The sequence below is a fragment of the Achromobacter arsenitoxydans SY8 genome, assembly GCF_000236785.1.
Lineage (GTDB): Bacteria > Pseudomonadota > Gammaproteobacteria > Burkholderiales > Burkholderiaceae_B > Achromobacter > Achromobacter arsenitoxydans.
The window spans coordinates 1-57,671 of sequence record NZ_AGUF01000034.1 but is presented as its reverse complement, the minus strand read 5'-3'; the positions used below and the strand labels follow the sequence as shown (position 1 = coordinate 57,671).

At 61.4% G+C, this 57,671-nt stretch carries 48 protein-coding genes (1 of these 48 running past the window's edge); 20 read left to right on the top strand and 28 right to left on the bottom strand.

The annotated features are described in order from the left end of the window. The 12 genes from rfbD to KYC_RS08020 form a co-directional block, all read left to right on the top strand. A protein-coding gene (gene rfbD, locus KYC_RS08075) for a dTDP-4-dehydrorhamnose reductase (RefSeq protein ID WP_043517880.1) crosses the window boundary here: on the top strand, positions 1-738 show its 3' portion. 159 nt of this gene lie to the left of the window's left edge; only the last 738 of its 897 coding nucleotides appear in the window; its start codon lies off the left edge, out of view; the stop codon is at positions 736-738. After that, positions 735-1,616: a glucose-1-phosphate thymidylyltransferase RfbA gene (gene rfbA / locus KYC_RS08070; protein ID WP_008160793.1), complete on the top strand. Its 882-nt coding sequence runs from the start codon at positions 735-737 to the stop codon at positions 1,614-1,616. Before rfbD ends, rfbA begins: the two co-directional genes overlap by 4 nt. After that, on the top strand, positions 1,616-2,161 hold the full coding sequence (gene rfbC, locus KYC_RS08065) for a dTDP-4-dehydrorhamnose 3,5-epimerase (protein WP_008160791.1): 546 nt from the start codon (positions 1,616-1,618) through the stop codon (positions 2,159-2,161). Before rfbA ends, rfbC begins: the two co-directional genes overlap by 1 nt. A 10-nt stretch (positions 2,162-2,171) precedes the next feature. Beyond that, positions 2,172-3,191 (top strand): glycosyltransferase family 2 protein, encoded by a 1,020-nt coding sequence (locus KYC_RS08060; protein WP_008160790.1) that lies wholly within the window; start codon positions 2,172-2,174, stop codon positions 3,189-3,191. Then, positions 3,188-4,450, top strand: a complete 1,263-nt coding sequence (locus KYC_RS08055; protein WP_008160789.1) for a glycosyltransferase family 4 protein — start codon at positions 3,188-3,190, stop codon at positions 4,448-4,450. The genes KYC_RS08060 and KYC_RS08055 overlap by 4 nt, the downstream gene beginning before the upstream one ends. After that, positions 4,447-5,394 (top strand): NAD-dependent epimerase/dehydratase family protein, encoded by a 948-nt coding sequence (locus KYC_RS08050; RefSeq protein ID WP_008160788.1) that lies wholly within the window; start codon positions 4,447-4,449, stop codon positions 5,392-5,394. Before KYC_RS08055 ends, KYC_RS08050 begins: the two co-directional genes overlap by 4 nt. A gap of 1 nt (position 5,395) precedes the next feature. Then, on the top strand, positions 5,396-6,463 hold the full coding sequence (locus KYC_RS08045; protein WP_008160787.1) for a rhamnan synthesis F family protein: 1,068 nt from the start codon (positions 5,396-5,398) through the stop codon (positions 6,461-6,463). Positions 6,464-6,533: 70 nt separating this feature from the next. Further along, a complete protein-coding gene (locus KYC_RS08040) occupies positions 6,534-7,334 on the top strand; it encodes an ABC transporter permease (protein WP_043517879.1) in 801 nt (266 codons plus the stop codon). Between the two features lie 28 nt (positions 7,335-7,362). Beyond that, positions 7,363-8,115: an ABC transporter ATP-binding protein gene (locus KYC_RS08035; protein ID WP_008160785.1), complete on the top strand. Its 753-nt coding sequence runs from the start codon at positions 7,363-7,365 to the stop codon at positions 8,113-8,115. 93 nt (positions 8,116-8,208) lie between these two features. Then, a complete protein-coding gene (locus tag KYC_RS08030; protein WP_008160784.1) occupies positions 8,209-9,807 on the top strand; it encodes a hypothetical protein in 1,599 nt (532 codons plus the stop codon). 186 nt (positions 9,808-9,993) lie between these two features. Further along, complete coding sequence (locus KYC_RS28375; protein ID WP_008160783.1) at positions 9,994-14,532, top strand: rhamnan synthesis F family protein; 4,539 nt, start codon at positions 9,994-9,996, stop codon at positions 14,530-14,532. Positions 14,533-14,778: 246 nt separating this feature from the next. Next, complete coding sequence (locus KYC_RS08020; RefSeq protein WP_139026502.1) at positions 14,779-16,620, top strand: ArnT family glycosyltransferase; 1,842 nt, start codon at positions 14,779-14,781, stop codon at positions 16,618-16,620. A gap of 38 nt (positions 16,621-16,658) precedes the next feature. On the opposite strand, the gene KYC_RS08015 is transcribed toward KYC_RS08020, so the two are convergent. The 11 genes from KYC_RS08015 to lipA form a co-directional block, all read right to left on the bottom strand. Then, positions 16,659-19,388, bottom strand: a complete 2,730-nt coding sequence (locus KYC_RS08015) for an acyltransferase family protein (protein WP_081478004.1) — start codon at positions 19,386-19,388, stop codon at positions 16,659-16,661. Between the two features lie 139 nt (positions 19,389-19,527). Continuing rightward, complete coding sequence (locus KYC_RS08010; protein ID WP_139026501.1) at positions 19,528-21,888, bottom strand: hypothetical protein; 2,361 nt, start codon at positions 21,886-21,888, stop codon at positions 19,528-19,530. Positions 21,889-22,128: 240 nt separating this feature from the next. Beyond that, positions 22,129-23,424, bottom strand: a complete 1,296-nt coding sequence (locus KYC_RS08005) for an NAD(P)/FAD-dependent oxidoreductase (protein ID WP_202946581.1) — start codon at positions 23,422-23,424, stop codon at positions 22,129-22,131. Between the two features lie 2 nt (positions 23,425-23,426). Beyond that, entirely contained in the window at positions 23,427-24,371 is a 945-nt protein-coding gene (locus tag KYC_RS08000; protein WP_008160776.1) for an NAD-dependent epimerase/dehydratase family protein, read from the bottom strand. Positions 24,372-24,380: 9 nt separating this feature from the next. Next, entirely contained in the window at positions 24,381-26,450 is a 2,070-nt protein-coding gene (locus KYC_RS28370; RefSeq protein ID WP_008160775.1) for a hypothetical protein, read from the bottom strand. Between the two features lie 228 nt (positions 26,451-26,678). Continuing rightward, on the bottom strand, positions 26,679-27,344 hold the full coding sequence (locus KYC_RS07990) for a class I SAM-dependent methyltransferase (RefSeq protein WP_043517875.1): 666 nt from the start codon (positions 27,342-27,344) through the stop codon (positions 26,679-26,681). A 165-nt stretch (positions 27,345-27,509) separates the two neighbouring features. Then, positions 27,510-27,998 carry a GtrA family protein gene (locus KYC_RS07985; RefSeq protein WP_008160773.1) on the bottom strand — a complete coding sequence of 163 codons (489 nt, stop codon included), beginning with the start codon at positions 27,996-27,998 and terminating at the stop codon, positions 27,510-27,512. Between the two features lie 84 nt (positions 27,999-28,082). Beyond that, positions 28,083-28,838, bottom strand: a complete 756-nt coding sequence (locus KYC_RS07980) for an SDR family NAD(P)-dependent oxidoreductase (protein ID WP_043517873.1) — start codon at positions 28,836-28,838, stop codon at positions 28,083-28,085. Positions 28,839-28,840: 2 nt separating this feature from the next. Continuing rightward, positions 28,841-30,133: an FAD-binding oxidoreductase gene (locus KYC_RS07975; RefSeq protein ID WP_008160771.1), complete on the bottom strand. Its 1,293-nt coding sequence runs from the start codon at positions 30,131-30,133 to the stop codon at positions 28,841-28,843. Beyond that, complete coding sequence (locus KYC_RS07970) at positions 30,127-31,560, bottom strand: UbiA family prenyltransferase (RefSeq protein WP_008160770.1); 1,434 nt, start codon at positions 31,558-31,560, stop codon at positions 30,127-30,129. The genes KYC_RS07975 and KYC_RS07970 overlap by 7 nt, the downstream gene beginning before the upstream one ends. A 417-nt stretch (positions 31,561-31,977) precedes the next feature. Further along, positions 31,978-32,982 (bottom strand): lipoyl synthase, encoded by a 1,005-nt coding sequence (gene lipA / locus KYC_RS07965; protein WP_008160769.1) that lies wholly within the window; start codon positions 32,980-32,982, stop codon positions 31,978-31,980. Positions 32,983-33,130: 148 nt separating this feature from the next. Here lipA and KYC_RS07960 point away from each other — a divergent pair, with 148 nt between their 5' ends. After that, positions 33,131-33,943, top strand: coding sequence for a LacI family DNA-binding transcriptional regulator (locus KYC_RS07960; protein WP_008160768.1), 813 nt, complete (start codon positions 33,131-33,133; stop codon positions 33,941-33,943). A gap of 6 nt (positions 33,944-33,949) precedes the next feature. Here KYC_RS07960 and KYC_RS07955 read toward each other — a convergent pair whose 3' ends face one another. The 10 genes from KYC_RS07955 to KYC_RS07910 form a co-directional block, all read right to left on the bottom strand. Next, positions 33,950-34,678, bottom strand: coding sequence for a tetratricopeptide repeat protein (locus KYC_RS07955; protein ID WP_008160767.1), 729 nt, complete (start codon positions 34,676-34,678; stop codon positions 33,950-33,952). Then, complete coding sequence (gene lipB, locus KYC_RS07950) at positions 34,675-35,313, bottom strand: lipoyl(octanoyl) transferase LipB (RefSeq protein ID WP_008160766.1); 639 nt, start codon at positions 35,311-35,313, stop codon at positions 34,675-34,677. The genes KYC_RS07955 and lipB overlap by 4 nt, the downstream gene beginning before the upstream one ends. Positions 35,314-35,325: 12 nt before the next feature. Then, positions 35,326-35,598: a YbeD family protein gene (locus KYC_RS07945; protein ID WP_008160765.1), complete on the bottom strand. Its 273-nt coding sequence runs from the start codon at positions 35,596-35,598 to the stop codon at positions 35,326-35,328. Between the two features lie 111 nt (positions 35,599-35,709). After that, positions 35,710-36,576: a D-amino acid aminotransferase gene (locus tag KYC_RS07940; protein WP_008160764.1), complete on the bottom strand. Its 867-nt coding sequence runs from the start codon at positions 36,574-36,576 to the stop codon at positions 35,710-35,712. Between the two features lie 132 nt (positions 36,577-36,708). Further along, positions 36,709-37,971, bottom strand: coding sequence for a D-alanyl-D-alanine carboxypeptidase family protein (locus tag KYC_RS07935; RefSeq protein ID WP_008160763.1), 1,263 nt, complete (start codon positions 37,969-37,971; stop codon positions 36,709-36,711). A gap of 154 nt (positions 37,972-38,125) precedes the next feature. Then, positions 38,126-38,779: an alpha/beta hydrolase gene (locus KYC_RS07930; RefSeq protein ID WP_008160762.1), complete on the bottom strand. Its 654-nt coding sequence runs from the start codon at positions 38,777-38,779 to the stop codon at positions 38,126-38,128. A gap of 108 nt (positions 38,780-38,887) precedes the next feature. Next, complete coding sequence (locus tag KYC_RS07925; protein WP_008160761.1) at positions 38,888-39,493, bottom strand: ABC-type transport auxiliary lipoprotein family protein; 606 nt, start codon at positions 39,491-39,493, stop codon at positions 38,888-38,890. Beyond that, positions 39,490-40,446 (bottom strand): MlaD family protein, encoded by a 957-nt coding sequence (locus KYC_RS07920; protein ID WP_043517868.1) that lies wholly within the window; start codon positions 40,444-40,446, stop codon positions 39,490-39,492. Before KYC_RS07920 ends, KYC_RS07925 begins: the two co-directional genes overlap by 4 nt. Beyond that, positions 40,433-41,272, bottom strand: a complete 840-nt coding sequence (locus KYC_RS07915) for an ABC transporter ATP-binding protein (RefSeq protein ID WP_008160759.1) — start codon at positions 41,270-41,272, stop codon at positions 40,433-40,435. Before KYC_RS07915 ends, KYC_RS07920 begins: the two co-directional genes overlap by 14 nt. Further along, the gene (locus KYC_RS07910) at positions 41,272-42,402 is read right to left on the bottom strand and encodes an MlaE family ABC transporter permease (protein WP_043517888.1); all 1,131 of its coding nucleotides are present in this window, start codon (positions 42,400-42,402) and stop codon (positions 41,272-41,274) included. The genes KYC_RS07915 and KYC_RS07910 overlap by 1 nt, the downstream gene beginning before the upstream one ends. 93 nt (positions 42,403-42,495) lie before the next feature. Here KYC_RS07910 and KYC_RS07905 point away from each other — a divergent pair, with 93 nt between their 5' ends. From KYC_RS07905 to KYC_RS29605, 3 genes are read left to right on the top strand one after another with little or no spacing between them, the layout of a single operon-like run. Further along, positions 42,496-43,347, top strand: a complete 852-nt coding sequence (locus KYC_RS07905; RefSeq protein ID WP_008160757.1) for a biotin--[acetyl-CoA-carboxylase] ligase — start codon at positions 42,496-42,498, stop codon at positions 43,345-43,347. After that, positions 43,344-44,150 carry a type III pantothenate kinase gene (locus tag KYC_RS07900; RefSeq protein ID WP_008160756.1) on the top strand — a complete coding sequence of 269 codons (807 nt, stop codon included), beginning with the start codon at positions 43,344-43,346 and terminating at the stop codon, positions 44,148-44,150. Before KYC_RS07905 ends, KYC_RS07900 begins: the two co-directional genes overlap by 4 nt. Positions 44,151-44,162: 12 nt before the next feature. Further along, on the top strand, positions 44,163-44,330 hold the full coding sequence (locus tag KYC_RS29605; protein WP_008160754.1) for a hypothetical protein: 168 nt from the start codon (positions 44,163-44,165) through the stop codon (positions 44,328-44,330). On the opposite strand, the gene KYC_RS07895 is transcribed toward KYC_RS29605, so the two are convergent. The 3 genes from KYC_RS07895 to KYC_RS07885 all read right to left on the bottom strand — a co-directional run bounded on the left by KYC_RS07895 (position 44,327) and on the right by KYC_RS07885 (position 47,921). After that, on the bottom strand, positions 44,327-45,619 hold the full coding sequence (locus KYC_RS07895) for a 3-deoxy-D-manno-octulosonic acid transferase (protein ID WP_008160750.1): 1,293 nt from the start codon (positions 45,617-45,619) through the stop codon (positions 44,327-44,329). The genes KYC_RS29605 and KYC_RS07895 overlap by 4 nt on opposite strands. A gap of 1 nt (position 45,620) precedes the next feature. Further along, the gene (gene waaC, locus KYC_RS07890) at positions 45,621-46,658 is read right to left on the bottom strand and encodes a lipopolysaccharide heptosyltransferase I (RefSeq protein WP_043517886.1); all 1,038 of its coding nucleotides are present in this window, start codon (positions 46,656-46,658) and stop codon (positions 45,621-45,623) included. 159 nt (positions 46,659-46,817) lie between these two features. Then, positions 46,818-47,921, bottom strand: coding sequence for an MraY family glycosyltransferase (locus KYC_RS07885; RefSeq protein ID WP_008160746.1), 1,104 nt, complete (start codon positions 47,919-47,921; stop codon positions 46,818-46,820). Positions 47,922-48,158: 237 nt separating this feature from the next. Between KYC_RS07885 and pgi the strand changes: the two genes are divergently transcribed. The 4 genes from pgi to KYC_RS07865 all read left to right on the top strand — a co-directional run bounded on the left by pgi (position 48,159) and on the right by KYC_RS07865 (position 52,745). Continuing rightward, on the top strand, positions 48,159-49,739 hold the full coding sequence (gene pgi, locus KYC_RS07880) for a glucose-6-phosphate isomerase (RefSeq protein ID WP_008160744.1): 1,581 nt from the start codon (positions 48,159-48,161) through the stop codon (positions 49,737-49,739). A gap of 93 nt (positions 49,740-49,832) precedes the next feature. Then, positions 49,833-50,402, top strand: coding sequence for an SRPBCC family protein (locus KYC_RS07875; protein WP_008160741.1), 570 nt, complete (start codon positions 49,833-49,835; stop codon positions 50,400-50,402). Positions 50,403-50,501: 99 nt separating this feature from the next. Continuing rightward, positions 50,502-51,854, top strand: coding sequence for an MFS transporter (locus KYC_RS07870; RefSeq protein ID WP_008160738.1), 1,353 nt, complete (start codon positions 50,502-50,504; stop codon positions 51,852-51,854). Between the two features lie 21 nt (positions 51,855-51,875). Beyond that, the gene (locus KYC_RS07865; RefSeq protein ID WP_008160736.1) at positions 51,876-52,745 is read left to right on the top strand and encodes a DMT family transporter; all 870 of its coding nucleotides are present in this window, start codon (positions 51,876-51,878) and stop codon (positions 52,743-52,745) included. Between the two features lie 15 nt (positions 52,746-52,760). On the opposite strand, the gene clsB is transcribed toward KYC_RS07865, so the two are convergent. The 4 genes from clsB to KYC_RS07845 all read right to left on the bottom strand — a co-directional run bounded on the left by clsB (position 52,761) and on the right by KYC_RS07845 (position 57,655). Next, a complete protein-coding gene (gene clsB, locus KYC_RS07860; protein WP_008160734.1) occupies positions 52,761-53,972 on the bottom strand; it encodes a cardiolipin synthase ClsB in 1,212 nt (403 codons plus the stop codon). Beyond that, positions 53,969-54,835: an endonuclease/exonuclease/phosphatase family protein gene (locus KYC_RS07855; protein WP_008160732.1), complete on the bottom strand. Its 867-nt coding sequence runs from the start codon at positions 54,833-54,835 to the stop codon at positions 53,969-53,971. The genes clsB and KYC_RS07855 overlap by 4 nt, the downstream gene beginning before the upstream one ends. 326 nt (positions 54,836-55,161) lie before the next feature. Then, complete coding sequence (aspS, locus tag KYC_RS07850; protein WP_008160730.1) at positions 55,162-56,949, bottom strand: aspartate--tRNA ligase; 1,788 nt, start codon at positions 56,947-56,949, stop codon at positions 55,162-55,164. A 40-nt stretch (positions 56,950-56,989) separates the two neighbouring features. After that, positions 56,990-57,655, bottom strand: coding sequence for a DUF502 domain-containing protein (locus KYC_RS07845; RefSeq protein WP_043517885.1), 666 nt, complete (start codon positions 57,653-57,655; stop codon positions 56,990-56,992). Between the last annotated feature and the right edge of the window lie 16 nt (positions 57,656-57,671).

Here is a 57,671-nt window from a genome sequence, read left to right as displayed (position 1 = left end):
ATCGTGAACGCCGCCGCCTACACGGCGGTCGACAAAGCGGAAACCAATCGGGAGGCGGCGCAGGCCGTCAACGCGGACGCGGTTGCAGTAATCGCCGAATATGCCAAGGCGCGGGATGCGCTGCTGGTGCATTACTCGACCGACTACGTTTTCGACGGCTCCAAGACCTCGCCTTACGAACCCGCCGACGCAACCAATCCCCTGAGCGTTTACGGCTCTTCGAAGCGCCAGGGCGAAGAGGCCATCGTGGCCAGCGGTTGCCGCTTCCTGATCTTCCGCACGAGCTGGGTGTTCTCCGCGCACGGCGGCAATTTCGTCAAGACCATCCTGCGCCTGGCCAAGGAACGCGAGACGCTGAATATTGTCGCCGACCAGCATGGCGCCCCCACGTCGGCAGAACTGATCGCCGACGTGACGGCGCTGGCCATTGCCGGCCATCGCCAGGGTCTGTGCAAGAGCGGCATCTATCACCTGACTGCCGCAGGCCACACCACCTGGCATGGCCTCGCCTGTCACATCGTGAACCGCGCCAGCGCGAACGGCGTGGCGCTCAAAGCGGCCGTGGAGCGTATCCAGCCGATACCCACGGACGCGTATCCCCTGCCCGCGCCCCGTCCCAAGAATTCGCGCCTGGACACTTCCTCGCTCAGCACCGCGCTGCAGCTGCAGTTTCCCGATTGGACTGTCCACGTGAACCGCACCGTGGACCAACTGACCACACTGGAGCATTCCGCATGAAACGCAAAGGCATTATTCTCGCCGGAGGCTCCGGCACCCGGCTGCATCCGGCAACGTTGGCGATCAGCAAGCAACTGCTGCCGGTCTACGACAAGCCGATGATCTACTACCCGCTCAGCACCCTGATGCTGGCTGGCATTCAGGACATCCTGATTATTTCGACGCCGCAGGACACCCCGCGATTTCAACAATTGCTGGGCACTGGCGAACAGTGGGGACTTAACCTGCAATATGCTGTTCAGCCGTCCCCGGATGGCTTGGCGCAAGCTTTCATTATCGGAGAGTCGTTCCTGGGCAACTCGCCGTCGGCGCTGGTGCTGGGCGACAACATCTATTACGGCCACGACTTCGCCAGCCTGCTGGGCAACGCCAACAAACGCACCGCGGGCGCCAGCGTTTTTGCGTATCACGTGCACGATCCGGAACGTTATGGGGTGGCGGAATTCGACGCCGACGGTAAAGTGCTGTCGCTGGAAGAAAAGCCGAAGGCGCCCAAATCGAATTACGCTGTGACCGGTTTGTACTTCTATGACCAACAGGTCGTCGATATCGCCAAGCAAATCAAGCCGTCGCCGCGCGGAGAGCTCGAGATAACCGACGTGAATCGGGCTTACCTCGAACAAGGCAGCCTCTCTGTCGAGATCATGGGCCGCGGCTACGCGTGGCTGGATACCGGCACGCATGAGTCCCTGCTTGAAGCCAGCCAGTTCATCTCCACGCTGGAAAACCGCCAGGGCCTGAAGGTCGCCTGCCCCGAAGAAATCGCCTATCGCCAGCAGTGGATTTCCGGCGATCAACTCCAGGCGCTTGCCGCACCGCTGTCCAAGAACAACTACGGCAAATATCTGCAACGCCTGCTGACCGAGAAGGTGTATTGATGAAGGCCACTCCGTTAGCCATTCCCGACGTAGTTCTTTTCGAACCCAAAGTTTTCGGCGACGATCGGGGTTTCTTCTTCGAGAGCTTCAATCATCGGGTATTCACCCAAGCGATCGGGCGCGAAGTTGAGTTCGTCCAGGACAACCACTCCAAATCCGTGCGCGGCGTGCTGCGCGGCATCCATTACCAGATCCAACAGGCTCAGGGCAAGTTGGTCCGCGTCACCCAGGGCAAGGTGTTCGACGTTGCGGTGGATCTGCGGAAATCCTCTCCTACCTTCGGCAAATGGGTAGGGGCTGAGCTCAGCGCCGAGAACAAGCATCAACTGTGGGTGCCCCCAGGATTCGGACACGGCTTCGTGGTGCTCAGCGACACCGCGGAATTTCTGTACAAGACCACCGACTATTACGCTCCCGAACATGAGCGCTGCATTATCTGGAATGACCCCGCGCTAGCGATCGACTGGCAACTGGAGGTCGATCCCAAATTGTCAGCCAAAGACGCCCAGGGCAAGTCGTTGGCGGAATCGAGCGTCTACCCTTGACAGAGGCCGAATGGACTCCTTGAATTCGACAAATGCCGTAAAGGCTTCGGTAGTTATCCCGACCAAGAACCCGGGCCAGATTTTCCGCCGCGTCCTGCCGATGGTGTGTGCGCAGAAGACGGATTTTCCATTTGACGTGCTGGTTGTCGACTCGGGATCGAAGGATGGGACCGTCGAATTCGTCCGATCCTTCGCGGACCCCCGCGTCCGCCTCCATGAAATCGCACCGACAGAATTCGGCCACGGCAAAACCCGCAACCTGGGCGTATCGCTCACCCGGGGCGAATATGCCGTCCTGATTACGCACGACGCCCTGCCGGCCGATGAAAACTGGCTGAAATCAATGGTTGAGGCGGCCGAGGCCGATTCTCAGATTGCGGGCGTGTTCGGCCGCCATCTGGCTTATCCCGATGCCAGTCCCTACACCAAGCGCGACCTGGAACGGCATTTCATCAATTTCACCGTCGAGCCTGTGGTTTGGATTCAGGATCGCGCGCAATACGACAACGATCCCGGCCTGCGGCAACGCTTGCATTTCTTCTCAGACAACAACGCGTTGATCCGCCGCAGCGTCTGGGAGAAGCTGCCTTATCCGGATGTGGATTTCGCTGAAGATCAAATCTGGGCGGAAGAAGCCCTGAAGGCGGGCTGGAAGAAGGCATACGCCCATGACGGGGTTGTGTATCACTCGCACGACTTCGAGAATATCGAGAAGCTGCAACGCAGCTTCGACGAGTCCTATGCGTTGTACAGACTATTCGGATATGTGCTGACGCCAAACTTCAAGCACATGATTCTGTCGTGGCTGGCACAGACACGCAATGATTGGCGTTACGCACGCGAAAGCGGTATGTGGCGGTCGCACTTCGGCCTGACGCTGAATACCCCCGTGCATAATCTGATGCGATCAATGGGACATTACCTGGGCTCGCGCGCGGAGCGTTTACCGCTGCGTTTGCGCCATTGGTTGTCTCGAGACCGCCGCATGCTGCGAGGTCTGCCCACCTCCAAGAAGAAACTAGAACAATGAATATTCATACCTTTGCGCGCCGCGCCCGTACCGCCATACGGTATGGCCGAGAGCACGGCCCGATCGCCCTGCTGCAGCTGATCAGGCAGATGCTCAGGAAACAGGCGATATTCGCCAAGTCGGACATCGTCAACGGTTATGGCTTCATCCGTGAGCAGCGGATCGGCCAGCCGATCGACGCGCAGGGTGTTGCACCCCAGACCATCAACTGGTTCATCCCGCCAGTGGGCCGCGGCTCCGGCGGCCACCTGAATATTTTCCGATTCGTGCGTTTCCTCGAACAACAGGGATTCGACTGCCGCATCGTGGTTTCCGGAGACTTCCCTGGCCTCACCGGCGAGACGGTGGAAAGCGAAATCCGGTCCTGGTTCTTTCCGCTCAAGGCACGGGCCTACGTGGGCAGTAAAAACGCCCCGCCTGCCCACATCACGATCGCCACCGCCTGGCAAACCGCTTATGACGTGCGTAATTTCCAGTCCACGGTGCACAAGTGCTATTTCGTGCAGGACTTTGAACCCTGGTTCTACGCCAGCGGCTCCGCCAGCAGCTTTGCGGAAGAAACCTACCGTTTCGGCTTCGTCGGCATAACGGCCGGCACATGGCTGGCGGAAATGCTGGCGGCTCAGTATGGGATGACGACACATGCGCTGAGCTTCTCCTATGATCGTGAGCTCTACCGCCCCCTGGCGCGCAAAGATCCCGAAAAACGCCGCGTGTTCTTCTACGCGAGGCCCAACACCCCGCGCCGCTCCTTTGAATTGGGAATGCTGGTGCTGGACGAAGTCGCGCGACGCCTTCCTGGCACCACCATCGCCTTTGCCGGCGCGGACCTGTCCGGATTTGAAATTCCGTTCGAACACACAGACCATGGCATCATGGATCTGCACGAGTTGCCCGAACTCTACAGCCAATGCGATGTTGCGCTGGTCCTGTCTTTTTCGAATCTTTCCTTGCTTCCGCTGGAACTCATGGCATGCGGCGTTCCGGTAGTAAGCAACCGGGCGCCCTATACGGAATGGCTGCTGACAGACGAGAATTCGAGGCTCGAGCCGCCCACCCTGCCCGCCTTGGCCGACGCCATCTGCCATTTGCTCTCCAACCCTGAAGACGCGGAGAAACTGCGTCAGGCCGGCTTGAAGACGGCACACGGAACGGACTGGGAAGTCGAGGGACGCCGCCTCGGCGCAGCCTTGCGCTCGCTCGATCCCACCGCCCGCGCCCCAAGCGCCGCAGCCTCCGACGTGTCTGGAACAATATGAGCAACATGCAAAACATGCGCTGCGTCGTTTTAGGCGCCGGAGGGTTTCTCGGCACCAACCTGTGCCGACGCTTGGTGTCAGAGGTGGCGTCGTTGCGTGCATTCGGGCGCCGGCAATCGTTTCCAGAAGCGCTGCGCGGCATTGAATGGATGCCCGGAGATTTCGCCGATCCCACCAGCATCGCGGCTGCGATTTCCGGATGCGATACGGTTTTTCATCTGGTTAACGCCACCACACCGGCAAGCGCGAATATCGACAAGCTCGCGGACCTCCAGGCCAATGTGGCCAGTACGCTGCGCATGCTTGAAGCGTGCCGCGAAGAGGGGGTCAAACGGGTCATCTTCGTGTCCTCCGGAGGCACCATCTACGGTGTTCCGCAAGAGGTGCCCACGCCGGAAACGGCCCCCACCTCCCCTATCACTGCCTACGGCATCTCCAAGCTTTCAATCGAAAAATACCTGGGGTTGTTCGAATATCTCCACGGCCTGGAATACCGGGCGCTGCGTGTCGCCAATCCCTTTGGCCCTTACCAGTTGGCGCTCAAGAACCAGGGCGTGGTGGCAGCCTTCATGAGGCAGAGCGTCGCCGATCACCCCATCCAGCTATGGGGCGATGGCACCAGCGTGCGCGACTACATTTATGTGGACGACGTGGTGGACGCATTGTGCATGGCTTCAACGCATCAGGGCCCCTCCCGGATCTTCAACATCGGCAGCGGCGAAGGTCGCAGCCTGTTGCAGATCATTCGCGCCATCGAAGTGGAATCGGGCAAGGCGCTCACCGTGCACGTATCTCCTAGCCGCAGCGTTGACATTCCGAAGAGCATCCTCGATACGCGACTGGCTCACGAGGAACTCGGATGGTCGCCCAAGGTCGGATTCGAGGCCGGAATCCATCGCACCTGGCGTTGGATCCTGTCGCAAGAAGGTTGCGGGGAAATCTGACATGAAGAAAATTCTTCGTGCCACCGGACGTGCAAAAGCGCTGGTGGAACAGCAAGGCGGTTTGCTGACCGCCATCGGCAGTGCGACGCGTATCCTGTGCAATGAAGGTTGGCCAGGCATCCGAAAGCGTCTTTCCAGCCCGGTGCAGCCCGTTGCGGCGCCCCTGGCTGGCCATGCCTGGAACAGACCGGCCGACGAAGACGATTTCGCGTTCGAGCTGCCCTTCGCCCACACCTCGCCGCGCGACGGGCGGCGTGCCTGCGCCATCGTTCATGCGTTCTACCCTGAACTTTGCCCGGACGTGCGCCGCTACCTGGAAAATGTGCCCGGCCAGCTGGACGTGTACATCTCCACGACAAGCGAAGAAAAGCGCGATGAAATCCTCAAGGTCTTCAGCGGCTACGCGAAAGGCAGCATCGAGGTTCGGGTCTTCGAAAATCGCGGCCGCGATATCGCCCCCAAGCTGGTGGGCTTTCGAGATGTCTATGCTCGCTACGACATCGCCCTGAGCCTGCACACTAAGAAATCCCCCCACGCCGGGGCGGCACTCGAAAACTGGCGTGAGTATCTGTACGAACATCTGCTTGGGTCGCCGGAAATCGTGGCGTCGATTTTCGATCTGCTCGCGCGTGATCGTGTTGGCATGGTGTTCCCCCAGCACTTCTTCTTCCTGCGGAACATCCTGGGCTGGGGCGCGAACTTTGCCACCTGCAGGGCGCTGCTAGCGCGAATGAACATCGCCATTGACGAAAACGTCATGCTGGAATGCCCCTCGGGTTCGATGTTCTGGTGCCGTACAGACGCCCTGACCAAGCTCCTTGATCTGGATCTTCAGTTCAAGGATTTCGACGACGAGGCCGGTCAGATCGACGGCACCCTGGCGCACGCAATTGAACGCGCGTTCCTTTATGTAGTCGAAGCAGGTGGCTACCGTTGGGCCAAAGTGGCGCTTCGTGAGCGCTACCCGCTGCCCGACACCCTGATTCCCATCGGCAGCCCCGAAGACGTCGAACTGGAGATGCACCGCGTCTACAGGCCGTTGCTCGCCCCCGGCTCGCCGCACACATAAGCGTGTCACCTCGCTGCGGTAAGCTGCGGTGATCCCGAGCTAATGATCGCAGTAACTTTATTCTTGAAACATGGCTAATACTTCAATATCAGGCGCACTGATAGATCTGTCTTCCGCTTTGCGCCGGTCCACTCTGATCGCCACTCTCGGGTGGCAGGACGTCCGACAGCGCTACCGCCGCTCTGCGCTGGGTCCCTTCTGGCTCACCATCAGCATGGGCGTAATGATCGGCACGATCGGCTTGGTGTTTGGTCAAATATTCAAATCGCCGATGGAGGAATTCCTGCCCTTCCTGGCGTCCGGCCTGATTCTCTGGTCTTTCATCTCCGCCGTTATCACCGAAGGCTGTTCCAGCTTCATCGCTGCCGAAGCGGTGATCAAGCAACTGCCCATTCCGCTGTCCGTACATGTCTTCCGTCAGCTTTGGCGCAATCTGATCATCCTGGCCCACAATATTGTCATCCTTCCGCTGGTGATGCTCTCCGTCGGCAAGGCGCCCAGCCTGGCGATGTTCCTCGCCATCCCTGGTCTATTGATCGTGTTGCTGAACCTGGTGTGGCTATGCATTTTTCTGGGCATCATCTGCACGCGTTTTCGCGATATTCCGCAGATCATTTCCAGCCTTTTGCAGGTGATTTTCTACCTGACACCGATCATGTGGCTTCCCAGCCTGTTGCCCCAACGCGCGGGCACGTACATGCTGGACTTCAATCCATTCTTCCATTTTCTGGAAATCGTTCGCGCCCCGTTATTGGGGCAACTGCCGTCGATGGAGAATTGGCTGGTGTCCTGCGGCATTGCTGTGGTGGGCTGGATTGCAACCATTCTGCTGTTCGCGCGCTATCGGCGCCGTATCGCATATTGGTTGTAAGGTAATAACACGCTAGGTACCACGAATTATGGCTTCCATCGTTTTCGACAACGTGTCGGTCGACTTTCCCATTTACAGCGCCAACGCGCGTTCGCTCAAAAAACGCCTGTTCCAGGTCGCCACGGGCGGCCAAATCGGCACCGACGCCGCCGGACGGCTGAACGTGCGTGCGCTCGATAATCTGTCTCTGACTTTCAAGGATGGCGACCGGGTCGGTCTCCTGGGTCATAACGGCGCCGGAAAAAGCACGCTACTGCGCCTGCTAAGCGGGGTTTACGAGCCTTCATCCGGACATGCCAGCATAAAGGGTGAAATTGGTTCGCTGATAGATATCGGCTTTGGCATCGACGGAGAAGCCACTGGCCGGGAGAATATCTATCTGCGCGGCGCGCTTCTGGGGCTGACCCGCCCCCAGATCCAGGACAAGCTGGAGGAAATCATCAATTTCTCTGAACTGGGTGATTTCATAGATATGCCGGTCCGCACGTACTCCGCCGGGATGCACCTGCGGCTTGCGTTTGCTGTCTCCACGGTAATCCGGCCTGAAATCCTGCTCATGGACGAATGGCTTTCGGTGGGTGACGAGAGCTTCAAGGCGCGTGCTGAAAAGCGCCTGACCGACTTGGTCGCTTCCACAAATATCCTGGTGATCGCCAGCCATTCGCGAGAACTAGTTTGTCACACCTGCAACCGCGTCATTTGGCTGGAGCACGGTAAGATCAAAATGGATGGATCGGCCACCGAAGTGACTAACGCGTATTTCGGCCCTCCGCACCACTAACATCAGTCGGGCGAACGGCTGGGCGTTCGAAAAGGCAGGACGCCATCCGAACTTTCGGGCAGTCATGAAGTCGGCTGTTCCACAAGTGAACCCATGCGCCCGACCACACTCGCCCTCTGCGGTACGTTTGACTCCTTGACGTGTGGCGACGCACTTGCGTCGCTCATCATCGAAGCAAATTTGCGGAAAAGGCTGAAAGACCTATCGCTGATACGCTACGCCAGCAGCGCCCGCACATCTGATAGCTGGCTGTACGAAGTGCGGGCTCTCGACGACTTCGAACGCGACCTGCCCACACTCTCGGGCGTGCTGGTAGGCGATCTTGAAGCGTTAAATTTCTCTCCGGTCGAATCTCCGGACGCGCCTTCCCGCATCGGCGTCGGCGCCCCTGCCGACAGTTGGCTCGCCACCGCATTGGCGGCAGCCGGCAGTGGTATCCCGGTATGCTGGAACAGCGCCGCCTTGCGCAATACACCCGCCTGGGCGCACCCCATGTTGACACTCGCGCTGGATCTAAGCCGTTATGTATCTGCGCGTGACGCCGATGTGGTCGACGAATTGCGTAGCGCCGGATTCATCGGTGATGCGCCCATCGTTCCGTCCGTGCTCTACGACATTCCCCGGCTGGTGCCCGGAAAAATGGACGGCGGCGCCCGCCCTCCCGCCGTTCAGGCATGGTTGCAGGCGGCAGGCGCCACGGACGATTATGTCGTCGTACAGGATCATGACGGCCTGCGCGCGTTACTGCCTGGCCTGACGAAAACCCTGGCGCTGCGCGGCGTCTCCCTGGTCAGCCTGCCTCTGCCCGAAGCCGCCTCCCGCCTCGAGCCGCTCCTCCAGGCGGCGGATCCCGCGCCCTTGGCTCCCGAGGAAATCGCAGCGCTTATCGGCCACAGCGCGGGCATCGTTGCCGTCGATGAATCCCTGGTCACGATAGGACTTGCGTATGGAATACCCGCCTTAATGCCCGCAGGCTGTCAATGCGTCCATGCTCCATTCGCGCCTGACGAAGTGGTGGCAGGCCAGCCCGACGCCTCCCTTCCTGAAGCATTTCTCGAGCGGCTGGGCAAATTCAGCCTATGCGCCACGGCCAGGAACGCACGAAGCATTCTTGACGTGCATTGGAACAACCTGGCGGCGCACTTTGGACAAGAAGCCCTTTCTAAGCCGCCTAGCTCCACGCCCCCCTATCAGACATGGACCCGCATGCTGCTCGCCAGCCAAGCGCAGAACCAAAGAATGGAAGCTGCCGCTCGCGCCTCCACCTTGGTCGAAACGGAACAACGGCTACGCGCGGAATTGGCGGCGGCCACCACGGACCTGCAGCGCGAGCGCACGCTACGGCAGCAGGAAGCCGAGCTGCACCAGATCTGGCGTGCCGCGGCGGGAGACAGGCATGCGGAAACCGAATCGGAACGTCAACGACTACACGCCATGAAACGAAGCTTCGATGCGGCGCTTGCCGCGTTGACCCTGGAAAAGGCCTCGCTGCGGCACAGTGCTGACACCATGCTGGAAACCCTGCGCAAGACAACACAAGCGCTGCGCATACGGGATAGCGAAATCAGGGCAAGAGAAGGCGAAATCAGGGCAAGGGAAGGCGAAATTCAGGAAATCCGGTCCTCGCTGTCGTGGCGTGTTACAGAACCCCTGCGCACGGCGAAAGACACCTTGCTGGCTCGTCGGCGGTAAATCTCGCGCGGCATCTGCGTCACGCCTGCAAATTGCGGGCGTGACGCGCTTTGCACGGCGATATTGTTTATGTAATTTCGAATTACAATTCCCGACCATCAGGCGCGTTACACCGACATTTCGGTATTCTCCGCGCATGCTGATCAAGAATGCGTATTGACGGGCATGGCCGGCAAGCAACTATAAATGAACACTCCATCCACATACCATATTGCAATTTCCGGCACATTCGACGTTGAAAACTATGGCGATTTGATGTTCCCGATCATGGCGGAGCACGAACTCAGCCGACGACTCGGCTCTGTGCATCTGACCCGTTATTCTTATCTGGAAAAAGTCGCGAACAGCTGGCCCTATGATGTCACGCCGTTAAGCCGACTCAATTCGGAAATCTCGAATCATTCGGGCTTGCTGATCGGAGGCGGACACCTGATCCGTTTCGATAAGGATGTGGCAAAGGGCTATTATCCGTCCGATGGTGAGACGCATCATCCGACCGGCTATTGGCTGACGCCGGCGCTAGCGGCCGCCAATGCTGCGGTCCCCGTGTACTGGAATGGGCCGAGCGCCTCGCTGGATACCCCTGCCTGGGGCGCCCCCTTGCTCAGGGCAGCACTGTCCCTGAGCGAATACGTGGCGGTCAGAGATGAACCCACGGCCTCCGAACTGCGCAAAGTTGGCTATTCGGGACAATGTTCGATCATCCCGGACACGGTTTTTGGACTGCCCGGCCTGTTGCCGCTTGACGACGCCCGTAAACGCGCCGCGCCTCTGCTCGAACAGGCGGGCATTACCGGTCCGTACATCGTCGTGCAGGCCAAATCCGAGCTTGCCAACATCGCGCAAACGCTTGCGGCCAATCCCGAAACTCAACATCTGCAGATTCTGGTGGTGTCGATTGGCCCTATATTGGGCGAGCACCCCTCATTGATCACCGATGCCGTTCCCACCGCGAAATCCCTGGATTTCTGGCCGGCTCCGCTGGACATTGCGGCACTTATCGCCGCCAGCGCCGGCACGGTGGCAATAAGCCTGCACCTGACGATCACGTCGCTATGCTACGGCTTGCCCGTCCTGCGCTACTCCCGCTACCGCCTGACCAAATACGAAGTCATCGAAGCGTCAAAGAACGTTTTCCTGCATCCGGGCGGCACTGAAGCCATCCCCGAGAATTTCATCGCCCATCTGACCCACCGCAGGCCGTGCGCGATCGCCCAACAGGCCAAGAGCGTGCTGGATGCCCACTGGGAGCAAATCGCGCGCTCGCTGAGCGGCGAGCGGCGCCAGAGGCAAAGTAATTTCTTCAGAGTCTGGAATGCGGCGCTGGCTCAGTCAGAGGAACTGGCGCAGCAAACCCTGCAGGCCGAGTCGGCCTCGAAAACTGAGATCACCGCGTTGAGAGACGCTTTGGCCTCCCAGGATCAAGCACTGGGTGCGCTGATCCAGGAACGAGATCAAGTACTGAATGCGCTGTCGCAGGAACGAGATCAAGCACTGAAGGCGCTGTCCCAGGAACGGGATCAAGCATTGAATGCGCTGTCCCAGGAACGGGATCAAGCGCTCAATGCGCACGTCCTGGACCGGGATCAACTGCGGCAAGCGCTCACTGAGGAACGAGATCAAGCACTGAAGGCGCTGTCCCAAGAACGGGATCAAGCGCTGAACGCGCTAACCAGGGAGCGGGATCAAGCGCTCAAAGCGCACGTCCTGGATCGGGATCAACTGCGGCAAGCGCTCAACGCGTTGACCAGGGAGCGGGATCAACTACAGAGCGCGCTGACCGAAGAACGCAAGCAGGGACTTCAATCTTTTGAGCTCCAGGCGGCTCGGCATGCCGAATTGGAAGCACAGGCTGCCCAAGCCGCGCACGGCCACAGTATCGAAGTCCATGCGTTGCGCCTCGAACAAGCGAGGCTCGAGCAAGCACTCGGGGAAACGCGCCAGGTGGTTGCAGAGCGGGAGGCTCGCATCCTGGCCATGCTGGGCTCTCGTTCCTGGCGTCTCATGCGGCCGCTGCGCATGGGCACGTCTGCCGTTCGCAAAATCAAGAATCGGGTATTTTCCCGACACCGCCGGCCATTGGCCGAAGCCACGCAGGTAGCATCCAGCGCACCGCTCATGCTGGAAGCGCCGGCGACCGTAGAACTTGAGGAGGGACATACGCCCCCCCCTGCCGTTGAATTGGCCGAAGGTACGGACGCCTGCGCGGTCACCACGGTGCCGGATGCCGGGGTCGACGAGCAGGTCAACGAACCGGTTAGCGAGCAAATTAACGAGCCGGTCGACGAGCAACTCGATGAAGTACTCGATGAACTACTCGGCGAGCCGGCCGAACAGGTCGCGGAGGACGAGTTCCGGGAGGAGTTTGACGAGGCCTTCTACGTAGAAAGCTATCCCGACGTCGCGGCATCGGGTATGGATCCCTACAGGCACTATATCGAACACGGCAAGGCCGAACAGCGCCTGCCAGTTCCTCCTCCGCTGAAGCTCAACGAAAATCTCGACGCCACGCGCGCCGGGCAGGACTATGTTCTGGTGGTCTGCCACGATGCCACGCGGACGGGCGCCCCCATTCTGGGTTGGAACATCAGCAGGGAGTTAAGCCGCCGCTACAACGTGGTTGCCCTTTTGCTGGGTGACGGCGACATCATGGAGCCCTTCCTGAACGACTGCGCAGCGGTCGCTGGCCCGTACGACAAGTCCGCCAGAACGCCGAAGGCCATGGGCCGAACCATCGCCGACCTGAACGAACGATTCAAGTTCGCGTTCGCCATCGTTAACAGCATTGCGTCCCGCTCGGTGCTGCGCCCATTGGCGGAACAGTACGTACCATCGGTGCTGTTGATCCACGAATTCAGTAAGTTCCACTGCTATCCGGACGAAATCGTCGATACGCTGGGTTGGGCGGGCGAAGTGGTTTTCCCGGCCAAAATCGTGCAGAACAATGCCGTACTGGAGCGCACGCTGCCGGCCATCCGTCGTTCGCACATCGTGCCTCAGGGCAAATCCGTGATTCCCATGCCCCACGCAGAGGAAAGCCCAGCCTCGCAGCAAAAGACTGAACGCGAACGCCAGGACTTGATCAGGCAGGTTCTGCCGGACGGAAATGCCCAGGAAAAGCCATTTATCGTCCTGGGCGCAGGCTCGATCGAATACCGCAAAGGCGTGGACCTCTTCATCGCAGCTGCCGCGAAGTTGAAACGGATGGCGCCCGAGCGCAAGATCCTCATGGTCTGGGTAGGCCGTACCTATGACGTACCCGAGCATGTTCAATATCGCGCGTTCCTGGAGGATCAGATCCAAACCTCTGACCTGAAGGATCGTCTGATCATCTTGGACGAAACGCCGCATCTGGATGCGCTGTACCAGTTGGCCGACCTGTTCTTTGTTTCTGCGCGGCTGGATCCCTTGCCCAACGTGGCGATCGACGCGATGACCTCAGGCACGCCGCTAATCTGCTTTGAAGGTGGTACTGGCGTTGCGGAAATCCTGTCCGCCCACGATGCGCTCAAGGACTATGCCTTGCCCTACCTCAACGTCCAGGCCGCGGCACAAGCCATATTGGATTTGAGCGGCTCGCCGGACACGCATCAAAGGGTTTCCCTGACCTGCAAATTCATCGCGTCCGAGACTTTCGACTTGCCGCGATACGTGCAGAAGCTGGAATCGCTTGCGCTTGGGGCCACCACGGCCACGTATCAGCGCAGAGCCGACGAGGTAGCCTTGGCCGACAGCGCCTTCGTCCCCGCTTTCTATCACGCGCCACGTTCCCCTGAGCCCGCCGAACAGGCTCTGCGGACATATCTGAAACAAAGTCAGAGCCGGATCTACATCCGTAAGCCGGCCCCCGGTTTCAATCCCGCCAGCTATGCCGAACATGCCGGCCTGACGGCATTCGACCCCGATCCTCTCCTGCATTGGCAACAAGCAGGCAGGCCGCAAGGGCCGTGGCAGGAAGACGTTCTGGAGCTGGCGCATGCGGACATCGAACCTGCCGCGAACCTGCGGATCGGCGTCCACATTCATGCCTACTATCCCGACTTGCTAGCGTCGATACTGGACCGGATGGAGCTCAACAAGCTCGAATGTGATTACCTGATCAGCGTACCCAATGCGGCGGCAGCCGAAGAAGTGGCGAGCGTTCTCGCCACGCGGGCATACGAGCAGCGCTGCCTCGTGCGAATCACCACGAATCGCGGACGGGACATAGGTCCTTTCTTCACTGAATTTGCCGAAGAATTGGCCGCCTACGACGTCATCGGGCACTTTCATACAAAGAAGAGCCCCCACGTCACACTGTCCAATCTCGTGCCCGATTGGATCGAGTTCCTTCTGGAAAACATGATTGGCGGAAAGTTTCCGTCAGCCGATGCCATCATTACGGCCTTTTCGAAAGACCAGAAGCTGGGCTTGGTCTTCGCCGACGACCCCCATCTCATTGGCTGGGACAAGAACCGGGAATTCGCCGAAACCCTCGCGAAAAACATGGGCATGGAGCCGCTTTCTGACGGATTCTTCCCCTTCCCTGTCGGCACCATGTTCTGGGCCCGTCCGCAAGCCCTGGCTCCGATATTCGACCAGAAACTCGGATGGGACGATTATCCGAAGGAGCCGGTCCCAATTGATGGAACGATGTTGCACGCTCTGGAGCGGCTCCTTCCCAGTGCGGCGCGACATGTCGGCTACACGCATCTTGCAACGTACGCCGAAGGCATAAACCGCTGACGGCCGCCGGCAGGGATTTAGCGGCGATATCGCGGCTCGCTGAATCTCTGCCCCGCACCCGACAGGGGCGGATTCCACCACTACGCCCACTCAGGGCAAATTCGAAACTCGATACGCTTCGGCTCATTGATCCTGGATCAGCCCGAGAGTTTCAGATGGAAGCACGATATGCAGCGCGCTAGGACACTCTCCAGAATTGGGCACGCACTTCTGGTCGCATTGGCAGTGGCGGTGATAGGGGGCTCGTTGGCTCTCACCGTGACATACGCAGGACAGCCGCCCCTTGATTTATTTTCTTTTCGTCAGACACAAACCGCTATTACTGCGTACTGGTTTGCACAGGATGGATTCAAGCTCGCCTACGAAACCCCTGTAGGCGGGGCGCCTTGGTCTATCCCCTTTGAATTTCCAATTTATCAGGGGATCGTCGCACTAGTCGCGCGGATGACAGGCGGCAATCTCGATTTTATTGGACGATTGACCAGCTTCGGGTTTCTGTTGCTTTGCCTTTGGCCCGGGCGTGCAATCACCAGGCGCCTCCAATTGCCCACGCCTGTATTTTGGATCTTTGCCGCGCTGCTGTTTTCATCCCCGATGTACCTGTACTGGGGACGGGCATTCATGATCGAAACAGCAGCGCTTTGGTTTACGGTCATGTCTGTGATGTACTTCCTGGACATAATATATGACCGGCCAACCGCGGCGAGATCAATACTATTCGTCCTGTTTTCCTGCCTCGCGCTGCTTCAAAAGGTGACCACAGGCCTGCCCATACTGTTTTTTATGTCGTTGACCTATGCGGTGCTCCAGTTTCGCGAAGCCGGATCACTAGGCAAGGTGGCGACCATGCGCAGGATGACTGTCTTCGCAGGCTATTTTGTGCTGCCTGTGATGGTCGCCGCGGCCTGGGTCTTCTACACAGATTATGTCAAGTTGCAGAACGCCATGGGAGCCATGCTCACCTCAAGCCAGGTCAGCAAATGGAACTGGGGGACGCTTGATCAGCGCCTGTCGCTGGAACTTCTGCAAAAGGTGCTGTTGCAGCAGATGCTTCCCGATGTCGGCTCTTACCTGGCCGCCGGACTTCTGCTTTCTCCGTTTATCTTTCGCTCTAATGCGAAGGCTAAACGAATAGTCCTTGCATCCGTTGTATGTGGATTGGCTCCGATCTACATCTTCACGAATCTGCATTGGATGCACAGTTATTACCAAACTGCGCTCGGAATTTTCCTGATATTTGGCGTCGCGACAGCGCTCGGCGCGGTCGTTCTTCAGCGATTCGGCCTGACCGCATGCCTGGCACTGACTTTCGCCGTAGTGAGCTGGAATCTATACGGGTTCTCCGTGCGCTACCTTCCCTTCCTCCAGCAGGAATTTACCGCCAGCACCCGGGAAGTGGCTTTGGGAAGGTCCTTGCATCGGGAAATACCCCCAGAGGGTCAGTTTATTGCCTTTGGGAACGACTGGAGTTCCAGCTTTTCCTATATGGCAGGCCGTAAGTCATTCACAGTTCCCCCCTGGTTCAAACCCATGGACCAGGTGATTGCGGCGCCAGACAAATTCCTGGATCCGGGCAGATTCTCGGGTGTAGTGTGGTGCCCGAACGATTACGCCAATCAGGATGAAATTTTCAAGCTATCACGGGAAAGAAACTGGAAAATCAGCGGCATTTCAGGATGTCTGCTGGCTACTCCCGAACGTAAACCACCGGCCTTTCCGGCAGAGGCCGCCAGTTGCCTTGGATCAATTGATGGTGTCACAACCGTTCGCGTCGGTAGCAACACCGTCCTTTCCGTTCTTGGCTGGGCGGCCGATCCCCAACGGCGCAGTGCAGAAGGGAGGGTCTTCGTCCGCATGGAAGACGGAACGAACACGCCCATCGTTGTGGAGGCCATGCGCGTGGCCCGCCCCGATGTGACGGTTGCGATGGGCTTGCCTGAAGAAAACGACCTGGGGTTCTCTCGACTCATCCAACCCATACCGCCAGATGGACGGTACACCATCACGGTGTTGCAGGACGTTGGCCCAAACCTTCCTGCATGCACCATTCGCACGACTGTCGAGTTAATAGCCAAAGGGCAACGGTGAACGTGCCAGGCAACGCCTCGGCCCAACTCGGTGAAGCTTCAAGATCTAGGCAACTTGCAGAACTGACCCGAAATATAGGCATACGCTGAAGCATTCTGCGCGGGTTGGGTGGTAAAACCGGTCCAGCCCGCGTTCTTCGGATTTCCCCGAATCGCTCCTGTCACATCAGGACGCGCCTCACCGGTCACGCCGTATCCAATCGTTCGACCGGACTCGTCAGCAATGACGATGAGCATTTCCGTCGATCTGACCGGATTTTCCGTTGCCCAGCCTTTCAATACCGGACCTACCTCATCCGCTCCAACGGAGTCGAAGGCGCCCAAGCATAGGGCGTCATTACGCTTGGCCGGGTCATACGTCAACTCTCCTGCGTCTTTGAGCCAACCCTTTCCATACAGGGCAACATTGTTCTTCTCGGCATACGTTGCCAAATCGGAAAAATGGCGATGTGCTGCCGCAGGAAAGAGCAATGCATCCAATTTCGGGCGATCCGCCCCGATCTTGTGCGCAAGAATAGCCAGCTTGTGCTTGTACAAATGAGAGTTGTCGCCTGCGGTGTGCACCTGAAATGGGGCAATTGCCGCCGCAAGCGCAATCGAGCCCGCGACCGCCAGGAACTGTGTAGTCCGACTGCGCGCTACGTCAAAAGCCAGCAACGAAATCATGAGCCAGCCCAACAGGGACCCCGTGGTGTAGCGGCTGACTAAAGCGCCTTCCGGGCCATAGTACGCGCGTCCAACCATTGCCGCCAACGCCGATAACACCACAAAACCGTACCCTCCGATCAGGAAAGCGCGATACGCCGTAATGCTGTTAGATCTGTACAGACGAAGGACCAGCCAGGACGCCAACCCAAAGGTCGCTGCGCCAATAATGAAGCAAAGCACCACGCCGTTATTCGTCAACGCGCCTACAGGATTGCCAAGGAAGACAAAGAAAAACTTCGCGAACGCCATGGCAAGCATAACCACCGGCATCTCGGGGTGGACGGCAGGCGGAACGGAATAATCTATGAAGTACACCCCCCACATTACGGCCCACGTGGCTGCGATATAGACCATTTCGCGGATCGGCCGACGGCAGATAACCGCCAGGGCAAAGAGCGTCGGAAATGTCATCAATCCGTTGCCCATGGAGAATTCCGCCAGTATCGCGAATACCAAGGACAGGAAGAGCGGTTTGCCCCGTGGCTCATCGAACTTTGAAAACTGTGCCACAGACAAGAGGGCGAACATATACGCCGAGAGCACCGTCGTTTCAAAGCCCCAGCGCAAAATTTCTTCTTGCACCCACGAGAAGAGAAGCGCCAGCGTCAGGCCAATGACCCACCCATTAGGCGCCTTATTCGTGCTGCCCTGGTAATACCGGCGCCACACCACAATCGCCATTACCGCGATCAATGCCAATTCAGCGATATACAGAAATATGTGCTGGCCGCCGAACACATAGATGTCCAGCCAAAACAGAACCCGAGACGTAACGATCCGGTGTTCCATATGATTGACCCACCATCCGCCGAGCCAACCGCTATTGATATTGCGATAAAACCCTATATAGCCATCCCATTCATCCCACCACGGCACTGGCGAGTAGTAATGAAACACACCGAAAAACGTACTGGCAACGACAGCCAGCCCAAGAACGGCGGCCAAGATTGATAGCACCCGCGTGCTCGTATCAATAGCCGGGGAATTTTCCTTCACGTACAGCATTGCGCGCAGCGCCTCGGTTATCTTGAGTACGGGCCCATAAAGCAACTTGGCCGCGACGAAACTCAAAAAAGTCACAATTCCAAAGAGTACGTAGACCTCAACCGCTGTCAGGGTGGCCGCATTGAATCGCGGCAGCAGCACGTAGATGATCTGGTGATGCACGAGAAAGGCCAGGAACGAGTACTTAGCTGCCGTTTCGGTCGCATTGATAAAGCCTGCGGGCAAGCTGGACCGTTCCGCAGCGTAAGACAGGAAGCAAAACACTGCGATGCCCAACACGATTCCGTATACCTGCATCGGTATTGGCGGATACCAGAATGCAAACACGGCCAAGCAAATAATCGAAACCCAGAACGCGATTCCGTGGAACCTGGACACATAACGCAAAAAGCACAGTCCAAATAAAAACTCGGGCAGTCTTATCAGCGGATTGCGATTTTCACCAAGGACAAATATTTGGGAATAATAGTGGCGCAACACCAAAAACAGAGCAATTACAAGAACCCAAGTCAGAATCGGACGCTCCAGCACGCCTCGACGGAGCACCGGAAACAACAAATACAGAACGATAATAAATCCGATGAACCATTCGCCGATAAGATAATAATTCAGGTCGCGATAGAAAGTCAGGCCATCGAATCCGGTAAGGGTAAGAAGAAACTTCCAATGCTGGGAATCCCCGACCCACGCTCCGCGCAGCAAGAACAATACGCAGCCAACAACAACATAGGCCAGCCAATACGATGGGAAAATTGCGAGAATTCGCTTCTTGTAGAACTCAACCGCGGAGAACCGGCTTGAAGAGCTCGTCATCAATGCCACACCGGAAATCATTATGAAGAGCGTGACCCCGAGATCTCCGATTGCCTGATGAAATATGACGAGTCCGGGAATTACCTTCGCAGCCGGGGATTGCTCCAGCAGCTGAATATTGAAGTGGTACAAGATGATCATAAGAATCGAGATGACTCTTATGAAATCCAGAAAGAACAATCTATTAGAGTTCAAGCTTCCAGCTTGAACTCTCGCATTCGAATCAGGAACAGACTGCCCCATTGCACTCCCCAGAAATTTTGCGTGCAATCATAACAAACCAGATTTCCACTGTACGGCACTGGATGCTTCTTCTAATCGGTTTACATCCGGACTTGAGGAGTATTCAGAAAACGGCAACATCCTCAAATGATGCAGGACTCTAATTAACCAAGATCGGCCCACCCAACTCTGCGCAAGAAAATACCTTCCCGTCGACAACCGATACCAGCGAGATCTTCTTCGTGCCTCGGAATTCAGACATATCCAAGGTCAATGTAAATCCAGCCTCCGACAATGCCGGCCGCTTTAGAGCGGCAGCGACATCGGGACGTTTCATCGCTTTTGCCTTGTAGTAATTGGTCGAGCCATCCGGAAGTTCGACGACAGCCCACGGTTGCGCGCCAAGTTCATCATCTTGGCGGTTAGGAGCCATCCATCCTTGAAGCTGCAATACTCCATTAGGATTCGCAATCCCGCTGCCCGGCCGATAGGGTGCGCCATTGACGCTGTCGATCATGCATTGCGCTGATCCCAATTCTGCTTGAGGCAAATCAGCCCATGGCGGCCGGTCTTCCGGCGCCCCGAAAAGCAATGCCCTTGCAGATTTTTGAGGAACGATGCTTATCGGCGTAAGCTTGATCAAGAAGTTGTCTTGCCACAGCCTTTCACCACTAGTGGTTATCCGAACAGATTTCACGTTATTACCAAGATCTGCCCCCGCAGCCAGGCTGACAAAATCGGAAGGCTCGGTCAGATAAGGTGAAACAATGAATCCCGCTTCCGCGATCTTCGGAATCAGCCTCTTCTTCAACGATGTGCCATTCCCAAGCGTTATCTCTATCTCAACTGGGGGCAATCGGAAGAGTGTACTGACTACTTTTCCAAGAAAGGTGGGCTTAATCTCCGCCTGCAACCAAACCGGCTGGCGGGGGTTCAAGTCGATCCACTCGCCAAATCCTCGCCGCATTTCGATTCGGTTTTCGGCGTCCAGTTTGGCCGTGCGCGGTCCTTCCCGCTTTTTGAGCAGCACATACGGCGGCTCCAAAGCGGACACCGAATAGGTCGAAAGCAGTTCGAGCACACTGCCCGAATCGTCCTGCGCCGGAAGGCGCCCGTCAATCGGGGCGAAGGAGAACAGTACGGAATCGGGTGCGGCGGACGACCTTAGATGCTCCACGTTCTTTGAATCGAGGATCGGGTCGTAGGCTGCGTAACTTTGCGGAATGGGCCTGCCGGACCAGATTAGATCATTCGCGAAGAGGGCTGATAGTTCATTGGGATACAGGTCAACAGCGCCGCGTAATGGAGGCAACGGGTGAGCAGCGCGAATCTTCGAGACGGCTGAATCGTATTGCTCAATTAACGCTTCGGGTTTGGAGGTCCGAATCTTTATACCCTTATACGTCCGCTCCCAGTTGGCCAAGACTTTTTCCGCGAAGAATTCCGCATCGAGATTGACTACGCTGGATCCGACGGCGAACCAAGTCAGCGTCATTGCGATCCATAGTCCGGCAATTACTGAGATCTTTTTTACGTATAAGGAAGCGCCGTACGCCAGAAGCAACAAAACGCCCAGCGCCATGAAGACATGATCGTCCTGACGGACGAATCCGGCCTTGAAACTGATGAATGCTGTGAGCGCCAGCGCCAAGCACGCAAGCACGGCTCCACGACCGAAAGCCCGCCTGAGCGCAAATGCAAATGCTCCGCAAACAAGCAGCACAAGCAGCAAGAAATAGACGATGGCGCTGGAGCTGCCTTCACGGGACATCGCATCCGTATAGCTGGAAACAACCGGACCTTGAGCCATGAAAAATTCAGGCAAGTCCGCCAGGGCTTGCCCGGAGAATGCCCAGGATCCTGCAGTTCCCGCCAGCAGCAGCGCCGCGAAAGCAACTGCCAAGCGCACATTGCTTGTCACAAGCGCGATAAACGTCAGTGCGCCTATAGGAAGCACCACTGCGGAGAAACTACCTTTGACGATGGGGCCGATCCCCATGGCCAATGTCGCCACTGCCAGCCCCACGAGCACGGATGGCGTGAGGTTCAGACGATAGGGGTCTCGGGCAAACCGCGTCGTTCGCAATGCCGCAAGCAGCAAAAAGAAAGGCAGTACCAGGAAGAACGCATCGCGCAAGATGAACAGGCTGACTAGAACCGGCAACATGATCGCGCACCACTGGCGCTGTCTCGGGGCGCTCAGATGAATCGCGAACACAAAGCCCGCGGCATACAGCGCGCTGGCCCACATCATCATGTGGTCGGTAAATGGACTGTACACGGTCGAATAAACAGATCCGAGCGGCCCGAACGTAAATATCAAATCACGCCCGAACACATAGCCGTTCTCTACCGCCATATTCAGCGCATACCGCCACGAGGGATCCAATCCGTCGCGCGGCATTAGCGGTCCAAGCGGGATGAATAGCAGTCCAGTCAGCAGAAGGGCCAGAGGGACAAGCAAACGTTGAATCAACGATGAGGCATCGGAACGCCTGCCGGGCCGAGCGTAGGATTGCATTACATTCATTCTCGATTTAAACAATCAGCCAAGCGACGAAGCAAACCACAGCTTCATTGAGTTCCAACCGGCCGCTCTCCCTGGCGGCACCGAAGATCTGTACCGCGGGGCTCATTCTGATTAACGGTTGCGCCTTGGAATCGGCCGTCTTGATGCGGGACAGAAAGCGCCCGAATTCGGATGTGCGCAACCGCGTTCAGCACGGTAGACCTCACCAACAGGTGGCCATGAAGGCGCCTGCTACGTAGGCAGCACTACCTCACGGGCCAGGTTGCGGCCAAAACCGATACTCTCGGAAATGCCCCGATCTTCCGGATAGTAGTAGGACGTATCTGCCGCCCACAGGCCTTTGACCGGCAACTTGGCGTCGGGCACTCCATCCAAATACCCTGGTTCGCAGATTGGCTGCGCATAGCGGTAGCGGCTGGCGCGGATATCAACAAAATCGCTATCAGACAGCGCGGGATTGATTTTTTTCAGATAGCGCTTAACTTTGTCCAGAAAGACATCGTCCGGATCGCCATATTTCGGATGTTCGCCCGGCATATAAAAAGGCACGTAGACCACATGCTCGTCCAATGGCCGCAGGTTGGTGTACTCCACAAGCCCGGGAATATCCATTTCCGGATCATTTATATTGAGCCAGAAATTCTCCGTAACCGGTTTCTTGAGCTTGGCGATAACGCACACCACCGCGATATTCTTCTTATTGCTGAATTTTTCCAGGATGGGCTGCGGCAGATCAGGCATCAAGCGCGCCACATATGGCAAAGGCACCGTGCTGACCACCTTGTCAAAGGCCTCCATTTCCCCATCGGCCACCACGCCGCGGACCTGGCCATCTTCAATGACAACCTTGCGCACCGGCGACTTCAGCCGGATCTGGCCGCCATTTTTGCGTATGGCCTCGGCCAACCCCTGCAACAGGGTCGCCGAACCGCCGTCGAGATACCCGAGCTTTTCACGGAACAGGCTATAGCGTGACCGGCCGATCCGGCGAATCCGGCTCCAGATCCAAGCCGCGGACAGATTGTCCGTGTAGTCGTAAAACTTGTAGTCAAACAAGCGCCGCCATAGCACTTCATAGGCTTCGGCGCCTACCCAGCGGCGGATCCATCCCGTCGCTTCGACCCTGTCCAAAGGCTTCCAGTCATTGCGCTTGACGGACAGGAATGCGTGCAAGCCATAACGGATCTTGGCCGCCAGGCTGAGCCCCTTGAATTTCAAAAGCGCAACCGGATTGCCCCAGGGCTGTAACTTGTCCTGGTACCAGTAGCCCATCTTGGTTTCGACCCAGCGCATCCTGTCGGCCAGATTCAGCTCCTGCAACACGTCCAGGAATGCCGTGTCCGAGGTGCAATGGAAATGATAGTAGCGTTCGATATCGAGTCCATTGAAATCGAACGTGGCCGTCATGCCCCCCACTCGGTCATCGGCCTCGAACACAACAGGTTCATGCCCGTCCAGCGCAAGTTGGTACGCGACGGCCAGGCCCATCGGACCTGCGCCCAGCACCGCAATTCGTTGACCCATGATATTCAGAACTCCAGTACCACTTTGCTGTAAACGGGATCGTGAAACGTCTCGTCAATCGCTGCGGCGAAGGGAGTCGGCTTCACATTGAAAATCGTCGGCCAGTCGATGACTTCGAATTCATCGTGCGCGACCAGCGCCTTCAGCTGTGCCGCGGTAAAGGGAGGGTCGCTATTGAATACCGCGTAGGTTTTTAGCAAGAGATAGAACAGGCCGTAGGGTATCTTCAACAGCATGGCCTTGGCGCCCGTGGACGCCTTGATGGTGCGAATAATGTCAATATAGTCGACCTTTTCCAGGCCGGTAATATTGAAGACCTGCCCGTTGATCCGCGATTCAATGCAACTGATGATTATGCTCGCGAAGTCTCCCGCATACAGCGGCTGTCGCATGAATTTGCCATTTCCCGGAATCGGAAAGACCGGAACGCGCTGCATGAACCGTGACAGCCAGCCCAAATGCTTGCGGTCGAACCAGCCAAACATTAGTGTTGGACGCAATACTACGCAGTTGATGCCGCTCTCAAGGACGATGCGTTCCTGTTCTTTTTTTGTATTGGTGTAGAAATCGTCCGCCACTGATTCGACAACGGATGAGCTGATATGCACCGTGTACGGGACGTTATTGCGCTTTATGGCCGCAAGCATGTGCTTGGTCGACGTGATGTTGTTGCGCGTGAACGGTTCAAGATTGGGATCGCCAATCTGCGCCTGCAACATTACGACGGTGTCGGCACCTTCGAGATGCCTTTCCCAATCGCCCCGCTCGGCAAGATCCGCATACTCGATGACAAGTTCCGGATGGAATGAACGCAGGACTTCCAGGTTGGCGCGGTGCTTATCCAGCACCACGATATTGGTATAACCCTTGCGTTTGAGCTGGGCTACCACATTCTGGCCAACGAGGCCGGCGCCTCCGGGAATCAGAATTTTCCGTTGAGTATCTTGCATATCTGTGTGTTATTTATTTGCGCGCACCGCAATGGCGGACCACTCGCCAAAGCCCTTGCCCGCATCGGTAAATGTGACCTCGAAACCCTCGGCAGGCAACGCCGCCCCCTGGAATTCAAGCCTGACCCAGTTCTCGGCCGCCGGTAGCATGGCCCAGCCCCGCGGCCCTTGACCGAATTGGAGAAACTGCGAACGCATGACCGGTCCGGACCGATAGAAAACCGACTCCCCAGGTTTCAGCTTGAGTTTCAGCGTACCCGAGTCGTCGTCGCCATGGTGATGGCTACCCACCACCTGCATTCCATCAATCGCCGTGCGCTGATAATCCGATCCTGTCCAGCCGTCATTGGCCAGAATGGCCGCGGAACCGGCCACTACATCCGTCGAGACGGGCGGCTGCGACGGTATAACCGTAAACCAGGGCGATGGCGACTCCAATTTTGCTGCACAAGCGGAACCAGCAACCTGGATCGCCCCCAGCACTGCAGCGCCCTCTTTCGTGACGTATCCGTCAAAACGACGGCCCGCATCGACACCTTTCCCCAGCGAAGCCGCTTGGTTGAAGGCCAGGGCGTAGCCTACACGCTTGCCACTTTGGTCAATGATCCAAACACCTTGGACGGCGCTGCCATGATCGTCGCTTACCCATCCCGCAATGCGATGGAAATCGCCGCCATCCAGGTGATAGACGTAGTCGATACCCGCCGAGCAGGCGCCGGCATTGCCCGAATCCGCCGGCGCTCCCATCATCGCCCGGACACCGCGCAAAGGCGGCCGGTCGAAAATCGACGCCTGTGCCCGCGACGCATCCGCGGCAATATCAAGCACCCAGTCGATGTACGGAAAAACCGTGGCGATTCTGCCATCATCCCTGGCGCCCAGCTCCAACGCCAAGGCGGCCAGATGCCGCCGATAATCGGTATCGGAAACGCCAGGCACGTTGCGCACCTGAACAACGGCCACATACACGTGCAGCGCCAACAACGGCAACAACCAGGCGATCGGCCGCCTGGTCAGCCGTGAACGCATGCTATCCGCCAGAAGGACGAAAAATACCGCCCAAGCCATTACCGCCGGCGTGCTGTATCGGCTCGAAAGGATTTGATCTGGCCCAAATTGCAGGCGGCCGATGGCAGTCGCCAGGGCGGTGCCGCCAATAAACAGCAGGTAACTGAGCAACGCGAGCCGCAAACCTGGCATCGGTCTGCGCCGAATGGCGGCGATGCCCCACATCAGCGACGCCACGACCAGCACGACGCCAGCACCCAATGCAATCTGCACACTGTGGCTGCTCTTGCGCATCAAAAAGAAGAATGGGCTGCCCAGGTAGAGGAGCAGGCTGCGGCTCACGCCTGCAGGATTAGCCAACAGCGTGGCCAATAAACTGCCGTTTCCCGGGGGGGAGGAATAATTGTGAAAGTACAGCAGCCCGCCGCCTATGGCCAGCACAAGTAGCGAGAGAAGCCGCGCGCGACCGATACGCAGCATGCCGCCGCATAACACCATCAACGGCAGGACGATGACGCCGTTAGCCATCGACCCTAACGATGCCGCACCAAGCAAACATGCCAACAGGAACAGGCCAAGCCTGCCCGGTTCTTCGGCAGACCGATACAAGGCGACCAGCGCGCAGAGCGGAAACAATTGCGCCAGGAAGAATTGGCTTTGGAAGCCCCAAGTAAAGTTTTCGCTTTGGGACCACAAGAACAACCAGCCGAAAAGAAACAGACTAATGGCCCATCGCACCGGGCGCATCGTCGGCTCAGGCAACGACCACGCCAGCAGGCGGGAAAAGACTATCCCGGCGATACCAACCAGAATGTAGTTAACAAAAATTAGAAAAGCACTGACGCCGCCGAACCATCGAATATCCAACCAGAACAACAAACGCGACCACAGAATCCGATGCTCATTATGCTGCGCCCACCACATCGACACGTCGCTCTGAGATGCCTTGAGGTAGAAATCGAGATAGCCGTTCCACATATCCCAATAGGGAACCGGAGAATATGTACGAACTCCGCCCACCACCGCGCACGCGACAACAAGCGCCGACAAGAAACAAAATGCGCCCAGCATTATTCTTTCATTGATTCGCACGATACGAGTGGCCCTTCATTTATCGGATAGATCGGATGATCTTAAGGTTATTGCCGTCCCGCCGTCATTGCGATCCAGGCGCGAGAATGTTCACTGCGCATTCCATATGCGCCGCCCGCCTCAGACGTCCATCATTGCCGATGGACGCAAAAAGGCAGCCCCCACCCTTGCGCCAACGCAAGAGAGTCGGCTCGCAATACGGGTGCCCTAGCTGGCTTTACGGGCGACAATAAAAAATTGCTTGCCAAGAATCTTCCAGGCAAACGGAACCTTCAGATACAGCCACACGAGCATCGGGTGGGTGGGCAGGGCTCCGCGGATGGTGTACGGCAAAAACCTGTCGACACATTTCTCGACGGTAAAACCCTTCAATTGAAGCGCTTCCGTCAAGGAATGATGAGTAAGGCCCAAATGATGGTCATAGAAATCCCAATATGCGCCGGGAAGGTAGCGCAAATTGGGACCGACAATTATGTATTTCCCCCCCGGCTTGAGAGCCGCGGAGACCTGTTCTAGAAAGACATCCAGAACCTGCTTGTTCGGCAGATGCTCGAGAAAATTGGACGTGAATATGACGTCCGCATCACCCTTGATGACGGAACTTAATTCGGTGGCCAAGCATTGGTGGAACTCAACATCCGGGTTCAGCAAAGCGCGCGTGTCCGGATTCAGGTCGATGGCGATTTTCTTTCCGGCATCAATATTGTTGATGAATTCCCCATAGCCGCATGCCACATCGACCACTACATCAGACGGCTTTACAAATCTACTAAGAAATCCCTTGCAGATGACACGCCAAATTGCGTTCTTTCTTGGCAGGATATCTGTCGAAAACCTATTGCGGTACAGTTCGGCAAGATCTACGTCACTCATACCTCACCTCCGAGGTGCATTTAATCGTTTTCATAAATTTCAAGCAGAGTTATACAGCCAGACTGCAAATTATATACCGGCCATTCCATCGAGGCCGCACGAATTCTAAAGTTACAAGGTTCTGCAACCGCACCATCCGAAAAGGCACTTGAATCCCGGGTCGGCTCAGCGGAATGACCATCGCTTGTGGCCAATATAGCTGGTAAAAACGGGAAAAATCACACCGATCACATGAGAAATGTTTTCGACATATCCTTCCGGCACGCTCATGGCAGGTAGCACATAATAAGCAAGCCCCATGCTTATAAGCCACGTCTGCGCGGCTGCCACCACATTCACAAGAACGAAGAACAAGATCGAACGGTGCAGCGCCTGCGTAGCGCCTTTAAATACAAAAACCTTCGTCAGGACGAATCCCGTTATCAACCCGGTAACATACGCGAATACAATTGCCCAGGAAAAATTCACCCACTGGCTGTACACAATCCGGGAGCCGATATTGACAAGAGCGGCCAACCCACCGGCTAACAGAAAAGAAATGAACTGCCGGGAATAGAACTGCTTAATCACTTCACGGTCTCCGAGGTAATTTTTGGTTTTTTTGCGATTCTCCGAGGCCGAGATATCCACAACCGAAACCATCCAGATCGCCATCAATGACCGCGCTCAGCAGTCCAACATCGCGACCTTTATTGCCGGACAATTCCGGCTTACGCGCTCCAGCGCTGGGCATACCGATCAAATATTCATCTTGTTAAATACGAAGCGCGGCAAGTTCCGAATTACCAGCATGATTACAGCCCATTTCCCAGGCGCATAAACCACGGGCTTGCCCGCCGCTATCCCTGCAACGATATTGCCCGCCACATCTTCGACACGCGCCATGCTCGCATAGGCGCTGCCCATAGATGCTGTCATCGGCGTCTGCGTGGGGCCAGGCTTGATCAAGACCACCTTGACGCGCGTTTTCGCCAAGCGGTGCTGCAGCCCTTGCGCGTAGCGCTCAATCAGCCCTTTGGCTGCCCCATATATGTAATTCGACTTGCGACCACGATCTCCTGCGACCGAACCAATGATCGCGAGCGTTCCGTGATCCACTTGCTCCATGCCGCGAACAAATGCCTCGGCGTAGATCGCTGGCGAGATGGCATTGATATTGAGCGCCTGCTCGCAGGCCTTAAGGTCGGTTTGGCATTTCTTTTGATCCGGCAGGCTGCCATGGGCGATCAGCACCAGGTCGACGGTTCCTGCTGCAGTAATGGCATCGACCTGCGACTGTATGCGCTCGGGATTCTCAAAATCCGCAGTCACTGCTCGTACTTCAGATTGGGGGCCACGAACCTGCAAATCGGCGGCTACGGCGTCCAGCTTGTCCTGGTCCCGGCCGATCAACGTAAGGTCCACGGCGGACTGCCCGACCCATATGCGCGCGCAGTGTTCGGCAATTGCCGACGTACCGCCCACGATCACAATGCGCTTTTTCTTGGTTGTCACTCTTAATACCCCATCAGTCGTCGCGATAGCGCCGAGCTTATCCCTGGATCGCGGTACGACAGGAATTCGGTTAATGCGGGATAACCCGCCTCGAACAGCGATTTAGGCATGCGCGCATCCTTCGCGGGATAAATCCGCCCGCCGGCATCTGCCACAATGCCATCCAAGCGTGCGAAAAGACGCTCTGTTGCCGCACCTTTGTTCTGAAAATCCATTGCCAGGGTCACGCCTGGCTGGGGAAATCCCAGCATGCCCACAGATTGCTGATTTCCGAACGTCTTCAGCACGCTCAGGAACGAACCTTCACCCGAACGCGAAATTTCGTGGAGCATCGCGGCTATCGCATCCCGGCCTACGGCACGAGGCACAACGCTCTGGTATTGGTAGAACCCGCCCGGACCATACATCCGATTCCATTCCAACAAGTTATCCAAAGGATAAAAAAATGGCTCGTAATGCACGATTTCCCGGCCTGCGTTCTTCTTCGCGTTGAAATACGCCCAATTGAACGGACGAAGCGACAGGCCATTGACGAGTGAAACAGGCGGAGTGAAGGGCATTTTCTTGGGGTGGACCGCAGGCTCTGGCCGCATGCCGCCATCAATATGATTGCCGCGCATGAACAAGCCTTTGGCCTCTTTCGACAGGCAGTCAATCCATGCGACTGTATGCTCCCACCCGCTCTCGGATTCGTCCGCCAGTGCGAAGAATTCATCAAGCGTGCCATATGGCTGAGTTTCGGTTGCGAGCCAGGGCCCGGCCACAGGCCGCAGTTGAATTTCCGCGGCCAATATCACCCCGGTAAGACCCAACCCGCCAACCGTGGCGGAAAACCATTCCTTATTGACGCTAGGCGAGCATTCGATGCGCTCGCCATCCGTGCGCTGAAGGACCAGGCGCACCACATGATGACCGAAGGTGCCGAAGACGTGGTGATTCTTGCCATGGATTTCATTGGCAATTGCCCCCCCGACCGTGACGATCTGCGTACCCGGCGTGACAGGCAACATCCAGCCGCGCGCCACTGCTACCCGCTGGATATCCCGAAGCAGCACCCCCGCCTCGCAGACGAGACGGCCGGTCGATTCGTCGAACGACAGGAAGCGATCCAAATCCGCCATCCGCCACAATGTGCCCTCGGGATTGAGGCAGGCGTCGCCATAGCTGCGGCCCATGCCAAACGCCACGCCAGGCGCCGTTTCCCGCAACCGCTGCGCCACGATCCGACGGTCGGCCATGTCATAGACGACATGAGGCCGACGATCCAGACGCCCCCAGGACGAGACTGTCACCATGGAGACAGCACCGTCCCAAGTGCAAGTATTGCTACAAACACCACGCCGGCGCACAGACTGGCCTTGTCCTTGACTGCGAACACCAGCGGATCGTCATGCATGTTTCCGCGGTGCGCCTGCATCCACATCCAGCTCACCCAAAACAACATGACGGGCACGGCGCCCCACACGATTTCGGGCATCTGATACAGCATCAGGACTTGGCTGCTGTTCAGATATAGCGCCAGCACCAGGACGGATGCATAGCCGGCGGTAATACCCAAGGTCTGAATCAGGGAGGCGTCGGACGTGTAATAGCCACGCCCATGGGCTTTATCCTTGCCGCTTAATATCTGCAGTTCCAATTCGGCATATCGCTTCACAAAGGCGAGCGAAAGGAAAAGGAACACGGAGAACGCCAGCAGCCAGAACGAAAGCACCAATCCTGCAGCGGCGGCCCCCGCAATGATGCGCAGCGTGTACAAGATAGCCAATACCAGGCAATCCACCAGGATTAAACGCTTCAGGCCCCAAGAGTAAGCGCAGGTCAGCAAAAAGTAGGCGGTGAGCCAAGGAATAAATGTGCCGCCAACAAACAACGCCAGCACGTAGCTGAACAGCAACAGAAGCGGCGCAATCAGCACTCCCTTCCATATCGGGACGACACCACCAGCAAAAGGTCGCGTGCGCTTGCGGGAATGCTGCCGGTCGCTCTCCAGGTCGAATAGGTCGTTGGCGATGTAAACCGATGACGCGCAAAGGCTGAACGAGAAAAAAGCGACCAACAGGGAGAGCCAGGTGTCCATATCAGCCAGTTGGTGACCGGCAATGAACGGCACGAACAGCAGCACATTTTTCAGCCACTGATGCACGCGCAGCACCCTGCGCCAGACGCTTGCGCCCTGTCGCAACGCGGGAAACACGATTTCCACTTCGCAGCACTCGGCAGCCTTGGCGGGCAGGCCGGCACTGGCGTTTACGACAATGGCCCGGCGCGCCTTGCGCCACACGGCCAGATCGACGCTGGAATTTCCCGCGTAGTCAAACCCGCCACGGCCAAAACGCTGTTCTAGCGCATCCGCCTTGCGCGAGCCTGAGAGATTGATATTCCCATCACTGGCCATTACCTCATCAAAAATACCAAGATGAGCGCCGATCGCGCTGGCGATGGAATCATCCGAGGCCGTGCAAAGAATGAGTTTGCGCCCATCGTTCTTCTGCTGCCTGAGCCAAGCCAGCAATTCTTCGTTATAAGGCAAGGATTCGGGGTCGAATGTCAGCGCACCGGCCAGGCGCTTTTTTAATACGGCCTTCCCTTGCGCCAGCCATTGCGGAATAAAAAATAAAGCCCCAGGCCTGTCCCGCATGGTCCGCAACGCGGACTCGTGCAACATATCAGTTTTGATCAGGGTGCCATCCAGATCTATTATCAGCGGGGGCAAACTCAAAGAAAACTCCTACAGACGATCAATTGCCAATAAACAGGAGCGTACCAGAGAGCCCCATTATCCGTTACTGATACTTCAACTAAAATGCTTGAAGCAAGGATCGTATTATATTTTCACTCTGTTTTGGCCTCAATTTTATTAACGAAAGGCCAATAATAATCAGCTAATACTCCGTCAATCTCATCCTGCTGAGGCCGGCAGTGACAACACGGCACGTTCCAACTGAGAACGCCAATAATGGCCTAGGATATTAACTCAAAACCGCATTTAGTCAGAAATTTACAGAACCAAGCGATGCGGATATGGCTTTTTACCGTTTCAGATGCAAGGAAGTTGAATCTTGTTGCAGTCCGACGCGTGACACAAAAAAGGCCGCCAGCGCAGCCTTTTTAACTCATCGACGGAGTTTTCGATTCATCAATTAACTCCCGCCGCATGCGCCTGTTCATCCGCATGGTACGAAGACCGCACCATCGCCCCCACGGCCGCATGCGAGAACCCCATTGCATACGCCTCACGCTCAAACATCGCAAACGTATCCGGGTGCACATACCGCAGCACCGGCAGATGATGGTCCGACGGCTGCAAATACTGCCCGATCGTCAACATATCCACGTTGTGGTCGCGCATGTCCCGCATGACCTGCAGGATTTCCTCGTCCGTCTCGCCCAAACCCAGCATCAGCCCGGACTTGGTGGGCACTTCCGGGTGCAGCTTCTTGAATTCGGCCAGCAGCTTCAGCGAATGCATGTAGTCCGAACCCGGGCGCGCCTGCTTGTACAGGCGCGGCACGGTTTCCAGGTTGTGGTTCATGACGTCGGGAGGACCGGCGTTCAGGATGGTCAGCGCCCGGTCCAGGCGGCCGCGGAAATCTGGCACCAGCACCTCGATGCGGGTGGTGGGCGACAGCTCGCGGATATGGGTGATGCAATCCACGAAGTGGCCGGCGCCGCCGTCGCGCAGGTCGTCGCGGTCGACGGAGGTGATCACGACGTACGACAGCTTCATCGCCGCGATGGTGCGCGCCAGGTTTTCGGGCTCTTTGGTGTCCAGCGGGTCGGGGCGGCCATGGCCCACGTCACAGAACGGGCAGCGCCGGGTGCACTTGTCGCCCATGATCATGAACGTGGCCGTGCCCTTGCCGAAGCACTCGCCGATGTTCGGGCAGGAGGCTTCCTCGCAGACCGTGTGCAGGTTGTGCTCACGCAGGATGCGCTTGATGTCGTAGAAGCGCGAACCGGGCGCGGCGGCCTTCACGCGGATCCATTCGGGCTTCTTCAGGCGCTCGGCCGGAATGATCTTGATGGGGATGCGCGCCGTCTTGGCCTGCGATTTCTGCTTTTGCGTCGGATCGTAGGCGGCGTCCGCGGGCGCAGCGGCGGATTCGTTCGAGGGAACAGGAGACTCGGCGAGCGTAGACATGGGACACCTTCATGACCGGCGCGCGGGACGGCCGGGTCTGGGACAAAACGGGCATTTTACCCTTCGCCGGGCAAATCGACCGCACGGGCGTCCGGGGACGGCGTGTGCCTGGGTTATCGTCTGGCCTGACGCCACAGCAAACCTCTTCATGCCTCCCCTGCCCGCGCCCGTCCCCATCGCCCTGATCGCCCCCCGGCTGGATGCCGGGCCCGCCGCACGCGCCATCCAGGCCTGTAGCGAACGGATTGCCTCCGCCGGCTATTACCTGGCCGCCGCCCCGTGGCACGACCCTCAGGCGCTCCCCCTGCTGACCGAGCTGCGCCCGGCGGCCGCCCTGGTCATCGGCCCGCTGGAAGATCCTGCCCTGCGGGCCGCCCTGGCTGCTCTGGAGATCCCGGTCGTGGAAACCTGGACCGCGTCGCCGCAGACGCTGGACAGCGCCGTCGCGCTCGACAATGCCGAAGCCGGCCGCATGGCGGCCCGGCACCTGGCCGAGAAGCGCCACGCGCGGGTTGCCTGTGTCAGCGCGGACACCCCCTGGGAACGCGCCCGGCGCGAGGGTTTCATTGCCAGTGCCGCCGCGCTGGGGCTGGAGCAGGTCGCGGATATCGTGCAGCCGGAGGCGCAGCACATGAACGACGGCCGCATGGCCTTTCTGCGCCTGCTGACCACGAATACGATCTTCGATGCGGTGTTCTGCACGTCGGACGTGCTGGCGGCCGCCGCCGTGTCGGAAGCGCATAACCGCGATCTGCAGGTCCCGCAGGACCTGGCGGTGCTGGGGTTCACGGACGACGGCAGCGCCGCGCAATGGGTGCAGGGATTGACCACGCTGGGGATCGACGCGGCCGCCCTGGGCCGGCGCGCCGGCCAGTTGTTGCTGGACCGGCTGGAAGGCGAACGCGGCGCGGGCCAGCACGACATGCTGGAGGTGGCGTTCGAGGCCCGCCTGAGCACCTGAGCCGCGTCAGGGCTGCGTTTCGTATAGCGCCGGGAAGCCGCAGTCCTGCAGCATCCCGTTGGCTTCCTTCAGAAAAGCGGGCGTCGCGGTCTCGGGCACGCGGACCAGCCATTGCACGGCGTCCTCTTTTTTGCCCTGCAGCAACAGCAGCCTGCCCAGGTGGAACATGCCGCGGAAGTCGCCGCCTTCGGCGCAGCGCTGGTAGCAATCGAAAGCGCGCGCAAGGTCCTGCCCGACCACGTCGCCCGCTTCGTAGTAGCGGCCCACGACGCCGATGGATTTCACATGGCCGGCCTGTGCGGCCTTCTGGTAGAGCGCCAGCGCGGCCGCCTGGTTCTGCGTCACGCCGCCCCGCCCGTTGCGCAGCATATGGGCGTAGTTGTACATGCCCCAGTCCAGCCCGCGGTCGGCGGCCAGCCTGAACCAGTAGGCCGCAACCGTATCGTCGGCGGGCACGCCCCAGCCGTTCTCGTAGCAGCGCCCCACCATGTTGATGGCCATCGGGTGGTCGGCGTTGGCGGCGCGCTTGAACCACGCCAGCCCTTCTTCCGGCTGCCGTTCGACGCCGACGCCGTCCAGCAGCATCTGGCCATAGATGGTCTGCGCCTCGATCAGGCCCAGTTCGGCGGCCGCCCGGATCCAGGCGGTGTACTCCTCGGGCGGCCCGGATTCGCGCAGGCGCGCCAGTTGCTCGGGCGTGGTCGCGGCGATGTCCGCCGCGGTGTAGGTCTTCAAATCGTGCTCCTTCGATGCTGCCATGCGCGCGCCAGGTTGAGCGCCAGCGCATCTCCCGCCTCGGTGGGCGTGCGGCGCACGCCACAGGCCGCCATGTCGACGGTGCGCAGCCCTTCGTAGCCACAGGGATTGATGCCCAGGAATGGCGCAAGGTCCATCGCCACGTTCAGCGACACGCCATGGTAGGCCCTGCCGTTGCGGATTTTGATGCCCAGCGCGGCGATCTTGGCCAGTTCGCCGCCGGCGGGATCGGGCACATACACCCCGGGCGCGCCGGGCTTGCGACAGGCCCCGCGCACGCCAGCCTGTTCCAACGTGTCGATGACGGCGGATTCGAGCAGGGCGACGTATTCCTTCACGTACATGTCCGCGCGGCGCAGGTCGAACAGCGCATACGCCATGACCTGGCCGGGACCGTGGTAGGTCACCTGGCCGCCGCGGTCGCAATGGACGATGGGGATATTGCCGGGATTGAGCACATGCTGAGGCAGGCCCGCCTGGCCCAGCGTGTAGACCGGCGTGTGCTCGCACAGCCAGATTTCATCTGGCGTATCGGCGTCGCGCAGGCTGGTGTACGCCTGCATGTCCTGCCATACCGGCAGGTAGTCCACCGGCCGCGCCAGCCACTTGATCACAGCCGTATTGCCTTACAGGACGATAGACACCATGGGATGGCCATGCAGCGCCCGGTAGAGGGCGTCGAGCTGCTCGCGCGAGGTCGCGCGCACCGTGAAGGTCAGGCCCAGGTAGTTGCCGCCCTTGCTGGGCCGCATTTCGACTGTCGCGGCGTCGAACGCCGGATCGAATTGCAGGACGACTTCCGTCAGCGTCTGCGCGAATTCGGGATGATGCTTGCCCATGACCTTGATGGGAAAGTCGCTGGGATATTCGATCAATGAATCTTCGGGCGGAATGTGCATGATGTGCCTAGAAAAGAGTTGCCCCTGAATGTTGTTATATGGGGGCAAGCGGCGCGCCGGCAAGTGCCGGCGGGCCACGCGGGCGGCGGCGCAGGCCGCCCGGCGCCAGAATTACAGCGCGGCGATGCGGGCATCATAACCCGCACGCAATTTCTCAAAAACGGGGCCAGGCTTGCCCGCACCTACGGGCTTGCCGTCCAGCGAGACGATGGCCAGCACTTCCTTTGTGGCGGACGACAGCATCAGTTCGTCGGCCTGTTCGACTTCCTGCTGCGAGATGCGGCGGGCCTCGAACGGAATGCCGGCTTCAAGGGCCAATTCGCCCATCAGTCCGTAGCGGATGCCTTCCAGGATCAGGTTGTTCTTGGGCGGCGCTAGCAGTTTGCCGCCCGACACCGCCCAGATGTTGGTGGACGAGCCTTCAGTCAGGTAGCCGTCGCGGAACTGCACGACTTCGTCGACGTGGGCGTCGACCGCCTGCTGTTTGGCCAGCACGTTGCCCAACAGCGAGACAGACTTGATCTCGCAATGCAGCCAGCGTTCGTCGGGGATGCTGATCGCGGCCAGGCCCTTTTCGCGCTGCGCGGCGGACGGCGGCGTCCAGGCCGAGATCATGCCGAACACCGTCGGAACCGCGGCAGGCGACGGAAATTGGTGGTCGCGCTTGGCCACGCCGCGCGTCACCTGCAGGTAGACGATGCAGGTGTCCAGGTTGGAGCGCGACAGCAGCTGCTGGATCAGGTCGATCCAGCCGGCGCGGTCGAACGGCTGCGCAATCCGCAAGGCAGCCAGGCTGCGGTCGAGGCGATCAAGGTGTTCGGCCATGCGGAACGCATTGCCTTGGTACACGGGGACGACTTCGTAGATGCCATCGCCGAAAATGAAGCCGCGGTCCAGGACGGAGACCTTGGCCTCGTCCACACGCAGGAATTCACCGTTGAGATACACCTGGCTTTCGCCCGGCACGCCCGGAATCATGAGGCACTCCTGAAGATAGAAATGAAGAGGGACGAGCCGCGCGGCCCGCCCCCGCTGAATGCAAAACGGGCGTTTCGCGCACGAAACGCCCGCTGCTAGCTTACACCCGCAGCCGGGGCCGCGGTGCCTTGTTTACTGGAACCAGCGCTTGACGGTGTCGACCATGCGGCCGAAGAAGCCGGCGCGCTCCACGGCGTCCTGCACGACCAGGGGCTCGGTGCGCAGCACCTTGCCATCCAGCGTGAATTGCAGCGTGCCGACCTGCTGGCCCTTGGCCAGCGGCGCGATCAGCGGATCGGTGCGCTGCGCGACGGGCTTGAGTTCGCCGGCCTTGCCGCGCGGGACCGCGATCGACACGGGGTTGGGCGGACCCAGCTTGACGTTTTCGGCGGTGCCTTCCCACACGCGAGCGTCGATGCCGGGCTGGCTCTTGTCGAACAGCTTGACCGTGTCGAAGTTCTGGAAGCTCCAGTTCAGCAGCTTCAGGCTTTCTTCGGCGCGCGTCGCTTCGCTGTCCGTACCCACCACGACCACCAGGATGCGGCGGTCGCCGCGCACGGCGGTAGACACCAGGCAGTAGCCGGCCGAATCGGTGTGGCCGGTCTTCATGCCGTCGACCGAGGGATCTGCCCACAGCAGGCGGTTGCGGTTGGGCTGCGTGATCTTGTTGTAGGTGTAGCTCTTCTGCTTGTAGTAGTGGAAGAAGTCCGGGTGATCGGTGATCAGGTGCGCGGACAGGGTGGCCAGGTCGCGCGTGGACGTCATGTGCTGCGGATCGGGCAAGCCCGTGGCGTTCATGAAGTGGGTGTTCTTCATGCCCAGGCGCTCGGCCTCCTGGTTCATCAGCGCGGCAAAAGCCGATTCGCTACCGCCCACGGCTTCGGCCAGCGCCACGGAGGCGTCGTTGCCCGACTGCACGATCATGCCCTGGTTCAGTTCATCCACCGTGACCGGCTTGCGCGGCTCGATGAACATGCGGGAACCACCCGTGCGCCAGGCGTGCTCGGACACGGGCACGGTCTGCTCGAGCGTCAGGCGCTTTTCTTCCAGCGCGTTGAACACGACGTAGGCCGTCATGATCTTGGTCAGCGAGGCCGGTTCGACCTTCATGTCGGGATTGGAAGCGGCCAGGGTCTGGCCGCTGTTCACGTCGATCACGATCCAGGCCTTGGCCGCGATCGTCGGCGCCGGCACGGCCGAGACATCGCCGACCGGCACCGCGCCCGAGGCCGCCGGAGCCGGCGCCGTAGCGGCGGGCGCGGCGGCGGGCGTGGCGGGCGCCTGCTGCGCCCAGGCCGGCACTGAGGCGGCCAGCATTGCCGACAGCACCGCGCCAGACAACAGGCGGCGGGTAAAGACAACGGGGGATTGGGCGGAGTAAGGCAATTTCTTCATCGGCAACATGGGTCCAGGAATGACGCCCGCCGGCGCGGGGCAAGTGGCTGACAATTATAGGCAGTCGATCAGACCCCTTCCTGCCGCGCCGGGTTCCCCGCGCGCCTAAAACATGCAACCTGATGCAACCTGTGCGGATTCGGAAGGGGCCGGCTCAGTCCAGCGCCACCTTCAGGCGCGCCTGCACCAGCTGGCGCAGGACCAGCAGCTTGCCGTGGAAGAAATGCGATGCGCCGGGCACCACCACCACGGGGATCGAGCGCGGTCGCGCCCAGTCCATGGCCTCCGACAGCGGCACGACCTCGTCCTCTTCGCCATGAACCATCAGGGTGTCGTCAGGCACCTGCACTTCATGCGACTGGAAGCGATTGACGGCCGGGCCCATCAGCATCAGGGCCGACGGCAGCACGGTGTCGCCCTGGTCCGCCAGCGCGGCGTAGGTCTGCGCGGCGACAGCGGTGCCAAACGAAAAACCCGCCAGCACCCAGGGGGCCTGCGCCAGTTCGGGGTGCAGTTCGCGCATCTGCGCCACCACGGCGAGCATGTCCTGGGTCTCGCCGACGGACTTGTCGAACGTCCCTTCGGACAGGCCGACGCCGCGGAAATTGGGGCGCACCGCAGCCAGGCCGTGCTGCACGCAGGCGCGCGACAGGGTCGTGACCACCTTGTTTTCGCGCGCGCCGCCCTGCAGCGGATGCGGATGCAGCACCAGCGCCCAGCCGCGCGGCGTGCCGGCGGGCCAGTCGATGGCGCAGTCGATGCGGCCGGCGGCGCCGACGAATGCGTGGGTTTCAGTGCGTGCGGACATGGCGTGACTCAGCGTGCGGAAAAAAGAAACGATGTTAACCGCCCGACTGTCCGCCGGGTGTCGGGACAGGCGCCCCGCGCCGCCGCAACCGGCGGCGCGAGCCAGCGCTCATCGGGCTCGCGGCGCCGGCGCCGCGGGCCTCAGCGCAGTCTCCAGCCATTGCGCCAGCTGGTCGCTGGCTTCGTCGCTGGCCTGGCGCAGCGCCGCGACGCCGCCTTCGGCATCCAATGTGGGCGCGGGCGCCTGCACCAGGATGCGCTTCTGGTCCACCACCGCGCGCCCGTTCAGCAGCACCGCCTGCAGCAGGATGCGGCCCTGGCTGGACTGGCCGTCCTCGGAGAACACCTGCTCGAACTGCGCCAGCGACACCTGCAGCTGCGGCGTCTGCAGACTGACGCGGTCATTGAGCACCGCCCCCTGGCGCGACAGGCGGTCGATGAGGCGCTGGCGCACCAGTTCGGCCGGCGATGAAGCCCAGCGGTAGGTCGCGTAGGAGCGCGGCGCGGCGCTGTCGCCCACGCGCCAGATCATGCCGGTGTCGGAGAGCGCGGGCGTTGCCTGGAACGTCAGCGCTATCGGCTCGCGCGCCGCCAGGGCCGGCGTGGGCCTGGCGTCCAGTCCCAGGTCGAAGACCTTGGGCGGCGCGGACACGCGGCCGAAGCCGCAGCCCGACAGGGCCAGGGTCAGGATCAGAATGGCGCTGCGCATCTTCATTTCGACTGCCTCCCGAATCCGGCAAAGCCGGCTTCGCCGGGTCCTGGCGCAACGGGCGCCGGACCGAACAAGAACGATTGCGGCGTGCTGTCCACGCGGCGCAAGGTGGTGGTTGCGCTGCGTGCAGCCGTGCTGACGTTGTTCGCCATGCCGGAGATCGCCGGCAGGGTTTCGCCGTCCAGCCGCGCGGCGGCCAGCGCGATGTCATTGAGACTGCGCGTGGCGACGGACAGGGGGCCATCGGGCGCATTCAGGCGGGCCAGCGACTGGCGGGCCTGCTGGGCCAGGTCTGCGATCTCGCGCGCCGCGCGGTCGGCCTGGCGCGACGTGCTGCCCAGCGACTCCATCAGCGGCCCGAGCTTGGCCATGGTGGGAGCCAGGTCGCGGCTGACGTCCTTCAGCGACTGCGAGATGTCGGTGGCGTTCTGCAGGCTGGCGGTCAGCGCCTGCACGTTCTGTTCGCTCAGCACGCGCCGTAATTGTTCGGTGGCGACCTCGACGTTGGTGAGCAGCTTGTCGCCGCGCTGCTCGATACGGTCGAGAAAGCCCGGGCGCAGCGGAATGGCGGCGGGATGCTCGGCCGTGGACACCAGACGCTTGAGCGACGTGCCATCGTCGCGCAGGTCGACGTTGGCCATGCCGGTCACGCCTTGCACGCCCAGCTCGGCCCACGTCGACTCCGTGATCGGCGTGTTCGGGGCCACGCCGATCCGGATGCGCACCTGGCCAGGCTTGTTCGGATTCAGCGCCAGCGACTGCACCCTGCCGACCGGAACGCCCTGGTAGCGCACCGCCGACTGCGGATTCAGGCCGGTGACCGCCGTGGCGGAGACGATTTCGTAGGGTTGGAGCTGGGTCCGGTCGCGGCCGATCAGGATGGCCGCCAGAGTCGCGGCGGCCAGCAGGACCAGCGTGAAGATACCGGCCATGAGGGCATGACTACGGTTTTCCATGATGCAATCCCTTCGGTGCCAGGTCCCCCAGCGCGCGCAAACCGCGCTCGCCCAGGAAGAATGTATGAATGAACGGGTGATCCACCTTCAGGACTTCAGGCACCGTGTCGCAAATGATCACCCGCTTGTCCGCCAGCACGGCGACACGTGTGGCCAGCGCAAGCAGCGTGTCCAGGTCGTGCGTCACCATGACGACGGTAAAGCCCAGTTGCCGGTGCAGGCTGCGCACCAGGTCCACGAACTCGTCGGACCGCAAGGGATCCAGGCCGGCCGTGGGTTCGTCCAGGAACAGCAATTCAGGGTCCAGCGACAGCGCCCGCGCCAGCGCCACGCGCTTGACCATGCCCCCGGACAGGTCCGAGGGACGCTTGTCCGCGTCGCGCGACGACAGGCCCACCATGGCCAGGCGGCACATGACAACGTCGCGCACGAGGTCTTCGGGCACTGTGCGCAATTCCCGCAAGGGCAACGCCACATTGTCAAACACCGACAGCGCTGAAAACAGCGCCCCCGCCTGAAACAGCATGCCCCAGCGGTATGACAGGCGGCGGCGTTCGCCCGCGGTCAGTTCGGACAGCGTGTGCCCCAGCACTTTCACGGTGCCCGCGGCAGGCACGTCCAGCCCGATGATCTGCCGCAGCAGCACCGTCTTGCCCGTGCCCGAGCCGCCCACCAGCACCAGGATCTCTCCCGGGAATACGGTCAGATCCAGGTTGTCGTGCACAACGTGGTCGCCAAAGGCGGTACGCAGGCCGCGCACCGTGATCACCGGCTCGACAGTGACGCCTTCTTCGGCGAACAGGCGGTTCTGGGTGGCGCTGTTCATCAGATGCCCACCGTGCTGAAGATGACCGCGTACACGGCGTCAAGCAGGATCACGCCGGTGATGGAGGTGACGACCGACGTCGTGGTGCCGCGCCCCAGGCTTTCGGTGTTGGGCTGGATGCGCAGGCCGAAATGGCAGGCGATCAGCCCGATCAGAATGCCGAACGTCACGCCCTTGAGCATGCCGATCCAGTAATTGGTCAGCGTGATGGCGTCCGGCAGCGACTGCAGGAACCACTGCGCCGACACGCCAAGCTGGGCCTGCGCGGCCAGCATGCCGCCCAGCAGCGCCATCGCGCTGGTCCACAGCACCAGCAGCGGCATGGTTACCGCCAGCGCGACCACGCGCGGCAGGATCAGCCGCTGTCCGTGCGAGATGCCCATGACCAGCATGGCGTCCAGTTCCTGCGTGACCCGCATGACCCCGATCTGGGCGGTAATCGCCGATCCGGAGCGGCCCGCCACCAGAATGGCGGCCAGCACCGGCCCCAGCTCGCGCACGATGGACACGCCCAGCAGACGCACGATGAAGCGGTCGGCGCCGAACATCTGAAGCTGCTGCGCGGACAGGTACGACAGCACCACGCCGATAAGAAAGCCCACCAGCGCGGTAATGCCGAGCGCCTGCGCGCCGGTGCGATACACCTGCGCCGAGATCTCGCGCCACGGGCCCAGGCGCGGCCGGCGCAGCATTGCGCCAAAGTCCAGAACCAGCTGGCCGAGCATGATTAGCAAGGCCCGGCCGTTTTCGGCGGCCCGCAGCACCGCGCTGCCCATGGCGCGCACCCAGCTCCAGGTCTCCGCCTTGGGCGGAGCCACCGGGGTCTCGCCCTTGTTCATCGCCAGCGCATTGAATACATCCTGCTGCCCCGCCCCCCAGCGCACCCGTTCGGGCATTTTTTCGCCCCAGGCCTGCCAGATGAGCAGCGCGCCGATCGTGTCCAACCGGCTGATGCCGTGCATATCCCAGCGGGCGCCGTCCTTGGCCGCGCGCGCCAGCGCCGCGCACCTGCGTTCGACCTCGCCGGCCTCGGCCAGCGCAAGCACGCTCCAGTCGCCGCCGACGTGGCAAACGCCGCCCTCGTGGCGGAAGGGTGCGGCGGCGGTCGCAAGCGGAGCTGAATGCGGCATGTCGTCGGAATAGCAATGCAAAATGTATCGCCAATCATAAACGCTAGGGCCGGTTGGCCGCGAGCACGGCCCGCGTGCCCTACAATCGCCGCCATGCCCGACCAAGTCTGCCCAATCGACCTGCCCGCCCCGGAAACCCTTGCCCGGACGCTGGGCGCGCGCCTGCCCGCCTTCCAGGACATCGCCTGGACGGAAAGCACCGGATCGACCAACGCCGACCTGCTTGCCCGCGCCCGCACGGGCGCCGGCGCGGGCAAGCCCTGGCTCCTGGGCACGCACCTGCAGGAAACCGGGCGTGGCCGCGCCGGCCGCCCCTGGCAGAACCGCTCGGGTTCCACGCTGATGTTCTCGTGCGCGTTCGACGTGCACCTGCCCGCCACGCAATTGCCGGCGCTTTCTCCGTTGGCCGGCGTGGCCGCCTGCGAGGCCCTGCGAGCGGTCGCCGGGCCCGGTTCGCAGGGGCTTTGCATGAAATGGCCCAACGACCTGCAGTGGCACGACGCCAAGCTGGCGGGCATCCTGGTCGAGACAACCCGCAACCCGGGCGGTCGCGACGCCGGTTACACGGTGGTGATCGGCATGGGCGTGAACCTGGTCGACGCCGGCGCGCTGTCACTGGCGCTGGGACGCGACGTGGCCGACTGGACCCAGGTGCAGGCCGGCGCCGCGCACGCCGCCGTCGCGGCCGACCTGGTGTGCGCCAGCGCCACGGCGTGGCATGAAGCGGTGCTGACGCTCGAGCGCGAGGGCTTCGGCGCGTTCCGGCAGCGTTTCGACCAGGTGGACGCGCTGGCGAACCGCACGGTCAACGTGCTGGATAAGGGCGCTATTCTTCTGAGCGGCACGGCCTGCGGCGTGGATGAGCAAGGCCGCCTGCTGGTGCAAACGCCCCAGGGCGCCACACCGATCTCGGTCGGTGAAATTTCGATTCGACGCCAAGCATGATTATTCTCATCGACTCCGGCAACAGCCGCCTCAAAGTGGGTTGGCTGGACGCCAGCAATCCGGACATGCCGCGCGAACCGGCCGCGATCGCCTTCGACGGCCTGGACCTCGACGCGCTGGACCGCTGGCTGGCCGCCTTGCCGCGCCCGCCCCAGCGGGCCCTAGGCGTGAACGTGGCCGGAGCCGCCCGCGGCGAGGCCATTGAAGCCATCCTGCAAAAACATGGCTGCGCCGTGACCTGGTCGCTGTCGCAGGCCACCACACTGGGCCTGGTCAACAGTTACCGCACGCCCACCCAACTGGGCGCGGACCGCTGGGCCTCGCTGCTGGGCGTGCTGTCGCGCCTGCCGGGCACCCATCCGCCTTTCGTGCTCGCCAGCTTCGGCACCGCCACCACCATCGACACGGTGGGGCCGGACAACGTTTTCGCCGGCGGCCTGATCCTGCCCGGCCCGGCCATGATGCGCCATGCCCTGGCTCATGGCACCGCCAATCTGCCGATCGCCAACGGCCAGGTCGTGCCCTACCCCACGGACACGCACGAAGCCATTGCGTCCGGCATCGCCGCGGCCCAGGCCGGCGCCGTCGTGCGCCAATGGCTGGCGGGCCGCCAGCGCTACGGCCAGACGCCGCAGATCTACGCGGCGGGCGGAGGCTGGCCCGAGGTGCATCAGGAAATCGAACGGCTGCTGGCCGACGCGGGCGGCGCGTTCGGCGCGTCCCCCGTGCCGGTGTATCTGGACCACCCTGTGCTGGACGGGCTGGCGGCGGTGGCGCGCGCCACCTTGAACACCACCCCCTGAGCGAGACCGCGCATGCGAGTGCTCTTCATCCTGATCCTGCTGGCGAACCTGGGCGTCTATGCGCTGGGACAAAGGTTTGGGGTCGGGGCGCGCCCCGAGGACGAAGGACGGGACGCGCGGCGCTTCAGCCAGGAACTCAATCCCGGCGCCGTGACGCTGGTTCCCCGCAAGGCCCCTTAGGCGCTCCGCTGGCCCGGCCGGTCCAGCCAGGGTTCCAGCGCGTCTAGCGTTCGCCGGGTTGCACCGGCGTGCATGCCGAACCAGGCAAGCGCCGCCTGACTGGCGAGCTGGCGTTGTTCTCCGTCCGCCAGCAGCGCCATCGCAGCATCCGTGGCCTGCGCTTCGTCGGGCGCCCGCAGCACCGCGCCCGCCTCGATCGCTTCCTCTGCCGCCTGCTTGAAATTGAACGTATGAGGACCCACAACGACGGGCACGCCCGCCGCGCAGGCCTCGATCAGATTTTGCCCGCCCAAGGGCGCAAAGCTGCCCGCCACGATCGCGACATCCGATGCCGCGTAATAGAACGCCATCTCGCCGAGGCTGTCGCCCAACATCACGGCGTCTTCCTGAGCCGGAACGCCGCCTTCGGACCGCCTGGTAAACCGCAGGCCCGCCTCGCGCAGCAGGCGCGCGGCCTCCTCGAAACGTTGGGGATGCCGCGGAATGAGCACGAACAGGGGCGCGCCGGGCGTTGCGGCATGCCGCTTGATCGCGTTGATGAAGGGCGCATCCTCGCCTTCCCGCGTACTGGCTACTGCAACGACCGGCCTTCCCAGCTTCTCGCGCCAGGCCTTCCCTGCCTGCACCTGCGCCGCGGGCAGGACCAGGTCGAATTTCAGGCTTCCCGTTACGATGGCCGCCGGGCTCCCCGCCCGCTCCAGGCGGTCGGCATCCTCGGCCGTCTGCGCCAGCACCACATTTAGACCCGCCAGGGCTTCGCGCATCACGCCGCCCATCCGCCCCGCCTGGCGCAGGGACGAAGCCGAAAACCGGGCGCTGACCAGGGCCATGGGCACCTTCGCGTGGCGGGCGGCGGCCAACAGGTTGGGCCAGATCTCCCGCTCTATCAGCAGACCGCAACGCGGCCGCCAGCCGGCCATGAAGCGGCGCGTCGCACCCGGAAAATCGTAGGGCATCCAGGCCTGGCGCAACTGCCCCCGGCCGATGGCGTCCTTGAACAGACGCTCGCCCTCTGCACGTCCAGTTGCCGTCATGTGCGTCAGCAGCACCGGCAAGCCGCGGTCCAGCAACGCCTGCAGCAGCGGCAGCGCGGCGCGGGTTTCGCCGAGGCTGACGGCGTGCACCCAGACGGGATCGGGCAGCGAAGAGGCAGGCGCCTCGGTGCGGCCGAAACGCTCCGCCGAGAAAATCTCCCATTGGCCTCCGGCGCGTTTGGCGCGCCGGGCCATCCACAGCCACACCAGCGGCGCCAGCGCCCTGAGCGCCAGGGTATAGACGCCGCGGTTCATGTCACTGGGCGGCCAGCGCCTGCTCGACCGAGGCCATGACAGCCTCGCGCGAAGGCGAGGCGCCGCGGTCGCCCAGACTGGCGGTGTAGTTCGAACCGACCAGGGGCGTTCTAACAGGGGTGGAGGCGCGGTAGATACCGATGGTGGGGCGGCCCAGGGCCGCCGACAGGTGCGTCAGGCCACTGTCCAGGCCCACCATCAAGCGGGCGCCAGCCAGCAGGCGCGCCACCGCGCTCAAATCCATGCGGGGCATAACCTCTGCGCCGTCCATGCCGGCCACGAGCAGGCTCGCCCGCTCGGCTTCCTGGTCATTGCCCGCCAGCAGCTTCAGGGTGCAGCCGGCCTCGCGCAGGCGACGGAAAACCACGCGCCAGTCGTCTTCGGGCCAGAGCTTGTCGTCGCGGCTGGCGGACGGCATGATCACCGCGTAGCCACGGTCGGTGTCCAGATGATGAAGCCGCGGAAGCTCCGTGACGTTCAAGCCCGCGCTGCCTACTTCCAGGACGGGTTCGGGAGCCTGCGTCGCCTGCCGGGCAAAGCCCTGCAGGCCGAAATCCGGCTGGCCGGCATATTGATAGCCGAACGTCAGGCCAGCCAGCTTGCGCTGGCGGATCACGGCTGGCTGCCAGAACTCCACCCGATGGCGCACGTTATAGAAAAGGGAAGCCAGGGGTTCGCGCGCCGAACGCCAGTCCAGGCCATGCTTGACGCCCTGGGTCTGGCGCACCAGCCACGCCGATTTCAGCAGCGCCTGCATGTCCAGCACGATGTCGTAGCGCACGGATCGCAGGCGTTCTCGCAGCGCGCGGCGTTCGGCCCGCACTTGCGCTGACCACCAGGACTTGCGCCAGCGGCGATGCGCGACTTTGATGATTTCGTTAACGGCTGGATGCCAGGACGGGATCTCGGCGAACGCTTCCTCGACGACCCAGTCGATCTGCGCGTCGGGAACATGCCGGGCGATATCCGTGATCGCCGGCAGCATGTGGACGAGGTCGCCCAGGGAGGACGTGCGGACAATGAGAATTCGTGTGGGCATGAGCAAGGATTCGTGCTTGGAGCCGCCCTTTGGCCGATGATGGCGGGCACCGTTCAACGCAGCCCGAACTGTACAACAACAATGGGCTTTGCAGCGTAGCCGGGCCGGCCCTGGGGCGCTGCCCGGGCGCGGGTAATGCCTATCGCCGCGGCGCGACGGTCACTGCCGCTTCTTTTTCTTGAGAATCATCCATTTCGGCATGCGGAACAGCACCAGGCGGCGGTATAGCACCACATAGGTTGTGGAGAACACCGCCGTGAATAGCATCAGCAGATAGGGCTGCTGCCAGAACAGCACTGCGGGAATGACGGCCAGGGACGACAACAGCCACAGATAAGGAGACGTCATCGAGTTGCGCTGAGTCTGGTGGCGCATTTCGCGCGATCCGATCGCCCAGCGGACCAGCCGCTTATAGATAAGCATGTGCAGGTGCACGCCGTCAGGCGCGCCGGGAGAGCGGCCGCGCAGCCACTTCTTCCGGTATATCGAAAACAGGGTCTCGAAAACGGGGTAAATGCACAAGAGCAGCGGAAACCAGGCCGAAACCTCGGGATGCCTGGCCAGCATCAGCACTGACAGTTCGCCAATAATAAACCCGAGAAAATAGGCGCCGCCGTCGCCAAGGAATATATGGCCATGCGGATAGTTCCAGACCAGGAATCCGATAACTGCGCCCATGGTGCTCAGCGCCACGATCAGGAGAAAACGGTCGCCCAGATAAAACGATACGTAGGCAAAGCCCGCCAATATCATTGCTGAAACAACGGCCGCCAGGCCGTTATAACCATCAATAATGTTTATTGCGTTGGCGGCGCCCCCGATCGCGACTGACGTGAATACCAGCGACACCACCCCGAACTGCAGCAGCCAATCCACGCCGATAATGTCGACACGAGTTACCGCGGCGCCAAGAAAATAATAGGCCGCTGCTCCGGACAGGATCGCCAGGCCCAGGCGAACCAATACGCGGACCTGTTTGGTCAAATCCTCCGCGAAACCGCCAAGGAACGCAGGCATGCCCGCAGCAATGAGCAGCACCATATTCGGCAGCACATCGGGTTCGCGCACCGCCACCAGCGCGCAGGTGACGCCGCTTGCGATCAGCAGCGACAGGCCGCCAATACGCGGGACGGGAGCCGAATGATACTTTTGCACACCTTCCAAATCATGATCAGCCGTAAGGCCATCATGCCAAGAGCGGTAGCGGACGATCAGCAAGGTTGAAATGAGCGAAACCAGAAACGCTACAAGGACGTACAGCATGGAAGGGCGCGCCTGATGGAATAGGCGCGATTGTAGCGTCAGACGCGGACAAGCCACGAAAGCAATAACGACAACTTTGCAAAAGAATAGAAACGAGGCTTGCAAAATAAAAAGGGCCTGCATCAATCCGGGACGAACAGCTAAACTCCCGGTCTGCTCGATGGCGAAAAGCCATTGGCCGATGATCCGGCCCGCCGGTAGAATCCACTTCCAGTATTAAGACGTATTCTCGAAAATATGCATCCTGTCCAACCTGCCGACCACGCGAGCCTGCCGCACCTGCCCGAATGGAAGGCATATTCCGAAGCCGTGCTGGAAGCCTCGTTTTGCACCGACGACCTTCACCTCGTTCACGCCGCCGGCCTCACCATCGACCTCAGCGCGCAAGTGGATTCGCCCGCAGCCCGGCAGGCGGCCGAGAACCTCCTGAACGCCCGCGGCTTTGATTCCGCCCGCAAAGCCCTGCTGGCAGGCGAACACGTGAACCGGACCGAGGACCGCGCCGCCTGGCACACCATGCTGCGGGCGCCCGAACCCATCGAAGCCGTCGCGAACGAACATCGGCGTGTGCGCGAATTCGTGCTGGACGCAGACGCGCAAGGCAAGTGGAAATCCATCATCCACATCGGGATTGGCGGTAGCGATTGGGGCGTGCGCCTGGCTACCGACGCCTGCGGCGGCTACGGCTCGCGCCGCATCCTGAAATTTGTCGCCAATATTGACGGGCACGCCATCGAGGACGCGATCCTGGGCATGGATCCCCGGGAAACGCTGGTCGTGGCGACCTCCAAATCCTTCACCACCACGGAAACCTTGGCCAACCTCCGGCGCGCCATCCAGTGGCTGGCCGACAGCGGCATCGAGAACCCCTACGAACAAGTCGTCGCCATCACAGCCAAACCGGCTGCCGCCGCTCAGCTCGGCATCCCCGACAGCCAGATCTTCAAGTTCTGGGACTGGGTGGGCGGCCGCTATTCGTTGTGGTCGGCCGTTGGCCTGCCCGTAGCGCTGGCAGTGGGCCTGGACGTGGTCGAAGGCATTCGTGCCGGCGCCGCCGCCATGGACGCCCACTTCGCCCAGGCGGACATCGCCGACAACGCGCCGGTCCAATTGGCGCTGGCCGGCGTGGCCAATCGCAGCGTGCTGGGCTATGGGTCTCTCAGCATCGCCGCCTACGACGCCCGCCTGCAATACCTGGCGCCCTATCTGCAGCAGCTCGACATGGAATCGCTGGGCAAGTCCGTCGACCTGGCTGGCCAGCCAGTGGGCGTACCGACCGGACCCTCGGTCTGGGGCATGCCGGGCACCGACGGTCAGCACACATTCTTCCAGTGGCTGCACCAGGGCACCGACGGCGCCGCGGTGGATTTCATTATGTGCCGCGAAGCCGATCACCAGTGGGTCGAAGAACACGCCATGCTGCTGGCCAATTGCCTGGCGCAGCGCCAGACGCTGCTGCGCGGCACCTCGTTCGAAGCGGACCGCGCCGCCCTGCTCGCCCAAGGCATGCCGGAGGACAATGCGCAATGGCTCGCCAGCCATCGCCACCACCGCGGCGGCCGTCCGTCGACGCTGATCGTGCTGCCGCGCCTCACGCCCCACGCAATGGGCGCCCTGCTGGCGCTTTACGAACACAAGGTATTCGTCCAGGCGCTGATCTGGGGTATCAATCCATTCGATCAATGGGGGGTCGAGGCCGGCAAGAAGATGGCCAGCGGCATCCTTCAAGAACTGCATGGCGAAGCGCAGACGGCCTCGCACGACCAGTCGACTCGGCACTGGATCTCGCTTCTTGCGGGGGATCGGCAGGGCCGCTGAGGCGGGCGGGCCCGGCCATTTCCCCGCGGGAGATAGCCAAACCCGCCATTTGGGCACAGAATGCTCCTATAGCGTTTCTATAAGGAGACAGCCATGCGCATTGCCGATGCCCAATGGATTCCTTCGACGCAGCACCAGACATGGGATGCGTTGACCGACCCGCGAGTGCTGCAGAAATGCATTCCGGGCTGCGTGGAAGTGGCTATGCGCAGCCCGACCGAATACGCGGTCACGCTGCGCGCCAAGATCGCCGGGATAGACACCGACTACGAAGGCGAGATCCTGCTTTCCGATGTCAACGCTCCCGACAGCTGCACGCTGGTGTTCGAAGGCAAGGGACGCGCCGCCTGCCTGGCGATCGGCACCGCCCAGATCAACCTGACCACCAAGGACGAGGGCACGCGCGTGGCCTATACCGTGGCCGGCATGGCGGGCGGGAAGCTGGCCGAGTGCGGGGAAAGCGTGCTCCTGAAGGCCGGCGAGAAGATCATCGAGAAGTTCTTCGCAGGCTTCATCGACCACATGGCGGCGCAGCCGCGGCTGGCGCCCCCGCCGCCGCCTCCTGAACCCGAGGCCCGCGGCCTCTCGAATTCGCGCTGGTCGTGGATGCTGGTCGTGCTGGTGATCGCTGTTTTCTGGGGATATCACACGTTCTACAAGTGATAACCCTAGGGTGCCGGTGATATCCTTGGCGGCATGACTCCGTCGCCGCCACCGCCCCAGCCAGCCGCCGCTCCCGCCCGCTCCCGCCGGGACCTCCTGATGGCGATGGCCGGCGTGTCGGCAACGGTTGTGCTAGCCGCCCTGGACTCCACCATCATCAGCACCACGCTGCCCCGGGTAGCCGAAGCGCTCGACGGCATGGCGCTGTACGCCTGGGTCGGAACGGGCTACCTGCTGGCCACCGCAGCGTCCATCCTGATCTTTGGCCGGCTGGGCGACATGTTCGGCCGCAAGCCGCTGATGCTGGTTTCGGTCCTGATCATCGCGCTCGGCTCCATCGCCTGTGGCCTGGCGCAGTCCATGACCCAACTGATCGTGTTCCGCACCCTGCAGGGGATCGGCGGGGGCATGATGATCGCCACCGCGTTCGCGGCGCCTGCCGACCTGTTCCCGGACGCCAAGCAGCGGGTCAGATGGATGGCGCTGGTGTCGGCGGCGTTCGCCATGGCCAGCGGCATCGGCCCGGTCCTGGGCGGCGCCGCCACGCAGGCGCTGGGCTGGCGCGCGGCTTTCTTCATTTCTCCGATCGCGGCGGCCGGCGCTTTCTTCCTGCTGGCGCGCTATTTCCCCCGCATCCGTCCCATCCATGACGGCAGCCGCAAGATCGACTGGGTGGGCGCCATCCTGCTGGTGCTGTCCGTGGGGGCTCCGCTGGCCGCCCTGGAACTGGCCTTTGCCCGCGGCGACCACGCGCATCCCATGCTGGGCCTGGGGCTGGCGCTGGTGGGCGTGGCGGCGATCGCCATCCTGATTCCGACGGAACGGCGCGTCAAGTCGCCCATCTTCCCGCTGCGCGTGCTGTCCGGACGCGACCCCCGCCTGCTGAACCTGGCCGCGATGATGGTGGGCGCGGTGATGTTTATCCTGATCTTCTACAGCCCGCTGCTGCTGCAGCAGGTGCTGGGCTATACCCCCAGCGAGGCCGGCCTGCTGCTTACGCCGCTGGTCGCCGCGATCTCGGTGGGCAGCATCATCAACGGCCGGCTGTTTCCCAAGCAGACCGAACCCCAGCGGCTGATGGTGTTCGGCGGGGCGCTGCTTGCGGCCGGGTCGTTGATGGTGCTGCTCATTTCGCCCGGGACCTCCGCCTGGTGGATACTGGCCGCCTTTTTCGTTAACGGCTGCGCGCTGGGCTTCCTGCTGCCCAACCTGACGCTGTTCATGCAGATGCTCAGCGAACGCCGCGACGTCGGCGTCGCGTCTGCGCTGGTGCAGACGACGCGCGCCATCGGCAGCGCGCTGGGCACCGCCCTGGTCGGGATTATGATTTCCCACAGCACGGTGCTAAACGGAGTGCGCACGGGCCTGGTCCTGTGTATCGTCCTGTCCCTGACCTGCGCAGCGCTTGCGCATCGGGTCAAGATGAAGAATCTGGCCACGGGCCGGAAATAAGGCGTACACCCGAGACAAAACATGCGTCAACGCAATCTGATGGACCTGCTGCTCCTGGCCGCCGTCTGGGGCGGCTCCTTCCTGTTCATGCGGGTGGCGGTCAAGGAATTCGGCCCGATCGCGCTGATCGAGCTGCGCGTGGGCCTGGCCGCCCTGTTCCTGCTGCCGGCCGCGATGTGGCGCGGCAAGCTGCCCCTGATTGCCCGCCATTGGAAGGCGCTGCTGGTGGTCGGCACGCTGAATGCCGCCGTGCCGTTCTTGCTGTACGCCTATGCCGCCCAGTCGCTGGGCGCCGGCTTCCTGTCGGTGGCCAATGCGGTGACGCCCGTGTGGGGTGCGGTGGTCGGCTGGCTGTGGCTCAAGGACAAGCTGCCCTGGATGCGGTCGCTGGGCCTGCTGATCGGGCTGGTGGGGATCATCGTGCTGGTTTGGGACAAGCTGGACTTCCAGGCCGGCGGGACCGGCCCGGCCGTACTGGCGGCCGTCTCGGCGCCCGTCTTCTACGGCATCGCGGCAAACTGGACCAAACGGTTTCTGAGCGGCGTGGACGCGCTGGCCAGCGCCACGGGCAGCATGATCGCGGCTTCGCTCGTGCTGCTGCCCCTGGCCATCCCCGCCTGGCCCGACGCGCCCGCCTCGGCGTCGGCCTGGATATCCACGATCCTGCTTGCGGTGGTCTGCACCGGCGCCGCCTACATCATCTTTTTTCGCCTGATCGCCAATGTGGGGCCGACCGGGGCAGTCAGCGTCACCTTCCTGGTGCCGATCTTCGGCGTCGTCTGGGGCGCGTGGCTGCTCGATGAAGCGCTCACGCCGTCCATCGTGATCGGCGCCGCCATCATTCTGGTTGGGACCGCATTGGCATTGGGCCTGCTCAAGCCGCGCGCCTGACGTCTCCCGCCCTGTTCAGTACTTGTCGGACGTGCCGGTAAGCGCCACGCCGATACGCAGCAAGATATAGGACGCGGCGTCGACCCAGCGCCGCAGCCATCCCCGGCGCTGGTATTCCAGCGGCCGGACGAACCGCCCGCCCTCGCGAATGGCCGCCTCCAGGCGTTCCTGCAAATCCCACGCGAAAGGCTGATTGTCCACGACCACGTTGGCCTCGCGCGCCAGCAACAGGCTGAAGGGGTCGAGGTTGGACGAACCGACCGTCGCCACATTGTCGATCACCGCCACCTTGGCGTGCAGGTAGCCCGGCATGTATTCGTAGATCTCGATGCCGTCGCGCAGCAGCTGGTCATAGAGCGAACGCGTAGCGTGGTATTGCATCCGGTATTCGACCTTGCCCTGAAGCAGCAGGCGCACGCGCACCCCTCGGGCTGCGGCCTTGGCCAGCGCGCGCCGGAACTTGATGCCGGGAAAGAAATACGCGTTGGCGATCAGGATGTCGCGCCGAGCCTGCGAGATGCCGAAAAGGTAGGCGCGCTCGAACGTCTGGCGAAAGCGCAGGTTGTCGCGCAGCACCAGCGCGGCCCGCAGATTCCCGCAGGGCGCCACCCGCGCATGGCGCGGCTTGAGCAGCCGCATGCGATTCCAGTCGCGCGGATGCCGCCGAAGGCGCGCCCAATTCAGGCGCACCCACAGCAGTTCCTGCGCATAGGCAGCCTGGGCGACCAGCGGACCCTCGATCTGCACGGCAAAATCAAAACGCGGCGCGGAGATGCCGTCGGTCGGATCCAGATCGTCGTAGTCGTCGATGATATTGATGCCGCCGATGAAGGCGACGCGGCCATCGACGATGGTGACCTTGCGATGCAGGCGCCGCAGGCGGCTGCGCGATGGAATGAAGCGCGCAAACCAGCGCGGTTCGGGCCGGAAGATGCGGCATTGCGCACCGGCGTTGGTCAGCGCCGTGCGCACCTGTTCCGCCTGCATGGCGCTGCCGAAGCCATCCAGGACGACGCGCACCTTCACGCCGCGCCGGGCGGCCGAAGCCAGGCAGTCCAGCACCCGCGAACCTGTGCGGTCCACCATAAAGATGTAGGTCTCCAGGTGCACACTGACGGTAGCCGCATCAATCGCCGCGCACAACGCGGGGAAAAAATCGGCGCCGTTCTGCAGCAAGCGGATATCGTTGCCCGGCGCCCATTCCAGCCTGTCCTGCTCGGCCTTCACGGAAGTTCAAGCTCCGCCAGCAAGGGAGAATGATCGGACAGTTTGGCCCATTCGCGGCCGCGCAGCACACGCGCGCTGCGCACCGCGAAGCCGCGCTGATAGATGCGGTCAAGCCGGAACCAGGGGAACACGGCCGGGAACGTGCGCGGAGGCGGCAGCAAGAGGCTCGAACTGCCGCCCATGCCCAGCTGATTGGTGCGCTCCATGACGGAAACGCCGCTGTTGGGCAGGCCGCGCAGCGCGTTGCTAAGGCGCTTGACCGAGTCGCGCAGGCGCGGCAGGTCGCCGCCGTGGCTGCGCGGCGCATGCGAGAACACCTCGTACAGGCCGAGCTGCTGCACGAACATAGGCGCCAGGCGGTCGTTCCAGTCGTTGAAATCGCCCGCGATGAGGATGGGTTCGCCGTCGGGCACCATGCGCTTGATGCGTTCGGTCAGCGCCAGGATCTGGCGGCTGCGGCTGCCGGCGAACAGGCCCAGGTGCACCACGAAACAATGCACCGCGCGACCGCCGAGTTCAACGCGCGCATGCAGCAGGCCGCGTTGCTCCAGACGATGGTCGGAGATATCGAGATTTTCGTGGTCAAGAATGGGGTAGCGCGACAGCAGCGCGTTGCCGTGATCCGTCGCATGGCGGATCGCGTTGCGGCCATAGGCCACATCCAGCCGCAGCGCCGCGGCCAGGGATTCATGCTGTGCATCGAGCAGCGACTTCTGCTCGTTGCGGCCCTGGACCTCCTGGAGGAAGACCAGGTCGGGACGCAGGCCATACAGGCCCAGGCGGAGTTCATTCAGGGAGTCGCGCCGGCCCAACGCCGAACGGCCCTTATGGATGTTGTAGCTGACGACTCGGATGAGCGACATGGAAGCAATGGCGCCTTTCAAATCTTGGGAACCACCGGCCGGGTTCCGAAAGGACGTCCAGCCAGCCGCCGCCATTCCCGGCGGCGTTAGCCAGATTACTCCATTTCAGCCGGCCCTTCCCACATTTGCGGCGCCGCCATCGCTACGGGCGCGCAATCCACAGGGGTGGCATGCACTCACACGCACAAGCGATACGACTCATCCAGTCGAGGCAACAGCGACGCAAGGCGCTGATGCCCCCAAGCGCACCGCAGCGGATCCGGCTCTGCCGGTCCGCCAGCGGGCCCCCTCGAGGGGGAAGCGCCGAAGGCGCTGCGGGGGTGGGGTTACGCTTTTTCGACGTTGCGCAGACGGATGTGCAGTTCGCGCAATTGCTTTTCGTCGACTTCCGACGGCGCTTGCGTCAGCAGATCCTGGGCGCGCTGCGTCTTCGGGAAGGCGATCACGTCGCGGATAGATTCAGCGCCGGTCATCATCGTTACGATGCGGTCCAGGCCGAAGGCGATGCCGCCATGCGGAGGCGCGCCATACTGCAGCGCGTCCAGCAGGTAGCCGAACTTCTCGCGAGCTTCCTCGGCGCCGATTTTCAGCGCGCGGAACACCTTGCTCTGCACTTCCTCGCGGTGGATACGGACCGAGCCGCCGCCGATTTCCCAGCCGTTCAGCACCATGTCGTAGGCCTTGGCGAACGCCTTGCTGGGATCGGTCTCCAGGAAGTCTTCGTGGCCATCCTTCGGGCTGGTGAACGGGTGGTGGGCAGCGGTGTAGCGGCCGTCTTCCTCGTCGTATTCGAACATCGGGAAGTCGACCACCCACAGCGGCTTCCAGCCGGCCGTGAACAGGCCGGACTTCTTGCCGAATTCGCTGTGGCCGATCTTCACACGCAGCGCGCCGATGGCGTCGTTGACCACTTTCTCGCGGTCCGCGCCGAAGAAAATGATGTCGCCGTCCTGGGCGCCCGTGCGCTTGACGAGTTCGGCCAGGGCCGCATCGTGCAGGTTTTTGACGATGGGCGATTGCAGGCCGTCGCGGCCCTTGGCCACTTCGTTGACCTTGATGTAGGCCAGGCCCTTGGCGCCGTAGATGCCGACGAACTGGGTGTAGGCGTCGATCTCGCTGCGCGACATCTCGGCGCCGCCCGGAACGCGCAGGGCGACCACGCGGCTGCCGGGCGCGGTGGCGGCGGCGGCGAACACCTTGAAGTCCACGTCGCGCATGACGTCGGTCATGTCGGTGAATTCCAGCTGCACGCGCAGGTCCGGCTTGTCCGAACCGTAGCGGCGCATCGCTTCCGTCCAGGGCATGATCGGGAACGGCGACGGCAGGTCGACGCCCTGCACCACCTTGAACACGTGGCGGATCAGGTTCTCGAAGATTTCACGGATCTCGATTTCGCTCAGGAACGACGTTTCGCAGTCGATCTGGGTGAATTCCGGCTGGCGGTCGGCGCGCAGGTCTTCGTCGCGGAAGCACTTGGTGATCTGGTAGTAGCGGTCAAAGCCCGACACCATCAGCATCTGCTTGAACAGCTGCGGCGACTGCGGCAGCGCGAAGAAGTGGCCGGCGTTCACACGCGAGGGCACCAGGTAATCGCGCGCGCCTTCGGGCGTGCTCTTGGCCAGCATGGGGGTTTCGATGTCGATGAAGCCCAGCCCGTCCAGGAACTTGCGCGTTTCGATGGACACGCGGTAGCGCAGCATCAGGTTGCGCTGCATCTGCGGGCGGCGCAGGTCCAGCACGCGGTGCGTCAGGCGGGTGGTTTCCGACAGGTTGTCGTCATCCAGCTGGAACGGCGGCGTAACCGACGCGTTCAGGATTTCGACTTCCTTGCAGAGCACTTCGATCTCGCCCGAGGCCAGCTCGGTGTTGGCCGTGCCAGCGGGACGCTCGCGCACCAGGCCGGTGACGCGGACGCAGAATTCGTTGCGCAGGCGTTCGGCGGTGGCGAAAGCGGCGTTGTCCGGATCGAACACGATCTGGGCCAGGCCCGCGCGATCACGCAGATCAATGAAGATGACCCCGCCGTGGTCACGGCGGCGGTTCACCCAGCCGTACAGGGTGACGGTCTGGCCGAGATGGTCACGGCAAACCTGGCCGGTGTAGCAGGTACGCATGCGGGATGACTCCGTTGTGTGCTTTGTTTGAGCGTAAGGGTTACGAATCGGCGCGAGGCGCGTCTTGCACGCCCGGCGCCGGAGAGAGCGGTGCCGGCCGGACCGCGGGCGTCGCCGCCTGGACCGGGGCGACAACGCCCATGGAAACGATGTACTTCAATGCCGCGTCCACGCTCATCTGAAGGTCGATCGCGTCGGCGCGAGGCACCATCAGAAAAAAGCCGGACGTGGGATTCGGCGTGGTCGGCACGTACACGCTGATGTGGTCGCCAGGCAGGCTGGCGGCCACTTCACCGCTGGGCGTGCCGGTGACGAAAGCAATGGTCCAGGAACCCGCCCGCGGATACTGCACCAGCACCGCGCGGCGGAACGCCTGTCCGTTCGGGGCAAGCACGGTATCGCTGACCTGCTTGACCGAGTTGTAGATGGATCGCACCAGAGGAATACGGCCCAGCAGGCTTTCCCACTGGTCCACCATGGTACGGCCGATCAGGTTGGCCGCGAATATGCCCGTCAGAAGCACCACCGCGATGACCAGGACGAAGCGGAAGCCGGGGATGTCGACGCCGAACAGCGATTCGGACGACAGAAAGCCAGGCACGAACCCTTCCAGGGTGGCGACCAGCAGCCCCAGCACCCACACCGTGATGACCAGGGGAACCCAGATCAGCAGGCCGGTGATGAAGTACTTCTTGATGACGCGCATCCGCATCGCATGCGCT

Coding starts and splice junctions, on each gene's coding strand:
- rfbA (WP_008160793.1), top strand. CDS start 735: ATGAAACGCAAAGGCATTATTCTCGCCGGAGGCTCCGGCACCCGGCTG.
- rfbC (WP_008160791.1), top strand. CDS start 1,616: ATGAAGGCCACTCCGTTAGCCATTCCCGACGTAGTTCTTTTCGAACCC.
- KYC_RS08060 (WP_008160790.1), top strand. CDS start 2,172: ATGGACTCCTTGAATTCGACAAATGCCGTAAAGGCTTCGGTAGTTATC.
- KYC_RS08055 (WP_008160789.1), top strand. CDS start 3,188: ATGAATATTCATACCTTTGCGCGCCGCGCCCGTACCGCCATACGGTAT.
- KYC_RS08050 (WP_008160788.1), top strand. CDS start 4,447: ATGAGCAACATGCAAAACATGCGCTGCGTCGTTTTAGGCGCCGGAGGG.
- KYC_RS08045 (WP_008160787.1), top strand. CDS start 5,396: ATGAAGAAAATTCTTCGTGCCACCGGACGTGCAAAAGCGCTGGTGGAA.
- KYC_RS08040 (WP_043517879.1), top strand. CDS start 6,534: ATGGCTAATACTTCAATATCAGGCGCACTGATAGATCTGTCTTCCGCT.
- KYC_RS08035 (WP_008160785.1), top strand. CDS start 7,363: ATGGCTTCCATCGTTTTCGACAACGTGTCGGTCGACTTTCCCATTTAC.
- KYC_RS08030 (WP_008160784.1), top strand. CDS start 8,209: ATGCGCCCGACCACACTCGCCCTCTGCGGTACGTTTGACTCCTTGACG.
- KYC_RS28375 (WP_008160783.1), top strand. CDS start 9,994: ATGAACACTCCATCCACATACCATATTGCAATTTCCGGCACATTCGAC.
- KYC_RS08015 (WP_081478004.1), bottom strand. CDS start 19,388: ATGGGGCAGTCTGTTCCTGATTCGAATGCGAGAGTTCAAGCTGGAAGC.
- KYC_RS08010 (WP_139026501.1), bottom strand. CDS start 21,888: ATGCAATCCTACGCTCGGCCCGGCAGGCGTTCCGATGCCTCATCGTTG.
- KYC_RS08000 (WP_008160776.1), bottom strand. CDS start 24,371: ATGCAAGATACTCAACGGAAAATTCTGATTCCCGGAGGCGCCGGCCTC.
- KYC_RS28370 (WP_008160775.1), bottom strand. CDS start 26,450: ATGCTGGGCGCATTTTGTTTCTTGTCGGCGCTTGTTGTCGCGTGCGCG.
- KYC_RS07990 (WP_043517875.1), bottom strand. CDS start 27,344: ATGAGTGACGTAGATCTTGCCGAACTGTACCGCAATAGGTTTTCGACA.
- KYC_RS07985 (WP_008160773.1), bottom strand. CDS start 27,998: ATGGCGATCTGGATGGTTTCGGTTGTGGATATCTCGGCCTCGGAGAAT.
- KYC_RS07975 (WP_008160771.1), bottom strand. CDS start 30,133: ATGGTGACAGTCTCGTCCTGGGGGCGTCTGGATCGTCGGCCTCATGTC.
- lipA (WP_008160769.1), bottom strand. CDS start 32,982: ATGTCTACGCTCGCCGAGTCTCCTGTTCCCTCGAACGAATCCGCCGCT.
- KYC_RS07960 (WP_008160768.1), top strand. CDS start 33,131: ATGCCTCCCCTGCCCGCGCCCGTCCCCATCGCCCTGATCGCCCCCCGG.
- KYC_RS07945 (WP_008160765.1), bottom strand. CDS start 35,598: ATGCACATTCCGCCCGAAGATTCATTGATCGAATATCCCAGCGACTTT.
- KYC_RS07940 (WP_008160764.1), bottom strand. CDS start 36,576: ATGATTCCGGGCGTGCCGGGCGAAAGCCAGGTGTATCTCAACGGTGAA.
- KYC_RS07935 (WP_008160763.1), bottom strand. CDS start 37,971: ATGAAGAAATTGCCTTACTCCGCCCAATCCCCCGTTGTCTTTACCCGC.
- KYC_RS07930 (WP_008160762.1), bottom strand. CDS start 38,779: ATGTCCGCACGCACTGAAACCCACGCATTCGTCGGCGCCGCCGGCCGC.
- KYC_RS07925 (WP_008160761.1), bottom strand. CDS start 39,493: ATGAAGATGCGCAGCGCCATTCTGATCCTGACCCTGGCCCTGTCGGGC.
- KYC_RS07920 (WP_043517868.1), bottom strand. CDS start 40,446: ATGGAAAACCGTAGTCATGCCCTCATGGCCGGTATCTTCACGCTGGTC.
- KYC_RS07915 (WP_008160759.1), bottom strand. CDS start 41,272: ATGAACAGCGCCACCCAGAACCGCCTGTTCGCCGAAGAAGGCGTCACT.
- KYC_RS07910 (WP_043517888.1), bottom strand. CDS start 42,402: ATGCCGCATTCAGCTCCGCTTGCGACCGCCGCCGCACCCTTCCGCCAC.
- KYC_RS07905 (WP_008160757.1), top strand. CDS start 42,496: ATGCCCGACCAAGTCTGCCCAATCGACCTGCCCGCCCCGGAAACCCTT.
- KYC_RS07900 (WP_008160756.1), top strand. CDS start 43,344: ATGATTATTCTCATCGACTCCGGCAACAGCCGCCTCAAAGTGGGTTGG.
- KYC_RS29605 (WP_008160754.1), top strand. CDS start 44,163: ATGCGAGTGCTCTTCATCCTGATCCTGCTGGCGAACCTGGGCGTCTAT.
- KYC_RS07895 (WP_008160750.1), bottom strand. CDS start 45,619: ATGAACCGCGGCGTCTATACCCTGGCGCTCAGGGCGCTGGCGCCGCTG.
- waaC (WP_043517886.1), bottom strand. CDS start 46,658: ATGCCCACACGAATTCTCATTGTCCGCACGTCCTCCCTGGGCGACCTC.
- KYC_RS07885 (WP_008160746.1), bottom strand. CDS start 47,921: ATGCTGTACGTCCTTGTAGCGTTTCTGGTTTCGCTCATTTCAACCTTG.
- pgi (WP_008160744.1), top strand. CDS start 48,159: ATGCATCCTGTCCAACCTGCCGACCACGCGAGCCTGCCGCACCTGCCC.
- KYC_RS07875 (WP_008160741.1), top strand. CDS start 49,833: ATGCGCATTGCCGATGCCCAATGGATTCCTTCGACGCAGCACCAGACA.
- KYC_RS07870 (WP_008160738.1), top strand. CDS start 50,502: ATGGCGATGGCCGGCGTGTCGGCAACGGTTGTGCTAGCCGCCCTGGAC.
- KYC_RS07865 (WP_008160736.1), top strand. CDS start 51,876: ATGCGTCAACGCAATCTGATGGACCTGCTGCTCCTGGCCGCCGTCTGG.
- KYC_RS07855 (WP_008160732.1), bottom strand. CDS start 54,835: ATGTCGCTCATCCGAGTCGTCAGCTACAACATCCATAAGGGCCGTTCG.
- aspS (WP_008160730.1), bottom strand. CDS start 56,949: ATGCGTACCTGCTACACCGGCCAGGTTTGCCGTGACCATCTCGGCCAG.
- KYC_RS07845 (WP_043517885.1), bottom strand. CDS start 57,655: ATGCGCGTCATCAAGAAGTACTTCATCACCGGCCTGCTGATCTGGGTT.